Below are 57,671 nucleotides of genomic sequence, written 5' to 3'. Positions count from 1 at the left end.
TAACAGATGACTCATTCGACAAGTTAAATATTTCTGATAGCAATGGTTATGGATTTAAGTTAAACGGTGAATACAATTTCACTGATTATTTAGGCTTAGGTTTAGCTTGGGACCATATGAGAGGCGGTAAGATTGAGTTGTCTTCAACATATTCAGATGGAACTTCCGAAAAATATGGTTCAGAAAAGTTTAAGGCAAATGTTGCAGAGCTTTATGCAAGATTAGCTATGCCTTTAGATAACAACGGTTCTGATATTTTCTTCAAAGTTGGTCCTGCTGTTTCATGGTTTAAAGTTGCTGGCGATACAGACCGTAAGTTAGGCGCTGTTGCAGGTATCGGTGGTCAGTGGGCTGTAAATGAAGCACTTGCAATCCGTGCAGGTTACGACTTCTTCTTTAAAACTACTAAATCTGATGACTCATCTGATAAGATTAATACCGGTCTTTTATACGTAGGTCTTCAGTATACCTTCGGTGCACCAAAAGCTGAGGCTCCTGTACCTCAGGCTCCTGTTGCAAAGAAAACTATTCGTGTAACAGAGAATCACTCATTAGCTGCTGGTTTATTATTCCCATTTGATGGTTCAAATCTATCAGTTGAAGGAAAGAAAGCAATCAATGATGTTGTTGAATCATCAAAGGCTTTACAGAATACTGAATTTGAAGTTTATGGTTATACAGATCGTTTAGGCTCTGATGCATACAATAACAAGTTATCACAGCGCCGTGCTGATTCTGTAACAAATGAGTTACAGAACAAAGGTGTTACTGTAAAGGTTTCAGAAGGTAGAGGTAAGTCTTCTCCTGTTACTGGTAACAAGTGTGATGGTGTAAAGGGCCGTAACAATGTTATCAACTGTTTAGCTGCAGATCGTCGTGTAGAGATCGTTATCACTGGCGATACCACAAAAGAAGAGCAGTTATAATATAATCATTTAATAAGCTGATCTATAAGGCTATAGCAAAAAAAATTGTTATAGCCTTTTTCTTTTTAATTCTTCTTATAAATCCGTCTAATACTTAACTAAGCAAATACGACTAAACTTTTTATCGTTTAATCATATTTATAGGAACTATTATGAAAAGATCTTTACTTGCTTTAGCAGTAGCTTTAGGTGTTTCACTAACTGCAAATTCAGCTGTTGAAGGTACTTACTCTGTAGGTGCTGCAGCTGGTTGGAATTACGCTTTTGATCATAATTTTGGTTATAAAGCTTACACATTTTCAAATGGCGTAAACGCTAAATATAAAGAAAAATTATCAGATAGACACGGATATGGTTTCAAGCTAAACGGCGAGTATAATTTTACAGATTGGTTCGCTTTAGGTGCTGGATATGATTACTTAAATGGTAATAAGTACAAAATTGATGGCCAATTATCTAACGGTACAACTTTATCTACAGGCGATACAAAATTACATTCAAATATTATTGAGTTATATGGCAGAATTGCAATGCCATTAGATAACAATGGTTCAGATATTTTCTTCAAGGTGGGCCCTACCTACAATATGACAACACTAGCTACAGGTCATAGTCGTGAATGGGGCGCTGTAGCTGGTATTGGTGCTCAGTGGGCAGTTAACAACCAGTTAGCTTTAAGAGCAGGTTACGATTATTTATATAAAGCAGCTAAGACTACAACTGGTGAAAGAATCGATAACGGTCTTTTATATGTAGGCGTTCAGTATACATTTGGTAAGAAAGAAGAGCCTGTAGTTGCTCCAAAACCAGCTCCAAAGAAGACTGTTCGTATCACAGAGAACCACTCTTTAGCAGCAGGCTTATTATTCCCATTTGATGGTTCAAATCTTTCAGCAGAAGGTAAGAAAGCAATCAATGATGTTGTTTCTTCATCTGACAAATTTGATAATACAGAATTTGAAGTATATGGCTATACAGATCGTTTAGGCTCTGATGCATACAACAACAAGTTATCACAGCGCCGTGCTGATGCAGTATCAAATGAGCTTCAGGCAAAGGGTGTTAAGGTAAATGTATCAGAAGGTAAGGGTAAGAGCTCACCTGTAACAGGAAATAAGTGTGATGGCGTAAAGGGCCGTACAAACTTAATTAACTGTTTAGCACCAGATCGTCGTGTTGAAATCGTTGTAACTGGTGATACAACAAGAGAAGAAATTCAGTAATAAAGTCCTTTGAATTAATCCCGCTTTAGCGGGATTATTTTTAAATTTTGTAGTCTAGTTACAATCAGAATATAAAGAATTCTTTGAAAATTCAGAGAATTCTTATATTTTGTTCTGTTCGAAGAACAGATGCATAATTTTATGCAAAATATGCTTATTTAGTAAGAGTTTCCGTAAGGATTATCTAGATCATCTGCTCTCTCAATATTGTCTATCATACTCTGATAATAAGCTTTTGATGCTGATTCAGGATCTGACATGACCTCATTGAACATATGTTTTATCTGCTCAAGAACGCTTTTTCTGCAGATAAAAACTAGCTTGGATTTCTTTTGTCCCTGTGGCCATGAGTGAAGTTCTGATAATGGATATAGGTTTCCTACTACACCATGAACAACTACAGGTTTATCCTGATCTTTAAGATCTAAAATGCCTTTGAGTCTTAATAGAGAATCACCATACTGTGTTGTGACAGCAGATAATGCTGCTAATAGAGCTAAAGGCTCAAGAGGAGTCTCAAATTCCAAAGCAAAGGAATCTATATCAGAATGAGCAATAATCTTCTGTTTTGCGACACCTACATTTCCAGAAACTGTTGCTGGTCTGAAAGAAGATGCAAATCCATTTGATGTTGTGTTTATAGAAATCCAGGAGCTAACCTTCTTATCATATGCAGCATCGTGATCCTTATAAGGTCCTACTTCAAACAGAATGTTAGGAGATAAATTACCTTTTACAGCAGGATAGATTTTTACAGAGGGATTAATTTTTTGTGCAGCTTCATAGATAGAATCAAGTTCGTCTGAATCTATCATATCTGTTTTGCTTACGATAATAATATCTGCAAGTGCAATCTGCTTTACTGCTTCGTATTGTTTCTTTAATTGATCCCTAATATTAGCTCCGTCAAGAACAGTAATAGTTCCGTCATGGTAGTAATGATCAAGTAAATAATCATCACCATTTAAAGTACTAATAACACCAGCAGGATCAGCAAGACCTGTTGTTTCGATGATAACTCGTTTGAATTTAGGAATTTCTCCTCGTTCGGCCTTTATTAGATTTGTTACAAGGCTATCAACTAATGCTCCTTGCAGTGAGCAGCATATACAACCAGATTGAAGTAAAACAACAGAAGAATCCACTGATTCAACCAGTTCATGATCAAGGCCTACATCGCCAAATTCATTAATCAGAACTAGAGTATCTTTGAATTCTTTTGAATTTACCCAGTGATTCAGTAATGTTGTTTTGCCACTTCCAAGAAATCCGGTAATGATATTTACGGGGATTTTTTCCTCAACAATTGAACTATCTGTCATGTTTATAACCTAATCGAATAGAAACTCTAAAGCTTTTGCTAATGCATCTATTCTATATTCATCACTTTCGTTTATCAAATCATGAAAACAATTATCAATAATTTCAAAACGAGGCGGACATTTGTCATTTTTATGTTTTAAGAAAAACTCTTTTGCCTTGGGTGTGGAAACAACCTTGTCTTTGCCTGCACTCTGACAATATATGTCAATATCGAATTCAAAGTCAGAGTTTATAAGCTCTAACTGTTTTTTCATTGCTTCCTTTACAAAATGGTATGTCGGTCCACCTATAGCAATTTCTCTATGCTCAGCAAAATAATCATGATAATTCTCAAAACGAGCTTTTGAATGGGCGTGGTGATTACCTACAAATTCCAGTCTCTTGTATTCTTTTCCATGAGGTGTATACATTGTTCTTACAAAAGGTAGTGTTCCTGCAAGAAAAACAAATGATTTGAGTATGTAATCAGGTAAATTGAAGTATGGCCATATATATGGGGCAATTAAAGCTGCTTTTGAAGGTCTTCTCTTCATGTTCTTGATGATATCAAGAGAAATCAATCCTCCTAAGGAGAATGCAAGCAGTTTGTAGTTGTCTATATTAAGTTTTTCAAGCACAAAGCAGATATCTTTTGCTAAATCCTCAAATCTTTCTATATGACATTTGTTTTTATCTTTTAATATTCTTGATGATGCAGCCTGTCCTCTGGCAAAAATGACAATAGCCTCGATTTTCAGATTATAAAGGGTATAGAAAAATTCATAGAATTTATGAGCTATTTCGCCTCTACCTGGGATTATCACTAAAGAATTAACAGGATCTTTAACTTTAAGTCTGGTAGCAGTAAGAGTGAGGTTCTCGTTATTGATAAAGCTTAGATCTTCTGTATTATCAATATAGAACTGCTCAAGTTTATCTTTATCTTTGATAAGAGTTTTTTCATCAATGAATTCTTTGGCGTACTTATTCATGATTGCCACCTATTATTTTGATTTGCATATAGAAAATATAGAAAAACAAAGGTGACTTTACAAGAGGATACTATCGTCTGCGATAGACTGAGATCACATTTGGAACTGCTTTTATTCGTTTTATAACACTAGTCAGGTGCAGATTGTCCTTAACTGTAACGATAAGATTGATAAGAAATGTTTTTTCGTCTTTCAGATCTGAATTGATACTTTCAATCTTTGATCCTGCAATATCAACTGCATTAGATATTTCAGAAAGAATACCTTGACGGTTGTTCAGTTCAATTAAAAGGGTAGTCTTAAAGTCCATATTTGCTGTTACTGCCATATTCCAGCTTACATTTAAAACTTTACCTGGAACTCTATCTTCTTCTCTGAAGTTCTTACAGTTCTCGTTGTGAATAACAATACCACGACCCTGTGCAATATGAGCTATGATATTGTCCCCAGGAATTGGCATACAACACTGAGCAAATGTGAACGGTAAGCCACCAGTTCCCTTAACAGGAAGTTCATGGTGGTGATGAGAATCAGGATCTAAGAATTTTGCAACAGCTACAGTAAGGATATTGCCCATTGCAATATCGCTGAACAGAGCATTCATGTCCTTTTCATTGAAGTTATCTAAAATACTCTGAATCTGGTCTTGAGTTAAAGATTCAATTCGAACTGAACGTAGTGTATTCTGAAGCAGTCTTCTTCCAATAAGAACACATTCTTGAGATCGCAGACCTTTTAAGTACTGTCTGATACAGGATCTAGCCTTTGATGTTACAACAGTGGATAACCAGATAGCATTAGGACATGAATTCTTTGAAGTAATAATTTCAATAGATTGTCCAGACTGTAACGATCTTGATAATGGGAATACATGATGGTTAACTCTAGCACCAATACAATGATGTCCTATATCGGTATGAAGAGCATATGCAAAATCAACTGGAGTTGCACCTTTTGGAAGGTTATAGATGGTTCCATCTGGTGTAAATACGAAGATTGAGTCTGGGAATAGATCCGTTTTAACATCTTCAACGAATTCAAGTGAAGATCCTGCACTTTGCTGTAAGTCTATTAGGTTCTTAATCCAATCCTGAGCATTTTTCTGAGATGCTGTTGAAACAGCTTTAGATCCGTTTTCTTTATATGACCAATGAGCTGCAACACCACGTGCTGCCATATGATCCATCAGCTCTGTTCTAATCTGTATTTCAATAGGCACACCATGAGGGCCTACAAGGGAGGTATGCAATGACTGATAGCCATTAAGTTTTGGAATTGCAATATAATCTTTAAAACCGTTTGGCCGAGGTTTAAATAGATTATGCATCTGTCCTAGTACTCTGTAACAGGAATCTACATCTTTAAGAATAATTCTGAAACCATAAACATCCATGATTTCTCTGAACTGTAGTTCCTTCTGTACCATTTTTCTGTATATGGAATACAGTCTTTTTTCCCTACCTGTTACTCTTCCTTCAATTCCTGCTTCTTTTAGTCTGCCTGTAATAGCCTCAAGGATACCAGACACTACTTCTTTTCTGTTGTTTCTTGCTCTTGTAACAGCTGCTTTTAACACACGGTATCTCATTGGATAGATAGATGCCATGCATAGCTCTTCAAGTTCTGCTCTTACATCAGAAATACCAAGTCTGTTTGCTATTGGAACGAATACTTCGAGGGTTTCTTTTGCGATGCGTACTCTTTTATCAGGTCTTAGAGCACCTAGAGTGCGCATATTATGGGTTCTGTCGGCGAGTTTGATAAGGATAACTCTAATGTCCTTAGTCATAGCAAGGATCATCTTTCTAAAGTTTTCCATCTGTGCTTCTTTATAATCGTGGAAGCGCAGTTTATCAAGTTTTGTAACACCTTCAACAATTTCATTAACTGTTGAACCGAATTCCTGTTCAAGCATGGAAGATGTTATTTCAGTATCTTCGACAACATCATGCAGTAGTGCAGCCTGAACTGATTCAACATCAAGGTGCATTTGTGCTATAACAGTTGCTACAGCAATAGGGTGGATAATATAAGGTTCGCCTGAAGCTCTTTTCTGTTCTTTATGAGCGAAATCAGCAACAAAGAAAGTTCTGTCGATGGTTTCGACACAGTCTTTTGGCAGATATTGGCAGACAATATCTCTTAGGTGAGCATAAAAAGGGAAGTTAGGAGAGGATAGTGCCTGCTCTAGCGGAGGCATGTTCTCACATTTAGGTATGAGTGTGTGCTCCTCTCCCATAGAAACTCCTGATTAGCCGAACATCTCAGCGCCATCAATAGGAGCGAATTCATTATCAGCAGGTTGAATAGAAGCATCACGAAGATGTTCTTTTCTATCCTGTTTATCTAAGAATTCTTTGGTAATTAAACCTTCTTCAATCTCACGTAAAGCAATAACGGTTGGCTTATCCTTGTCCTCTTCTACTAAAGGATTGCTTCCTGATGAGATCTGACGTGCACGACGAGCTGCTAGTAATACTAAATCAAAACGATTACCAACTTTTGCTACTGCGTCTTCTACGGTAACTCTTGCCATTTATATTTACCTTCTACTATAAGGTTGTTCTCTTTAGGGTTACTTTGATTTTACACCCTAAAAGAAAAAATTAGTGAAAAATCTATCTATTAACTTAGATTAATTACAAATTTTTCATAAAAAAATCAAAATCCAAAGGTATAAAAATCCCTAAACCGTTAAGTTTATGAACAAAAATACATATGGAATTATTGACTGAAGTAAAAAAGTACATGCATTATACATATAAGAATGCATAGAGTAAAGCTCAATAAAACTTAGAAAAACAGCATATAATCGGATAAATTTGGGATTAGATTGTTTTTCCATATAAATAAAGAGGATAGTTCCTCTTTATTTATAACTGAATATTTTTAATTATAGCTGAAACTTAGCTTTTACTTCCTGCTCTAGATTTTTTGTTGAAGATCTGTTTGCAAGAATAATAGATCTGAGGTTTAAAACGCTCTGCTCAAAATCATCATTTATGATGACATAGTCATACTCGTTGTAATGAGATATTTCGCTGATAGCTTTGTTCATTCTCTTTACGATAACTTCTTCAGCATCGGTTCCTCTTTTTCTTAGTCTGCTTTCTAATTCTTCTAAAGATGGAGGAATAATGAAAATGCCTTTAGCTCCAGGAGTCTGTTCTCTTATCTGTCTTGCTCCCTGCCAATCGATGTCTAAAAATACATCTTTACCTTCTTCAAGCCACTGTTCAACAATTTCTCTTGAAGTTCCATAGTAGTTATCAAATACTTTTGCATATTCGTAAAAGGCATTTCTCTCAATAAGAGCTTCAAATTCTTCTTTTGTTACGAAGTGGTAGCTGACATGATCAACTTCTTCTCCGCGAGGAGCTCTTGTCGTGTGGGATACAGAAAGACGAAGAGAATCATCAGCATTGAATCTCTTTAAAATTGCATCAATCAAAGATGATTTTCCAGCACCTGATGGTGCTGAAACAATGTATAAGGTACCTTTAGCCATAATAATCTAATATCAAAAAAATTAAGTAATTATATATTACTCTTCGTTATTGTCATCGGTATGCATCATAGAGAACCAGTTGTTTAAAACTGCTCTTGCTTCATCAATACCGATCTTCTTAAGAGCTGAAAATGCGATAATTGTAAAGTTACCACCAAACTCGCTAAGAGCAGTTTTTACTTCACCAATTACTTCTCTTCTTTTGTTGATTCCGAATTTGTCTGCTTTAGTTAAAAGAATAAGACATGGAAGATTTGCGGCAATAGACCAGTCAATAATCATTCTGTCGTGGTCACGAAGAGGTGTACGAATATCCATTGTCAGGACAAGACCACCAAGGCAATCTCTCTTCTGAAGATAGTCACTCATCGCCTTTTGCCACTGTCTTTTCATATTCTCAGGAACCTGAGCATAACCATAACCAGGAAGATCGACTAATACCTTTCCCTTAGCAACTTCAAATAAGTTGATGAGTCTAGTTCGACCTGGAGTTCTTGATGTTTTTGCCAGAGTTTTTTGATCGCATATTGCGTTGATAGAAGATGATTTACCTGAATTAGATCTGCCAATAATAGCAATTTCAGCACCATTGCTTCTAGGAAGAGCCTTAATATCTGGTGCTGAAGTTACAAATTTTGTTTTTCTAAAATCAAGTTTTTCTGTTTGGATAATATCGCTCATGAACAATTATACTTGCTTGTATTGCTCAAGGATGTCATCAGGAGAAAGCTCTGTTCTGCTCTCAAATCCTTTGAGTGCAACAAAACTTGTGTCATCCATGGCAAGTTCCACGTAAAAGACATTGCCACCTTCTGTATTGAAGGTTACTTTGCCGAATTTTGGATTATCAAGATTAACGGAAATGCTAATCTGAACTTCACGTGGTAATACTAGCATTTTTGGTTGTGATTGGTCGATCCTTATATGCAAATCTTCACTAATTATTCTAGTAAAGTTTCCAAGGATCTGGTTCATAAGCTCGCCTAAAGTATTACTTACCTCTTCTTGTGTATAGTTTTTTGCAATTTCATTATCTTTCATACCCATGTTTTTCATGTACTTAGTATAAATTTCCATTGCAGTTTCTTTAGGAAAGTTTAATACGACCATACCTGAAAAAGAACCTGTGAACATAACAAAGGTACCTATATCAGGTGCGAGAATAGTTTTGGTTATTTTCTGAATAAGAGGTGCGTAATTTGTTTTGCATCCTGTAGCTGTGGTAATTACATTTGACACACTCTGACATAATGTAAGGATCATGTCGTTACTATCAATTGATTTTATATGTGTTTCTGACATATGGCCTCCAAAAGTTACATTTTTTATCTTAGGTGACAAATTAGATAATTTCCGTAATTTGTTATTGCTTTTGTGACTTTGATATAAATTAAGCACTTTTTTAGATGATGAATATTTGGAAATTAAATCATTAGTAATATTCAAAAAGACAAAACCGAAAGGAATTATTGCTCCCTTCGGTTTTTATATTATTAGTTTTTATAACTAATTGATATTGAGTTCTTTGATTTTTCTTGTAAGGGTGTTTCTTCCCCATCCAAGAAGTTTTGCTGATTCTTGCTTGTGATTACCGGTAAAGTTTAATGTCGCCTCAAGCATGATCCTTTCAAATTCAGGTACAGCCTCGTTAAGAATGTCATGCTCTCCTGACTTTAGTTTTGTATTTACCCACACTCTGAGTAAATCCTGCCAAGTTGCATTTTCCTTATTCTGAACATTAGCCTGATTGTTTAACTTATTCTGATTTGAATTTGCATGTAAGAATTCAGATGGAAGATCAACAAGCTGAATATCTCTTCCTGTTACCATGATAGTAAGATACTTACAAAGATTTTTCAGCTGTCTTACATTACCAGGCCATGGTAGTCTGCAAAGGAAAACCAATACTTCAGATGTAAGTTTCTTAGGCTCTGTGTGACCATCAATAGCACTCTGAGCTAAAAAGTGCTTTGCAAGCATTGGAATATCGTTGTTTCTATCTCTTAAAGGTGGAATGTTGATATTTATAATATTCAGTCTGTAGTACAGATCTGAATTGAATGCACCAGTCTCTACCATATGCTCGAGATCATGAGATGTTGATGCAATAATACGAACATTTGCATGTTTCTGCTCAGTAGAGCCGATAGGTGTATATTCTTGATGCTGTATAAGCTGTAGAAGTCTGTTCTGACATTCAATTGGCATATCGCCAATTTCACTGATAAACAGGGTGCCACCATCAGCTTTCACAATAGCACATTCATTTATATCTTTAGATGCATCACCAAACAGTTCATATTTAACCATTTCCTGTGCAACAGAAGACATATTGATTGATACAAATTTGTTGTTTTTTCTTGAACCGTGATTATGCAGTGCTTTTGCGACCTGACTTCTACCAGTTCCAACTTCACCATGAATCAAAACTGGTAATTCGGTTTTTGAAATACGACCAATAAACTTGAATACCTCTTGCATAGCAGGAGATTTACCAATTATTTCTGTTTCCTCATGGGCAGGTTCAGTAATAGGAGCAACAGCCTGCTGTGCTTTTTGATCAAGCATCTGAAGCATGTTTACTCTGTGTACAGCGGCTCTTCTGATTACGCTGATAGCCTGATCAATATCAAATGGTTTTGGCAGATACTCAAAAGAACCTTCATCATATGCATCGATTGCTGAAGATAGATCAGAATGAGCAGTCATAATGATGAAAGGAATATTTTCATCAATTTCATGTATTCTTTTTATCAAAGAAAGACCATCCATACCTGGCATTCTTATATCTGAAATAATTACATCAGGTGTTTCTTTTTTGATTGCATCTAGTGCAGCTTCAGCATTCTCAAATAGTCGATGAGTGATTTTGTTTGCATCCAAAGCTTTGTCAAATACAAATCGGATACTTGTATCATCATCGATGACCCAGATCATTGGATTCATAGTTTTTCTCCAGTGTCTTCTTTTGTATATGGAAGAATAATCTTAAAAGATGTTTTATGATCGTCACTGTTGCATTCGATTGTTCCATTGTGACGCTCAATAATATTTAAAGCTATTGATAAACCTAAACCGTTTCCGTTTGTTTTTGTGGTAACCATAGGGTAAAAAACAGTCTGCAGAATTTTTTCTGGTATCTTAGGTCCATTGTTTTCAATGATTACATTAAGAGATGTTGGATGTTTTTTATCTCTGATAATTGTTCTTGTGCTAGCTCTTGTTTTTATCAGAATATAAGGATTCTCTGTATGAACTTCATTAAGAGCCTGTACAGCATTGTTTACGATGTTTATTAAAACCTGTTCAACACTGTTGATATCTAGAGAAAGCTCAGGAAGGCTAGGATCATAGTCTCTTATTATTTTAATTTCTTTGCTATCTTGCTGCATTGAAATAAGTTTTAAAACTTTTTCAATGAGATAGTGAATGTTTACTTTCTCAAGTGGATTTGGCTTTTGAGGTCCTAAAAGATTATTTACTAGTTCTTTTAATCTGTCAGTCTGTTCAATAATTACATTTGTATATTCTTTAATACCATCAACACTTGAAAAGGACATTTCAAGTAACTGAGCTGCACCTCTGATTCCTCCTAATGGATTTTTAATCTCATGTGCTAGTGAACGAATCAGATCTCTTGCTGCGCTGTACTGATAATTCTGCTGAATCTGATTGATAAGTTTTTCTTGTCTTGCGATGGTATGAATTTCAATGAGAAGCCCTTTAAAGTGAATACTGTTGTACTGATAAACTGCAATATCTGCTTTAGAAGAGACACCAGGATATGCAGTAAACTTTACTCCAGCAGCAGAAAACCCCTGGAAGCCGTCACTGTAATCTGTTTCCTTGAATGTATTGATAACGGCTGTTTCTTTTTTATCGATAAAATCAACAATATTATGCTGTGCAACCAGTCTGTGTCTTGATATTCCACATAACTGTTCGGCAGCCATATTTGCGTAGACAATGTTTAGCTGTACGTCAGTTACAATAACTGCCGTCGCTAAGCTCTCAAGCAAGTTTGTATATTCTTTGTCTAGCATAAGTCACCGTTTATTCTAAATGTAACTTATTGTGCAACATTTTTGTCCTATTTTAATTCAGTGCACAAATTAAGTGCAATACATAAAACTGCTTTTTATGGTCATTTTTACTAAAAATGCTTAATATTCAATTAAATAATGAAATTAATATGTAATTTTATGTAAAAATTTTTTTTGTTTGGATAAATAATAGATCAATAATGGTGCTCAAAAATCATATTTTAAAGTTTCAAAATGAAAAAGTATAAAGAAAGTTCTCTTATTTCCTTTGGATTTGAAAAAAACAATGATGAATTTATATTCAAGAAAAGTATTGAAAGTTTAGATCTTATCCTTATTGCAAGGCTAGATAGAGAAGAAAATATTTCAGTAACAGTTTTAGATTCATTAACAAATGAAGAGTTCAGACTTCATCTTTCTCCAAAGGCTAAAGGTGAATATATTCAGTCTTTAAGAAATGAAATATATAAACTTGAGGATTCTATAAAAAACAGTTGTGCCATATCTGATCTGTTTTTATTACAGTGGCAGAAAATAATTGAATATATCAATCAAAAGTACGGTGCACCAATAGAATGTATGTGGAAAGAAAGATTCAATTCTGATGAAGGTATTTTCAGACGGGAAGATAACAAAAAATGGTTTGCAGCTTTACTAATATGTAATAGAAAAACACTTACAGGTAAAGGTGTTGGAAAAATGGAAGTTCTCAATGTAAAAGTTGATCCAGAAAAGATTGATTCAATAGTTGATAAGGTTCATTTTTTCCCTAGTTATCACATGAACAAGAAAAACTGGCTTTCAATTGTTTTAAATGAAGGTTGTCCTTTAGAAACTATTTTTGCTTTTATTGATGAAAGTTACCGTTTAAACGGATTGGCAAATAATTAAGAAAGTAGGCCTTTAAAAATAAAGAAACCGCTTGTTAGTATGACCTAGAAACTTAAGTGATCAATTTCAGGGGCCATACTATTGTTAAGCGGTTTCTTTCTGAAAGGTAAAAGGTATTATTCGTCTTTCTTTCCACCTGCAGCACGGAATGCACGTACGCGATCGAGCTCTGAAAGGTTCTTCTTTCTGATACGAATGCTCTTAGGTGTAACTTCAACTAACTCGTCTTCGTTGATAAATTCAAGTGACTGCTCAAGAGTCATATGAACAGCAGGAGTTAAGATGATGTTGTCATCAGAACCTGCAGCACGAACGTTGGTTAATTTCTTTGTCTTTAATGGGTTAACAGTCAGATCGTTAGATCTTACATGTAAACCTATAACCTCACCCTCGTATACTTCCTCACCTGGATCTACGAACAGGCGTCCGCGCTCCTGTAAGAACCATAAAGCGTAAGGAACAGTTTTACCTGTATCGTTTGAGATAAGAACACCATTCTGTCTCTCACCAATTGTGCCACCAACATACTCATCATAAGAATCGAATGTGTGGTACATCAGGCCTGTTCCTGAGGTTAAAGTCATATATAAAGACTGGAAGCCGATAAGGCCACGAGCAGGAATTCTGTAATCTAGTCTTACTCGACCCTTGCCATCTGGAACCATATTCTTCAGATCACCTTTACGGATACCAAGTTCTTCCATAACAGGACCTTGGTGTTCTTCCTGAAGATCTAAGGTTAAAACCTCATAAGGTTCCATTGTCTTGCCGTCTACTTTGTGAAGAATAACTTCTGGTCTTGAAACGCCTAATTCATATCCTTCACGACGCATTTCTTCAATAAGAACTGATAAGTGTAACTCACCACGGCCAGAAACCTTGAAGCGATCGGTATCTTCTGTTGTTTCAACGCGTAAAGCCACGTTGTGAACAAGCTCCTGACGTAATCTTTCTTCAATATTTCTTGATGTAATAAACTTACCTTCACGGCCTGCAAAAGGTGAAGTGTTAACACAGAAGTTCATTGATACTGTTGGCTCATCAACTGACAGTGCAGGTAATGCTTCAACCTTTGAGTTATCACAGATAGTATCTGAAATCTTTAATTCACCAAGACCGGTAACTGCAATGATATCGCCAGCTTCTGCTGATTCAACAGGAGCTCTGCGTAATCCTAGGTAACCTAGAACCTGACCGATTTTGCCAGTTCTTGTATTACCATCTCTATCAATGATAGTAACCTGTGAATTTGCCTTAGCAACACCACGCTTTACACGACCAACACCGATAACACCTACGAATGAGTTGTAATCAAGTGAAGAGATCTGCATCTGGAAAGGGCCGTTTAAATCAGCTTCAGGAGGAGATACTCTGTCAACGATGGTCTGGAATAAAGGCTCCATGTTATCGCCGTGATTTGCTAAATCCAATGTAGCCCAACCCTGGAATGCTGAAGCATATACTACAGGGAAATCTAACTGCTCATCTGTTGCACCAAGATTATCAAAAAGATCAAAAACCTGATCGATAACCCAATCTGGGCGAGCACCTTCACGGTCGCACTTGTTGATAACAACAATTGGCTTTAAACCTGCAGAAAAGGCTTTTTGTGTAACGAATCTTGTCTGTGGCATAGGACCGTCAACTGCATCAACTAACAGAAGAACTGAGTCCACCATTGACATAACACGCTCAACCTCACCACCGAAGTCTGCGTGGCCTGGGGTATCAACGATATTGATACGATAGTCGTTCCAGTTGATTGCGGTATTCTTTGAAAGAATAGTAATACCACGCTCTTTTTCAATATCGTTAGAGTCCATGATACGTTCTTGACCGATTTCATTACGATCAAGAGTACCAGACTGGCGTAATAATTTATCTACTAGAGTAGTTTTACCATGGTCAACATGCGCAATAATGGCAATGTTACGGATTTTCTGAACATCCATATTTATAAACCTGTAAATTTGGATCCTGAATTTAGGATTGATAAAAAATTGTGGGCGTATTTTACCGTATTTTTGACCTATCTTACATTTTTTGAAAAAAAAGAATTGAAAAAACTTTTCAATTTTGTTTTTTGGAGATTTTTAAATGTAAAAAAAATCTAAAACTGTATAATTTAAAAAGAAAAACTATCAAATAGGATTTGTTGTGAAAGAGTTATATTTATATTTTTTTAATCGTGTAAGAAGGGATTCTATTGGTCTTGAGGCATCAGCACTGTCTTTTACTTCAATTCTTGCTCTTATTCCTGCAATTTCAGTCATTTTTTATGTTTTCGCTGTTTTTCCTTCATTTGAGGAATTCCGCGAATCACTCAAATCTTTTGCGACAACAAATTTTATGCCTGTATTTGCTGAATCACTGAGTAACTATGTAGGAACATTTATTGAGCATTCAGGCAAGCTGACAGCAACAAGTACAGTTGCATTCTTCGTTATTTCTCTGCTGCTGGTTCGATCAATTGATCAGTGCCTTAATAGGATCTGGCGTGGAGGCAGAAGAAAATTAGGTACCATGATTGCAATATACTGGACCATGCTGACATTAGGTCCTATTGCTCTTGGCATTATCATTTGGATTTTTACAAAGGTAATGGGATATGCCTTCAGCACAAATAAAGGGTCTATTGGAATACCACTTATGCTGGTATATTTTATTTTTCCTATTATTATTGAATGTGCTGTTCTAACTGCAATTTATGTAATTGTTCCAAGAGTTAGAGTTAAACTTCAGGATGCTTTATTAGGTGCAGTATTTGTTACTGTGGTCTTTGAAGTTTCTAAGAAACTGTTCTCTGTATTTGTTCTTAATTTTTCAAACTACGAGGCAATATATGGTGCAATTGCCATCATTCCTGTTTTGTTTGTTTGGATATATATAAGCTGGTGGATTGTTTTATTAGGCGCTGAATTTACTGCATCTCTTGGTGTAGTAAGAACAGGTATGTCAGAGAATGTTCCAAGTTTTATGGTTTATCTTGCTAATGTAACTGGCTCAACATTAGGTTCTGATGAACTGTCATCTCCAAATAAAAAACCTTCCATCAAGATCAAGGTTTCAAGTTCAGATACTAAACGCTAATAACACTGTTGCAGTTTTTACTGCAACAGTTCTTTTTCAAAAGCATCTAATTCTTGTTGTTCTTTTTCTTTCAAAGAAGTTTCTTCTTTTTCTGAAACTGTTTCAGGCTCTTTTTGTTTCTCACTTTCTGTTGTTTCATTAGCAATTGTCATTGCATCACTGCTAGCACTATCTTCGCTTAGTTGTATGTTATCTTCTACTACTGTGCTAGTAGATGGTTTTTCAATAATATTCTCTTTTTTCTTTTCTTGTGTAACTTTTTGTTCGATCTCTTCTTCTTTTTGTTTAGGCAGGCGCACTAGCCCTGTTCTAATCTCATCTCTTTTTAGAGCTTTAAGAGTATATACAGGAGCATTTTTATTTCCTGTAATGTGGAAAGCAGAGATGTTTCCTTTTGTAAAAGTCCTTAAAAGAGCATGTAAATTTAACTTCTCTGATAAAAGATCATACTCACCGTAGGTTTTCACAGAAGATGATGTCAGCTCAGTTTTTCCGGAAACTTTTGCAATTCCATTATCAATCTTTAGACTGACTGCAAGTTTATACAATCCACAGTCGCTTTCTTTTAATGCCTCTATGAGTTCATCTTCTGTAAATGTATAGGTGCCTTCTTTGCCTCCGTTGAGAAGATCAAGTCCAAAACCAGAGATAAAAAATTGTTTACTTTCTAGGTTAATTTTTCCTCTTAGACGAAGAATTAGATTTTCCTTTCTAAGATAATCATCTGTAATTTCTGTGTAGCTAGGGGCACTTGTCAATTCTGAAATACTGTCTTGTGTATTCAATTCAAGCTTTAAATTAACCTTGCCGTTTACAAGTCTCTTGATTAAATCAGAGTTCAACTCAGTAACATCAAAATCATTGGCATTAAATCTAGCAGTAAGAGAATTATTCTTACTGTTATAGTTGTATATTCCTGATGCAGATGAATTATTAAAGGTTATTTTTTCTAGATTAAACAGAGTATTCTCATCAGAGATTTTGCTTTTTAGTTTCAGCTCTTTAAAAAACAGATCTCTGTAATAACCACTATTCAATTCAATGGTAAATATGCCATTTGAAATATAACTCTTATCTTTTAAATTGAAAGAAATGCTTCTGCCTTTTAAATTGAAATTTTTTACGGTAAGTGGAAAATCATCAATATTTGATACGAATTCGACGTTTCTTATATTTAGGTTTTCAATTTTTGTATTAAGTTCAAACACAGATGAATGAATGGAGTTCATAAGATTATCAGTAAGGTCAATACGACCATTGTTTAATGTAATCTTATCGATCAGTAAGTTATACTCGTCATTTTCGTTATTCTTTTTGTACTTACACCAAAGGTCAAAATCTGTATTGATGTATTTTCCATGAATTTTTACTGTAATGTTATTCTTATCAACTCTTGCACTTACTGTGTTGCTGTCAGTGCTTAATCCCATCTTAGGTTTAGATATTTCTCCTGCCCTTCCATTAAATATGAAACCTAAGGCATCATTCTTGATTTCAAGATTAGAGATTTTTCCATTTAGCTGACCAAAATAAACGTCTGATGATGGAATAGCAAGTACTGAATTTGCAACAGATGCAACAGGTGCTTTGATTTCGTATTTGTTTGCAAGTTGTTTATGATTTTTTAAAATGACGTTTTTTATATTCAGAGTTTGGAATGTGATCTCATCAGTAAGCTTATTTATTGTGAAGCTACCGTTAACAATTCCTCCGTAAATTTTAGTAGAGAAATTTTCAATTCTGCTACAATCTGACTCCTCACTTACCTTTGCATATAGATCTTTTATTTCATATCCATCTATAGTGCCTTTTTTTACCTGAACTGTTCCGCTTGTAAAAGCTAGCTGTCCTTTCTGATTTACTGAAACATTTTCTAGAATTGCAGTTGCGTTTTCAGCAACTAGAGCAGAAAGAGTTAAAGGAGAATCAACAAGTTCAAGCTTATTAATTTCAAAGTTTAAAAAGCCAAATCGCTCTGCATCTATATGGTTAAGATCGCCATCATCCATCTGTGCATTTTTCAGATAAAGATATTTAAACTCTAGATTATCTGACTTTATCAAGCTTCTAAGATCGAATTCTGCGTATATCTCGTCAATATGGGACTTGTTTACGGTAATATCTTTAATTTTTATGATATTCGGATACAGAGGTGAGAATTCAATCTCTTTACAGTTGATTGATAATGATGTTCTCTCTTTTAAAAAGCTTATGAGTGGGGCTTTGATATTTTCTCCATTAAAATACAGAATAAATCCCACGAATAGTATCAGTAAAACAAGAAAACCGCCCACGAGATATTTGAAAAATCCTGAGCGCTTCTTTCTATTCTTTCTCAGAGCAAGGTTTGATCTTAGTGCCATAAGCAAAATTCTTATAAATTGAAGTTTTTAAACCATCTTGCGATGAGTTTTTTTACTTTTTCAATGTCATTTTCAATTAAATCACAAGCAACAGATCTTGCATCATTAATTAGTTCAAAGTCTCGTCTTACATCTACTAACTTAAATATATCAAAACCACTTTGTCTCTGACCGATTACATCACCAGGACCTCTAAGTTTTAAATCTTCTGTTGCGATAACAAAGCCATCGGTTGTTTCTCGCATGATCTGTAATCTTTTAACTGCTGTTTCATTATCAGTACAATCTTCTTTATCATAAAGAAGAACGCAGCTAGAATCGAGACTTCCTCTGCCAACACGACCTCTTAGCTGATGAAGCTGCGCAAGACCAAAACGATTAGCTTTTTCAATAATTATGATGTTAGCATTTGGAACATCAACGCCAACCTCAATAATAGATGTGGCAACAAGGACAGAAATTTTTCCATCAAGGAAATCCTGCATTACACTATCTTTTTCATCAGAACTCATCTGTCCGTGTAGAAGGCCTACTTTATAACCTTTTATTTTGTTTTTTAGCTCATTGAAACTTGTTGTTACTGATTCATCATTATCTTCAGTAGCTTCAATATTAGGACATACCCAGTAAACCTGATTGCCATTTTTAAGAGTTTCATTGAGTCTTGATATTACAAAATCTTTTTTTTCGTTGGACATTACAACAGTTTTTATAGGCTTTCTTCCTTTTGGAACCGTTGTAATTGTGCTTACGTCCAAATCAGAAAATAGAGCTAACTGCAGTGTTCTTGGAATTGGTGTCGCTGTCATTACAAGCTGATGCAGTGTCTTACCTAAAGGTGCTTTCTTCAGGAGAGCTACCCTCTGATCGATTCCAAATCGGTGCTGCTCATCAATAACAGAGAAAACAAGCTCTTTATATTCTACTTCAGGTTGAAATAAGCTATGGGTTCCTACAATAATCAATGCCTTTCCTGAACGGATTTTTTCAAGAGCTTCTGCTCTTTGTTTTGCCTTAAGAGAGCCTGTAAGAAGAGTTGTTTCTATATTAAGGCCTGATGTGAATTTTAAAATTGTGTTGTAATGCTGTTTTGCTAATATCTCTGTTGGTGCTAACAGAACACTCTGTTTTTGGTTGTTTGCACAGATAAGCATAGACATAACAGCAACAAGTGTTTTTCCTGAACCTACGTCGCCGTGTAATAGGCGGAGCATTGGTTTTTCAAGGCTTAGATCATCAGCTATCTGAGAAAATACCTTCATCTGATCAGGTGTTAATGAAAAAGGTAGTGACTTTATAAAGAGATTTATAAAATCGGTATTTACTTGCAATTTATAAGCAGTCTTAGTCTCGTTTTTCTTTTTCAGACAAATAAGAGTGAGCTGATATGCAACAAGTTCCTCAAAGCAGAGTCTTTTGAAACTTTGTGTATTCTGTAGGATAAATTTAGATGTGCTGTCCTTTTGAGCCACTGGATAATGAGCATTGTATAAAGCTTCATTAAATGAAATCTTAAAAGGGTTGTGCTTATTGTCTAGTAATTCTTCAAAAGGGAAGTTTTGCATTGTCTCAAGCGTTGAATGAATTACTTTTTTAATTACAGCCTGAGGTGTTTTTTCTACAGCATGATATACAGGAGACAGTCTATCCTCTAGCTGTATAATTTCAGACTCATTCAGTCTGGTCATGTTTGGCTGTACTATATTTTTATTGGATGTAAAGTCATTGAACTTAACACAACCAAATACTAGATATCTACCACCTACCTGAAACTGTTTTGTGAAATTTACTGGTAGGTTAAAGAATACAGCTTCTAAATAGCCAGTTTCATCTTGCAATCCGAGTTTAAAAATTCTGCTTCTTGAACTTGTCATATTGTTTACTTTGACAATATGAGCATCAATAAGCGAGTATGATCCATCTATTTTGGCATCAGCTATCTTGGTAAGTTTTGTCTTATCAAGATATCTAAAAGGAAGATCTAAAAGAAGATCAAAAAGAGTAAAAATACCCTTTTTGTAGAAACTGTGAACATAACGAGGTCCTAATCCCTTTATTGTAGAGATATCTGATGTATGAAATTTACTATCATTATCTAGGACCATATGCTCGTTTGCTTTCTATAATAACTGCTTAATAAATATAGAAGCTTTGAATCTTTTAACCTTCTTGAGTAGTCTTTGAATTTCCTCAGGGTAGCTTTCAAAGGAATCAAGATCATCTACTCCATTGATTGCAGCGGTATGTTTTAACAAGAACTGTTGTTCATGAACAAATTTTTCCTGCAATAAATGGTTTGGATCAGAAATAATAATTCCGTTTTCAAGATCAAGTCCCCAAGCTCTTGGATTTAGGTTATTACCTGTAATAAGAGCAAAAGAGTTATCTACAAACATTCCCTTTACGTGATAGGTGTTGTCACCATCAGTCCACAGTCTGACTCTCAGATTACCAGATTCTATGTATTTACGATTTTTTTCAACAAAAGCCTTAAGATTCTGTTCATATATATAAGGAACAGCTCCCACTGGTGAGAATTTTTCACCTTCACGGATGAAAAAGTCGTTAGCTCTTTTATCACCAACTACAAGTGTAACCTGAATATCCCTTTGAAGAGCATCTTCAACCGCTTTTGAGAGAACCTTTGGAAGGTTGAAATATGGTGTGCAGATAAATAGTTTTTCCTTTGCAGCACCGATAAGCCATTGAACAGATTTATTCAGCTGATTTCCTTTTTTGCCTAGACCTGCAATAGGAGTTAAACCAACCTGATCTACGTGTAGTTTTTCGTTTTTAATCTGATACTGTGTTACAGCAAGATGATTTCTAAGCTTTTTGATTTCATCTCTTATCTCTTTTGCTGATTTTACCTGTCCTTGAGAGAAATCTTGTACAGCAAGATTGTTATGGAAAGCTGTTGTTGCATAGTTGCACATTGCATCAGCAAGAGACTTTGATTTGATTTCATGGTATCTGTCTAAACGATATCTTCCGTTTTCACCCATATAGACATCGTTAATGCTTGCACCTGTATACAGAACTGTATCGTCAAAAACAAAACCTTTTAAATGCATTACGCCAAAGATTTCTCTTTTTTTGACTGGAACACCGTATATAGCAGGAGGAATATCTGTAGTTCTTGCTTTTTTGTAATATAACTCAGAGTTGCCAAGTGAAGGTCCTTTGCCGATTAGACCTCTTTGAGCTCTGTGAAAATCAACATAAACTCTAACATATAGTCTTGGGTTATGCTGCTTTGCTTCATAAAGTGCATCTAATACCTTTCTTCCGGTTTCGTCATCCTGAAGATATAAAGCGGTAATCATAATGCGCTCTTTTGCACCTTTGATTAACTCAAGTAGTCTGGTATAGAAACGGTGAGGGTTTTCTAAAACAGTATAATTGTTGGCATCTACAGCAAAGGTTGGTAACTGCTGAAGTCTAGTCTGACAGTAAAAAGAACCTGGAAGATTTTTTTTCCAAAATACCATAATTCATATGTCCTAAATTGTAGCTGTAGCTTTATTCAGCCAGTTGAGCTCATCTTCTGTTAATGAAGTACCTGCCGCAGCGATTACATTATTAACATTTTGATGATAGTTGTTAAGATAGTCGATTTCTTTTTGTGACAACAGTTCTTTGATAATTAGTCTGTTATCAAATGGAACCAAGGTTAATGGTGAGAAGCATAACATATGCTGCATACCTGGCTTTGTGCATGGAATAACAACCAGCAAATTCTCAAGTCTGATTCCATATTCACCTTCCTTGTAGAAGCCAGGTTCACATGAAATAACCATTCCTGGTTCTAAAGGAACTAATGATCTCTTTGAGGAAATATTCTGAGGTCCTTCATGAACAGATAGTACATGACCTACACCATGACCTGTGCCGTGTGCATAATCAAGACCAAGATCCCACAATGGTCGTCTTGCAATAGCATCAATCTGCATTCCTGAGGTTCCACTTGGAAAAATCAGACTTGCAAGAGCAATATGGGACTTGAGCACTGTAGTGTACATCTTTCTGATTTCATCACTGATATGAGGACTTACAAGAATAGTTCTTGTTATATCTGTAGTACCTTCATTAAAATGTGCACCAGAATCAATAAGATAAATGCTGTCATGACCAAGAGCACGAGGCTCTGCTACGTTTTCATGGTTATAGTGGCACATTGCCGCATTTGGGCCTAGAGCACTGATTGTATCAAATGATAATCCAATAAAGCCTTCTTCAACTTTTCTGAAGCTCAAAGCTCTGTTTGCAAGATCCAACTCTGTTGTATCCTCAACTCTTCTAGTAAAGGCTTCATCATTTTCAACAGGGATATCAAGCTTTGTGAGATTATCAAGCCAAGACAGGAAACGGCACATGGCAATACCGTCTTTTATATGAGCCTTATATTCACCTGCAATCTCGATGTGATTCTTTTTTGCTTTAGGTAAAAGACATACACCGATATCTTCTACAACCTTAGCTCCACCTTCATAAAGGTGCATCATGGTATGAGCATTTGTTGAGTCAGGATCAACAAGAACAGAGCAGCTTGACTGACAAAGACGATCTAGTACTTCATCAAATCTTTCTTCAGGGAAAATATCTACATGTCCTACATGTTCTTGTAGCATGTCCTCGATATCATCACCAACAAAATGAGCCTGATTTATGTACCATTCTAGAGCTTCATTTGAGTAGGCTACCATCTTACAGTTGATTATAGGAAGACATTTTCTGTCGTTTCCTCTGATATTGAGTAGCCAGCATATACTTTCAGGATCACAAATTACAGTGGCATCTAATTCATGATCTCTAAGGTATTGAGCAATTTCCTGACGTTTTTTAGGGCTTGGACATCCATTATATTCGTCATTGAAAATTTCAATTGGGGATATGACTTCTTCAGGTTTATCAAACCAGATTTTATCAACAAGATTTCCGTTTGTTTGAACAAGCTCCATGTTGTTAGCTTCAAGAGTATCTTTAATTTTCAGATATTCCTTATAGCTTATGCAGTTCATATCAATGCCTATCTTGGCATTCTTGTTCAAAACCTGAGAAAGGTAATCTTCTACAGACAGTTTGGAAAAGTCATAGTTATCAAAAAGTTCAGAGCTTATTTGTTCTTTAACCTGAACAACATATCTGCCATCAACAAAAACAGCATTTCCTTTTGATGCATGGTATTTATGCCCATCTTTGCTAGATGTAACGTCAATACCTGAATTGCTTAATTCTTCTTTTGGATTGGCTGTAATAACTACATAACCTGCTGATCCTGAAAATCCGGAAATATATTTTATTCTTTCCTGGCTTTCGTTAAGTTCATAAGATAGATACTCGTCGTCATGGTTGACGATAATAGCATCTAGCTCGTAGTTTTCTAAAAGCTGCTTTATTTCAGCAATTCGCTGTTCATAAATACTTTTATTCTGATCGGACATTCTTTTTTTTGCTCTGTTCCATTTAATTCTTAGTTCAGATTTTAGCACATGGTCACGGTTGTATCAAAAAATCGCTTTTTTAGAAAAAATCACCTCTTTTTTTAGTGTTTTATAAACACATTTTTTTGAAATTTGTTAATTGTTGATTGAAATCTTGTTGCTATAATGCACAAAGATAAACAAAATGCTGATATGACAGAAAATATCAATAATAAGGACAGATATGAATAACATTGAATTAGATAATCCGTTATTAAAATTCTCTGGTTTACCTGATTTTTCTTTAATAAAGCCAGAGCATGTAAAACCTGCACTTGAAAAGGTTATTAAAAAATGCAAGCAGACAATAATAGATGTTTGTCAGAAGAATAGTGAAGATCCAACATGGGATAACATTATGGCTCCTATTGAGGAGGCATCAGACTGCCTTGGAAAGGTTTGGTCGGTTGTATCTCATCTAAATTCAGTGAACAATACAAAAGAATTACGTGAAGCTCATGATGCTTGTCTGCCACTCTTATCTGAGTATTCATCATGGGCTGGTCAGTATAAGCCTATGTATGAGGCTCTGCTTAAGATTGAGGCATCAGATGCATTTGGAAGATTATCTATTCCTCAGAGAAAATCAATAACAAACGAAATCAAGGATTTTAAACTCTCAGGTATCGGGCTTGATGAAGCTGATCAGGAAAAATATAAGAAAATAGTATCAAGACTGTCAGAGATTGAATCAAAATTCTCAAATAATGTTCTTGATGCAACCCATGCTTACATCCTTCACGTTACAAATGAAGATGACGTAAAAGGTCTTCCAGAATCATCTTTAAATCTTGCAAAAGAGGAAGCTAAACACAGAAAGCTAGATGGTTATGTATTCACTCTTGAAATGCCTTCTTATCTTCCATTTATTTCTTACTGTGAGAATCGAGATTTAAGAGAAAAGATCTATAAGGCATATTCAACTAGAGCTTCTGAAATCGGTGAGAACGCAGGAGAGTTTGACAATAATGCCATCATGGAGGAGATCCTAGATTTAAGATCTCAGCTTGCAACTTTACTTGGCTTTAAGTCATATGCTCATTACTCTTTAGCAAGAAAAATGGCTGACACTCCAGAAACTGTTATTTCATTTTTAAAAGATCTTGCAAAAAAGAGTAAGAAACAGGGCGAAAAAGAAGTTGCTAAGTTAAGAAAATTTGCAAAAGAATTTGGCATAGACGATCTAAAGCCTTGGGATATGGCTTTTTTCTCAGAAAAACTACAGAAAAAACTATATTCAATAGATCAGGAAGCTTTAAGAGAGTATTTTCCAGAAGATGTTGTAGTAAAAGGCCTGTTTGAAGTTGCCCATAGATTATATGGTATTACCTTAAAACAGCGTTTAGGTGTTGATGTCTGGAACGATCAGGTTAAATGCTTTGATGTTTATGAAGATAAATTTGGTTCAAGAATAGGCTCTCTGTATATGGATCTCTATGCTAGACCAGGTAAACGCGGTGGTGCATGGATGGATGAGTGTCAGACTAGACGATACAGAGATGACGGATTCTTACAGCTACCTGCAACATATCTTGTATGTAATTTCACAAGACCTGTAGGTGACTCAAAGACTCATTTAACTCATGATGAGGTAACAACCTTATTCCATGAGTTTGGTCATGCTCTAAATCATCTGTTAACTAAAATTGATATTCCAGGAGTATCTGGTATCAATGGTGTACCTTGGGATGCTGTTGAACTTCCATCTCAGTTTAATGAGAATTTTGCTTGGCAAGAAGAGGTATTGAAGTTCCTTTCATTTAGCGAAAAGACAAAGTCTTCATTACCAAAAGATAAACTAGATGCCTTAAATAAGGCAAAGAATTATCATTCTGCAATGGCAATGCTTCGTCAGATTGAGTTTGCTCTGTTCGATTTCAGAATTCATTATGAGTACGATAAATCTAAAGGTGCAAGAATCTTTGAAATATTAGATGATGTTAAAAAAGAAGTTAGCGTTGTTCCTAATTATGAAAATTCAAGATTCCCTAACTGCTTTACCCATATCTTCTCTGGTGGCTATGCAGCAGGCTACTATAGTTATAAGTGGGCTGAAGTACTTGCCGCAGATGCTTTCTCTGTATTTGAAAAGAATGGTATCTTTGATAAGCAGACAGCAAATAATTTTGAAGATTTGATATTAGCTTGTGGCGGTGCATACGATCCACTTGTAAATATTGAGAAATTCCTTGGAAGAAAACCTAGTGTTGATTCACTGTTAAAACAGTCAGGAATTGAACAGTAGATAAGATTTTAACTTATTGAAAAGAAAACGGATGCATTAAAAAATGGCATCCGTTTTTTTCAACTATAACAGTGTAGATGGATTATCTCTTTTTGTTAAAAGCAGGTGCTTTCTTTTTAACATCTTCTGGATTTAAAAGTGGCAGATTGCCAATTGGCTCTGCTAATGCACCAATAATTGATCTTGTATCATGGTTAACTTCTGCAATCTTGACTTTGATAGTGTCAGCAAGACGCTTTTCGGTTTTTCCGTTTACAATGATTTCTCCATTATCGCTATCAAGAATTAAACTTTCCTTGTCAGCACTGATATAAGAGAAAGGAATGAAGATCATTGCACCATTTTCCTGTAAAAGAATCTTCAAGCCTCCTCTTGAGATATCGAAAATATCTCCTGTAAAAACAGTCTTCTTTTCGATCTCTTTTTCAAGATACTCAACATACAACCAGTCTTTTACGTCTCTTTCTGCCATTCTATTGGTACGACGAGCCTCATTCATAATTTTGAGGATCTCTGTATCAGGAAGAGTTGGATGTGGTGTATTTACTATAATGTTCTTTAGCAGTCTGTGGTTTACCATATCACCATACTTACGTATAGGAGATGTCCATGTAGCATAGTTTTCAATGCCTAGAGCATAGTGAGGGCCAGGAGCAATACTTATTTCAGAGAATTCCTGAAGTTTTCGTATTTTACTGTCTAAATAATCATTATTGTTATTTACAGCGAATCTGCGAATTGAATTATATTCCTCGATTGTATCGAGTTTTGTTTCATCAAAAGGACAGTTTTCCTTTTTCAAAAGTTCAATCAGATCTTTTTTCTTCTGAAGATCAAAACCCTTGTGAATATTGTAGATACCACTATTGAGTTTGTTTGCAAGGAAGTTACCTGCAGCTATGTTTGCAACAATCATTGATTCTTCAACAATCTGATTTGCTATACGTCTGAAATTAACTTCAATATGATCTAATGCGCCTTCTTCTGTAAGAATGAACTCGTAGTCAGGTCTGTTTTTGAATGCGGCTGCATGTGTACTTCTGAAATTGTCACGTACATGAGTAAATTCAACTAGCAGATCGATAATTCCCTTAATTTCTTCACTTGGAGTAAATGAACAGTTTTCTACTCCCTCAATGTAGTCTGAAATCTCGTTATAAATGAGTTTTCCTTTTGATTTAATGTCTGCAAGCTTGAACTGTGTCTTATCAGTTTCAATAAAACCATCTTTTTTAACAGTGATGATGCCGACAAGAGCTTTTCTTATTTCACCTTCACGAAGGGAGCATAAATTATCAGACAGCTTTCTTGGAAGCATTGGAATATTGAAGCCTGGAAGATAAATTGAGAATGCTCTGTGAGATGCAATATCATTTAACTTGCTATCCTGAGAGATGTATCCTGTAGGATCGGCAATAGCTACATATAAAACGAAGTCATCGCCTTTCTTTTCAATGAATAAAGCATCATCCATATCCTCAGTATGAGCTGAATCGATGGTAACAAAAGGAATTTCTGTCAGATCTTCTCTTGGAAGATCGTTTTCATTGAAAGTAAACTCTTCATCATCAGGTTCACGAAGTGGCAGATCATATCTTCTTAAGCTTACACTCCAAGGTGCTTTTGGATCATCTTTTGCACAAATTCTTTCGATGATTTCTGCTTTGAATGATCCTTTTGACTTTAATGGATGATTAGTTAAAATGCAGATGACATAGTCCCCGTTTGATAGTTTAGACTTATCCTCTGTTCTTTTATCATCTGCAAAGAGTTTGTTTTTGATGCTAGGATGATCTACTAATACATTAAGTTTTCCACCGACAAAAAGAACTGTTCCAACAAATCTTGATAAGAATGGTTCGATAAGTTTTTCTGGGATTGCTTTAGATTTTTTTTCACTATCAGTTTCGATAACAGCACTGATTTTGTCGCCGTGCATAACATTTTTCATATCATTTGGAGTTATGAAAAATGAATCCTTATCGCATTCTAAAAAACCAAAACCTCTTTCTGTAGCCTTAATGAAGCCTTCTTTTCTTACTTTTTCTTTCTCAAAGGTGTTTTTTAATTTGAGGAGTGCTGGATCGTTAAATAGCATCTTCTTTTTTCTCCGAATAAATTTCATGTGATTATACTAGAGAGAAAGGCTGAAAAATCAAAAATAATAAAAATTGATCAAATGCTTTATTTTTAAACGAAAACAAATTTTCTGATGAAAGCTAAAAAAAGAATTCATAAATAAAGAAAATTAAACATAATTATAGCTAAATAACATACAATATAGATAAATTATCTATCATTGGTTGTTATGTTAACTAAGTACTTATTTTCTGTAAGATCGCTCTCGTTATTACTTGCAATGACTAACTCAATGTTAGGCGTTTCATTAGGTTTCTTTTATGGCGCTATAAACATTAAGACTGTTATTGTAGGAATATGTACTGTATTTGCTTCAATAAGCATACAGGCTCTTTGCAATTATTCTATTGATTATTCTGTTGCATATAGAAATCACAGAAAAGATAAACAGAATGGAATTGTAACTCCGATTATTGTTCGAGATATTACTGTGACTGAATTAAGGCATAGAATGGCTATTATCACTGTTTTTGCTTCAATTACAGGCACAATAGCTATGTACCTTTCTTTTTCTGACAGTATTCAGCTTTTATCTTGGTTCTTGTTCTTCTCAGTAATATCAGTTCTTGGAACTATGCTCTATGCAAGCTCCTCTTTATATCTGTACAAAGGTATCGGAGCTATGATTATCTTTGGCACTTTAGGATTCTTTTCTATTATTGCGCCTCAGTTTTTAATTATTTCTGCATCAGGTACCGGGCTTGATATTTATCCTGATACATTAGGGCTGGCTTTTAGTGCAACGGCAATTTCTTTGTTAACACTTTATATAAGAAATCTTAAATCTAAGACTGTTGTAAGAAAATATACAAGAAAGAGTTTAAGACAGCTTTTTGGTTATGAAATGTCCTCTTTGTATATTATCAGTTTATATCTTGGATCTGTTTTACTGTCAGTTTTGGCCTGTGCAACATCACACAGACTGCTTTATTCAATGTTTTTGCTTACAGGTTATATACCCGTAACCTATTATGTTTATCTTCTTATTAGAAATCCAAGTCATATTAATCTGATGAGAATACGTCTTATCCAGATGCTGTTTTTCTTTAATGTAAATAATTGTGTATGGATGGGTATTTTGGCATCAGACTACTGGGTATATAACTAGTTAAAAGGAAAGGTATGTTAAAAGACTGGTTATCAGAGATTCGCGTAAAATCATTAATGCTTGCACTTTCAAACTGCGTTTTAGGGTGTGCTTTAGGTTTTTATTACGGTAGAGTAAACTGTTTTACTATAACTACAGCAACACTGATTGTGATAACTGGAATCTTGTTACAGGTTTTAAGTAACTTTGCAGACGACTATGGCGATGCATGCAAAAATGCAGACGGACCAAACCGTTTAGGTCCGATAAGAGCCGTGATGATCGGTTCTATTTCGCTTACATCATTAAGAAAGTCAATGGCTCTTGTTACAACACTTGCAACATTAACAGGATGCATAGCTATAGTTATGGCTGTAGGTTATGACCTTCAGGTATTAGCTTATTTTACTTTCCTAGGGGTTGCTGCTGTTCTTGCTGCAATATTTTATACAATCGGTCTAGCATATGGATACCACGGATTTGGCGATCTTGCAGTATTCATTTTCTTCGGTTTGGCAGCAATTCTTGGTTCTCAGATGCTGATTTTGGGCGCTTCAAGAAGTGGAATAGATCTTTTCCCTGATTCCTACATGCTTGCTGTTGCTGTCGGAATCCATTCTGTTATGGTCCTTCATATTGCAAATATGAGAGATATAACAGAGGACAGGCTCAATGGTAAAAAGACAATTGCTGCAAGATTAGGAACTCACTTAAGTGCAGTATATCTTCTTGTTTTATATATAATTTCAGCCCTTTTATCTTTTGCAGCCTGTGCTACTTCACATCAGTTATGGGAGTGTATCATCATAGTATTCGGTCTGCTTCCTCTTCTAGCATCAACTGTTAGAGTATTTATTCACAAACATAATGCTAAGAATGTGGCATCAGAACGTAAGTATGCACTGATAGGATGTGCTATCCATAATTTTTCATGGACAATAGTATTGATTCTTGATTTCTGGGTGTATTACTGATTTTTTCATTGAACATCAATTAAGAATCTGTCAGTAAAAGTATATTTTTAAGATTTTATTTTACAAATTTCAGAAAACTGTTAATTTCTTAATCTATTTTTGTCATATTATCCTTCTGTCTAAAATCGGTCAAAACCGATATATTGAGGAGATAATTATGAAGAAATTGGTTCTAGCTAGTGCTGTATTAGTAGCTTGTTTATCTGCAACTAGTGCAAATGCTTTTAATAATGGATTTACAGTAGGTGCCGTTGGCGGCTTCGCTAAATCATCAGGTGATCTTTCTAACCTAAATTCAGATTCAGATATTGGTGGAGCAAGATATTCAAAACGTTATGATGATAAAGATTTAAACGGTTTAGGTATTAAGCTGTTTGGCGAATACAACTTCAATAATTATTTTGCACTTGGTACTGCATATGATTTCCTTTATCTTGGTAGAGTTAAAGGATCAAGCTCCTTCTCAAATGGTGGTTATACTATTTATAAATCAACAGAATATGGCTTATGTGCCCACGTTCTTGAGTTTTACGGTAAAGGCCAGATACAGTTAAACGACAATTTTTCAATTTATGCAAAGGCAGGTCCTACATTAAGTGTCGTTGGATTAGTTGATGAAGATGATGACAAGGCAGACACATCTTCAAGTGTAGGTTTAGTTGCAGGTGTAGGTGCAGAATATAAATTCAATAATGGATTTGGTATCCGCGTAGGCTATGATTACTTTAGTCGCGTTGGAGAAATTAGCACAGACTATACACCTAAAGAAGAGAAGATTAATTCTCACTTATTCTATGCTGGTGGTTCATACACCTTCTAATTTCTATTTATCATAAGGAGAATAGGTTCATGGTTAAGTTAGCTATGAACCTTTTTTATCTTCTGTAGAACATTCTGGTAAAACACAGGAGAACAGGAAGAATTTCCAGACGTCCAAAGATCATATCTATAGCAAAAAGAATGCACAAAGGATCTGAAACTTGAGAAAAGTTTGTTGATGGGTTAAGTGTGGTTCCTAGTGCAGGACCGATGTTTGATAAACATGAAATACTTGCTGTAACGGCATCACCAAGATCAAGTCCTAGAGAGCTAGCAATGGTGCTGGATATCATTGCAAGAATAATATAGGAAACAAGATAGGTAATAACAGAAGATAGTGTTTTTGGATCAATGATTTTTCCTTTGAATCTTGGCTCTGAAACAATATGTGGATGAATAAGTTTCTTTAATTCAACCTTAAACATTGAATAACAGATTTGAATTCTGAAAAACTTGATACCGCCAGAGGTTGATCCTGAACAACCGCCTAAAGCAAGAATGAATAAGAACATCATTGAAGCAAAAGGATTCCATAAAGTGAAGTCTTCAAGTGCATATCCAGTTGTGGAAATAACAGAAATAACGTTAAAGAACGATACTCTCAGAGCCTTTTCAAGATCATAACCGTTAGTTAATATCAGAGAAGTTGCAACTGCCAGTGATACAAATACAATCAGTAAAAGGAATCCTTTAACCTGCTGATCCTTGAAGAATAGACTTGGATTTCCAGAAATAGATGCTAGTATCAGCAAGAATGGACAGCTAGAAATGAACATGAATATCATAGCAGTATAATGAACAGAATGAGGCATTAAGTTCATGGAAGCATCTGTATTTGTCATGCCACCAGTGGATACTGTAGTCATTGCAGTTGTAATAGCTGTGAAAAGATCAAGACCGCACAGTGCATAAAAGAAAGAACAGAATACAAGTACTGCTACATACCAGATAAACAATGAAATAACCATTGTTTTCAAATGAGGGGTAAATTTAGCAGAATCATCAAATGATTGAGATTCGGTTTTGAAGATGTTCATTCCACCCATTGCAGAAACAGGAAGAATTACTACAGCCATCGCAACGAATCCTACGCCTCCGATATACTGTAAAATCGCTCTCCATAAAAGAAGCGCCTGAGGCTTTTGTTCAATATAGCTAATTACAGTAGAGCCTGTTGTGGAAAGCCCTGAGCAGGCTTCAAAAAGTGATTTTGAAAAACTAAAATCTGGTAGAAGAAAATAAAATGGAATAGATGCGATTACAGCACAGATTACCCATAATGAAGTTGTGAATAAGAACAGAACTCTTAATGAGGCATAGTTAGTAAATGCTGTTTTTCCTAGAAGGTGGCAAATGGTTGTAACTATAAGTGCAATCACACCAGTAGTTGAGAAAGCCAATACACCATCTGTATGATTTATGTAAGCATAAATTCCAGGTATAAAGGCAACCAAACCAAAAAGAAGTAAGGCTGGTGCTAAAAATTTTGCAACTAAACGAAAATCTACTACCACTTTGGCACCCAGAATGAGAATGGACGACAGTATTTAACTAAAGGTCTCATCTGAAGATGATCATTCAAGAAAGCAATAACTACATCCTTATCTGCAAATACAGTATGTTTATCAACAACCATAATCTTCTTGCCTCTTACAAGAAGACCAAAGGTAACACCTTCTGGCAGATTCAGTGATTCATATTTCCTGCCAATAATTTTGCTTGATAATCTTGAACCTTGAAGACAAAGCTCAATAGCTTCTGATTTACCTTGTCTGAACAGGTGAACATTTTCAACACCTTCTTGTCTGATAAGAGAAAGCATTGCAGAAATAATAGAGTTTTTTGGAAAAACTACTGTATCAATATCATTTCTGTCAGATTTTGTAAGTTCAAGATAGCTTTCGCCTCTGATAAGTGCAAGTGTTTTAACATTGTGAACTCGTGAGAAAATCAAAGAAGTCATAATGTTTGTTTCATCTTTTGGAGTTGCAGCTATATACAGATCTGATGTATCCAGGTTTTCTTCCTTTAAGAACTCCATATCCATTGGATCTGCATCATATACTTCACAACCAGTGTCGTGAAGTCGAACTGATGAGCGATTTGCTCTTGCTGAGTCAGACTCAATAAGTTTTACTCTGTATTTTTCAGAAAGAGTTCTTGCAAGATTATCTGCAACATGGGTTCCACCGGCAATCGTAATATTTCTGTCGCCAATGCTTAATTTTCTGATAGATCCTAACTGTGATAAAGCTCTGTCTCTTTGGCAGCAGAAGAAAACCTCATCATCTATCTGGAAAACTTCCTTATCAAGATTCTTTAGGTATTTTCCATCTCTGTAGATTGCAAGGACTTTGGCTTTTCCATCATATTCGTTGAAATATGAGATCCCCTGACCTAAAAGTTTTGCTCCAATCTCAACTCTTGCAGAACCAACAATGATTCTGTTATTGCAAAATGAACCTAATGAACTTATACCAGGAAGTTCAATCAAAGACATGATGTTCTGTGTAATAACCTGTTCTGTTGCAATAATATGATCAATAGGTATACTTTTGATTCCAAACAGATCTTCAGATTCAGACAGATATTCATGAGATCTTAGACGAGCAATTTTTCTTGGAATTTTAAACAAAACATGTGCTACACAGCAGGCGGTGATATTAGTTTCATCGTCTGAGGTAGTAGCAACAAGTAGTTCTGTATTTTCTGCACCGGCTTTTCTAAGAGTAGCAGGAGATGCAGGATTTCCGGTTACAACACGAAGGTCGATTCTGTTTGCAATTTCTGTCAGTAGTTCAGAGTCTGTATCTGCAATCGTTACAGCATGTCCTGCATTTGCCAGATATTTTGCAAGTTCCAAACTAACATCACCAGAACCAAGAATAATAATCTTCATAGCTAGTTTTTAATAAACCTTGTGTAGAAAAAACCGTCAGCATCATCCTCACCAGGAAGTCTCTGATATGTCTCAACTAGATTTCCTTTAAAATCAAATGGCAGATAAGATGCATCTGGATGTCTTTTCAGGAATGCTTCAGCTTGGCGTATATTCTCATCTTTTAAAATAGAGCATGTGCTGAATACTAATATGCCACCTTTTTTAAGACTGTTAAAGGCTTTATCTAATATCTTTGAACTAGTCTGTACTAGTTTGTCTACATCCCCTTTTCTTCTAAGCCATTTAATATCAGGATGACGTCTGATAACTCCTGTTCCTGAACATGGAGCATCAACAAGAATTCTATCGAATTCCCCTTCAATTATAGTTGCTTCATCAGACATATCTGCAACTTTATACGTTGCATTGTCATTTAATCTTGAAAGCTCCTTCTTTGCACTTTCAAGTCTTGTCTCATCGATATCGCAAACAGTTAAATCTGTTGTAGGTTCAATTGATAAGATATGAGCACTCTTTCCGCCAGGTGCTGCACAGCAGTCAATAACCCTCATTCCTGGTTTTAAATCAAGTAATGGAGCTGTCATCTGAGCTGCTAAATCCTGAACTGCAACCATACCTTCCTTAAAAAGAGGCAGTCTTTCAACATTTACAGCTTCTTCAAGTTTAATACAGCTGTCTGTAAGCTCAACAGCAGTAGCTTCAATCTCAGCTTTCTTTAATTCTTCAAGATATTTTTCTCTTGAGATCTTGTTTGTTTCTACTCGCAAAAACATTGGAGCATGCTGATTTGATTTTATAAGTATGTCTTTTGCATCTTCTCTGTAGTCTTCCTCAAGTTTTTTGTATAACCAATCTGGGAAAGACTGTTCAACACATATATTTGCATCGTGGCACAGATGAGAGCCTTCTCTTAGAAATCTTCTAAGAACGGCATTTACAAGATTTTTAAAGCTGCTGCAATGGCACAGTGAGCAAGCTCCAACAGTTGAAGATACAATTGCATGATCAGGAGCTCTCATAAAAACGATCTGGTAAATTGCACAGATGATAAGAGCTCTTGCAATATTGAACTTCTGATTAATAGAATAATCTAAAAGAGAATTTACAGTTGTAGAAAGCAAACGGCGATGACGAAGAGTGCCGAATACAATCTCCATGACCAAAGCCCTGTCTCTATCATCAAGATCTTTTGTAAAATAAGGAATACTTGTAGATAAAGACTGTCCCTGTTCAATTGCATTTACGCAAAGAGCAGCCGCTGCACGTGACTTAGCACCAGTAATCTCTTTCTTTTCAAGAGAACGACGTCTGTCTTTGTTTCTTGCAAAGTGCTTTCTTTCTTTGAATTTTTCAGAAGAATTCTTTTTTAAATCAGCCAAATTTCTTTCCTATTGTAAATTCATCTTTCTTTGAACGAGCATAGTCAGCAGCCTTTACCTGTCCCTTACCAGGAGCTTGGATGGTAACTAATCGAACCTGACCTTTAGAACAGGATACAAGAATTCCGTCTTTATCGATTTTTGTTATACAGCCAGGTTCTGTATTTGAATCCTCATTAACTGCTTGTACATGAAAGACTTTATATTTCACATCGTCAAGAGTTGTGATTGCAACAGGCCAAGGAGATAAGCCTCTTACTTTGAGTTCGACTTCGTAAGCTGTCTTTGTAAAGTCAATTAATGCCTCTTCTTTTGTCAGCTTCTTAGCATAGGTAGCAAGAGCTTCATCCTGAGCGGTTGCCTTTAGAGTACCTGCAAAAATGCCATCTAAAGCTTCTAACAGAGTTCTCGCTCCTAGATTTGCAAGTCTGTCAAAAAGAGTTCCTGATGTATCGGAGTCCTCAATATCAAGTGTTGCAATTGTATATACATCACCTGCATCAAGCTTTTTAGCAACTTTCATAATGGATACACCGGTTTTTTTCTGACCATCAAGCAATGCTCTTTGAATAGGAGCTGCTCCTCGGTACATTGGCAGAATTGAACCGTGAACGTTAATGCATCCAAAAGGACATGCGTTAATAATGGATTCAGGAAGGATCACACCATAGGCAACTACAATGCAGATATCAGCCTTTAATTCCTTAAATGCATCCACATCAGTTTCATCTTTGAAGTTTTCTGGCGTTCTAACCTCAATGCCGTTTTCAAGAGCCAAAACCTTTACTTCAGAGGGCTTTAACTTGTTTCCTCTGCCAGCTGGTCTATCTGGCTGAGTGTAAACAGCTACTGGTTTTATTCCATTATCAATCAGTGCCTGAAGATGAACTGCAGCAAAGTCAGGAGTACCTGCAAAGATAATTCTTTTATCTTTTAGATTCTGCACTATTATTTCCCCATTCTTTCCTTTTGCAGTTTTAAGAATTTCTTCTTAACTCGCTCTATTTTCATGCGTGATAATTTATCAACAAATACCTTTCCTTCTAGATGATCAATTTCATGCTGTAAACAGATTGCAAGCAAGCCTTCGACTTTTTCAAAGACGCATTTTTTTCCATCTAGATCTTGATATTCAACACTAACTATAGGATAGCGATCTACTGTATCCTGATATCCTGGAACAGACAGGCATCCTTCTTGTGATTCAATCTTGTCTCCTTCAAGTGCTGTAATCTTTGGATTGATAATAACAACCTTGTTTTTACCCTGAGAACCATCTTCCTCAGGAATATCAATTACAACAATTCTCTTGTTTACTCCAATCTGAGGTCCTGCAAGTCCAATACCTTCAAAATGGTACATGGTATCAAACATATCTTCAGCAAGAGTTTTTAGATCCTCATTAAATTCGGTGATGTCTGTGTTTTTTTTTCTTAAAATTTCATCAGGGTAGATGACAACTTCTCTTACAGCCATGGTATATCCTCTTTAAAACTGAGCTAATTTTACCAAATTATGAGCGTTTTTTCTCATTTTGTGAGATTATATCCACTCATGTGAGGTAACAAATGCAGGCAATACAAATAGAATTAACAGAAGGCTCTCCATGTCCTTTGTGTGGACAGCCTCTAGTAATAAGACATTCAGCAAGAGGTGATTTTCTCGGTTGCTCAGATTATCCTGCATGTTCTTTTATTAAACCTATAGTTACAACTCATACAATTGAAGTTTTAGGAGATGTAGGCTCTGACTGTCCAATATGTGGAGATCCACTTCAGGTTAAAAAAGGTAGATTCGGTATATTTATCGGATGCTCAAACTATCCATCCTGCAACTATGTTTATAACCCCCAAGAGAGTTTAGATATTACCTGCCCTATATGCAAGAAAGGAAAACTCTCCTCACGAACAACTGCATCAGGAAGAACCTTTTATGGTTGCTCAAACTATCCTGAGTGTACTTTTACAACACCAGGTAAACCTGTTGTAAAAACCTGCTCATACTGCTCATTTCCTTTAATGTTTGAAAAAAAATTCAAAAAAGGAATCGGACTTGTGTGTGCAAGTTCAATCTGTGAAAGCAGAAAAAAACGAAAGCACGAGATAATCAGACCTCTATAACATTCATAAAGATCTGTAAAAAGTGGTAAAATTTACATCAATATTAGTCTAATTAGGTTTTAGGAATCAAAACAATGTCAAATTCTTTTGTTGCAATTATTATGGGCTCAGACTCCGATCTTCCATTACTAGAAAATACAATGGCAGTTCTAAAGGAGTTTGATATCAAATATGAAGCTCGTGTAGCTTCTGCTCATCGTACTCCTGATGTTGTATCAGAATATGTAACCGATGCTGAAAAGAGAGGTTGTGCCGTTTTTATCTGTGCAGCCGGTCTTGCCGCACATCTTGCTGGTGCAGTTGCAGCAAGAACAACACGTCCTGTTATCGGTATTCCTTGTGATGGTGGTCCTTTATCAGGTATTGACGCTTTATATTCTACAGTTCAGATGCCAGGTGGTATTCCTGTTGCAACAGTTGCAGTTGGTAAAGCAGGTGCTAAGAATGCAGCTTATCTTGCAGCTCAGATTATGGCTCTTGCAGACAAGGATTTAGACGAGCGCGTTAAGGCAAATCGTGTCAAAGCTTGTGAAGAAGTTATTGAAAAAGATAGAAAACTTCAGGAAAAATTAAAGTAATGTCATCAAATTTTACAGATGATATAAAAAAAGTAGCCTCCGTAATAAAAAACGGGGGCGTTGTTATTACACCAAGTGAAGGTGTATATGGAATCAGTTGCGCTCTAAACAGTGAAACTGCCATAAACAGAGTCATTTCTGTAAAGCAAAGGGATATTCGTAAGGGCCTGATTGTTGTCGATAAGGATCTATCTTATCTTAACCAGTATATTGACAGGGATTATCTTTCAGAAAAGAACCTATTTTTACTTGAAAAGTATTGGCCAGGTCCTCATACATTTGTTTTGAAAATGAAAGATGACTTTCATTCAGTAGCTCTTAGAGAAAACCATTCTCTTGCTGTAAGAATAAGTGGTTTTTCCGTCTTTCAAGAACTGTGTAAGTATGTAGGTGAGCCTATTATCTCAACAAGTGCGAATATTTCAGGAAATATGGCTACATCTGATATAAATCAGCTTGATAAGGTTGTTGTAGACAGGGTAGATCTTGTCTTGTCACTGCCATGTCAGGGTCAGAATATACCGACAACTATTTTTGATACAACCACAGATACCTTAGTTAGAAAAGGTCCAGATTGGAGAGAATAATGACCGATCGTTATGCAGTTTTTGGCAACCCTATTGCTCATTCTCTTTCACCTCAGATTCATTCATATTTTGCAACTCAGACAAAACAGGATCTGGTTTACGATAGAGTCCTTGTTCCTGAAGGTGAATTTAAAGCAACAGCTGACAAGTTCTTTGCAGATGGTGGTTGTGGATGTAATGTAACTGTTCCTTGCAAGCTTGATGCATATTCATATGCAGATACATTAACAGAATATGCAAAAGCTGCTGGTGCTGTAAATACTTTAAAAAAGCTGCCTGATGGAAGTGTGTTAGGTGACAACACTGATGGTAGAGGACTCGTCCTTGACCTTTTAAGAACTAACTGTCCTCTAAAAGGTTCTAGAATTCTGATAGTAGGGGCAGGAGGTGCTGCAAGAGGAATTTTAAAGCCAATTGTTGAACAGCTGCCTCAATCAGTAACCATAGTGAATAGAACTCTAGCTAAAGCTAAAGATTTAGCTTCTTTATATGAAGGAGTTGAAGCTACAGATTATTCAAATCTTGATGGATACTTTGATGTAATTATAAATGCTACATCAACCTCTTTAGAGGGTAAGCTTCCTGCTATCAGTGATTCAATCTATAAAAACGCAAGTTATGCCTATGATTTGATGTATAGAAAAAATGAAAATACTGTATTCGTACAAAAGGCATTAGATTGTGGTGTAAAGCAGGTATATGATGGTTTTGGAATGCTAGTAGGTCAGGCTATATTAAGTTTCGAGCTGTGGCGCGAGAATGCTCATCTCAATTTTAATGAGTGTTTAGAGTACCTGAAGTAATGCTGTCATTTATTATTGAAAAGGACTCTGTATTTGCCAGTGTTGCAGAAAAAATGCAGTCACTGATTGAAGAAAAATATCCATCTGTTCTTAAAGATTCAGATGCTTTATTAACAGTCTCTGATGATGTAACACTGTCATTTCATGATGATTCTTCTAAGGTTCTAGGATCATCATTTTCAATAGATATTCTAAATGACGAGATCCTATGGAGGCTAAGACATTCAGGCAGATCATCAGAGCCTGTGTGCAAGGCTGTTATAGGAAAACTTGAAAATCCTGTTGTATTCGATGCAACAGCAGGACTTGGGCGCGAGAGTCTTATTCTTCAGAATTCTGGCGCAAAAGTTCATATGTTTGAAAGAAATCCAATCATATATCTCATGCTGTTTGCCTCTTTACATAAGAGCAAAAGTGCAGACAAACTTACACTTTTAAAGAATTCATTACCTGTTTTAAGCCCTTATGGATCGGTACTTGAAGTAAAGAAAAACAGCGAACTTCCTTGTGTTCCTGATGTTATCTATTACGATCCAATGTTTCCTCAGAGAAAGAAGAGCGCGTTAGTAAAAAGAGAGATGCGAATTTTTCATGAGCTTGTTGGATTCGATGAGGATACCGTAGAAACAGCTAATGAATTACTCAAGATCTGTAAACACCATCTTGTGGTAAAAAGACCTTCAAATGAAGCTCCACTAGAGCTAAATGTAAAACGATCAAGTTTTATTGATGGAAAAGCATGTCGTTTTGACTGTTATTATGTGAAAAACGATTAGTCTAGTGAATCAAAACCTGCAAGGACAAAGCTAGTAATAACTCTGACAGAAGTTGATAACTCTGTATACAGTGTAGAAATGCGGTTGGATTTTTCTTCATTGTTCAAAGTTACATAATAGAAAATTGGCTCATATTTATCGTATGGGAAAATATAATAGGAGCCTTCTATCTTCCCATCCTTCATAACTACAGGCTTTGTCATAAAACCGGCCTGAACATTTTGATTATCAACTAAAGAAAATGCTGCATATTCATGATCTGTTCTGAAGATTTTTCCTTTTAGAAATTCTGAAGGAAAATTCTTTTGACTAATTATTTTTGAAGCTGCATAACCAACGGTGGACAATGATGCTTTTGGATAAACAAGACTTTTTATTTTTTTCTTCTTTAGAAAGTTGAGTTTATCATCGATAGCATTTTCGTCTTTAGACCAGAGTATTAAAGGCGATCTAACTAGTCTTTTTATGTTTGAAAACTCAGTTTTATTTGATTTGAGCATGATAACGGGGATTTTTTCATCCTCGCTTATAATGATATGGCATCGTTTTTTCTGGTTAGAAATAATGGAAAGTAATTCATCTGATGAGCCATAAAAGGTTTCAAAATGAACCTTGGTATATTTTTTGATATTCTCAAGTGCACTATATGTTTGTGGTGCTGCACACACTTCGATGTTTGATTTTGCAAAAACATCAAATGAGAAGAAGAATGAAAAAGTAATTATTAGTTGAATAAGTTTCTTTCGCATGCAATAAGTCTTCTTGTAATTTCTTCACTTGAACCTGACTGTCTTAATTTATTAGCAAATCCAGGCTCAGATAACATAAGTGAAAGATTACCAATTAAGCTGATGTGAGAAATACCATCATCAGGTACCGCTATCATAAATATTAAATCACAATCCTGATTATCAGCTGAGCCACAGTCCATTTTTTCTGTCAGTGATGCAACGGCAAGAGCAGGCCTTTTTACGTATGCGCCTCTAGCATGAGGAATTGCAATTCCATGACCAATACCTGCAGGGTTTTCATTTAGCTTTTTGTAGATACCTTCTAAGAATTCATGCCTTGATGTAATAGCTCTTACACTATACAGTCTGTCAGTAAGGATCTTAATTACTTCATCAAGATTTTTTGCTCTCATCTTGTATATAACGCAGTGCTCGTCAAGTGCATAGCGTACAGCATTTCTCTTTGCTCTGTTTTGTGCAGGAGAAGTTTTGTCCTTAAACATATTCAGTGAGTTTAGAATGTTTTCAAAGAAACTGCCATGCAGCATATAAGATGTGAGGTAGATTGCTGCAATAGTGACTGAGCATACAAAAATAACAGCTTCGCAGATGTTAATTGAATACATTCTATCTACATAAGCTTCTTTTTTGCAGAAAATATCCGCATATGAAAAGGAAACACCTGCAATTGCAACAGCAAACAATGTACCGATTTTAAGTGACATACTCTGTACTGAGAAATTCATACATTCTGATCGGCAAGAAAATTTAAATTCACCATAATCAACACAGTCTGCTGTCATTACAGTGGTTGAGGCTAGATTTAGAGCATATCCTGATGTTGCAATAGACATTAAGATAGCAAGAAGCACAGGATTAACAGCGCCGAAATAGCTTATGATAACCAGTGTTAGTGTTGCAAACATTGTCATTACCAGAGATGCAATAAATATTGATTTTCTACTGAATGCTGATACCAGCCTTCTATAGTATAAGAATGAAATTAGTGAAGAACAGACCCAAGGTAACTGGATCATTATGAACATATCCTTGTTGCTTGGAAGATTGTCTAAGAGCAGAACGAAATAACCGTGAGTAACAGCGAAAACGAAAATTGATATCTGCTGTAGGATCGTGATGCTGAAAGTAATCATCAGCTGATCATTTCCAAAGAATGCTTTTATACACTGTACAAAATTTAGCACTTTTCGTGGCTGATATGAATCTTTATAAGTACATACAAACAGAAATGTAAAGCCAGCGAGAATGATACAAACCGTAGCTGAAGCTCTTGAGAAAATATCCTGAGTTAATGAGAATGCGCCACTTGGAAGACTTGGGTTTTTAGCAAAAATATAAGAGCACATAATTACAGTGAAGCAGAATCCAAGTACAGAAAAACCTCGTGATATTGCAGACACTGTTTCTCTTATACGTGCACTTGAGCCAAAGGTAGCACATAAGGAAATGACAGACAGATCAATAAATGAATATGAAATCAGGTATGCGATCAAAAGGAGTGGAGCAATTATATACAGGATACTTTGTCCGATAAAACCAGGAATATTAAACATTACAAATGTTATTGAACATGTCGCAATTCCACCTGTAAGAATAGAGAATTTGAATTTGTCCTTTTTAAGAGAATAACTCAGTTTGTCCATTATGAAACCGAGAATCGGCTCTTTTAATATGTCAAAAACTTTTAAAGAAAGGATCATGATGACAAGGTATTTGTAAGACATACCATGCACAGAGAACAGATACAAGAAGTAAAAAGAGACAACGAATACATTTACGCAGTCTCTAGCGAAATTTATCAGGGCATAAGGTGTTGCCCATCTTAATAGTAACTGTCTATCTATCATTTGCTCTTATATTCAATAAAATCAGTGCATATAATACAGCATTTTTTTCAAAAGGATTAATAAAATGCATAAAAAAGCAGAATAGTGAAATAAAAAAAACAAATGCCTTAATCGAAATAAACGATTAAGGCATGTTCAAATTTTAGAAAATTATTCCACTGTTACAGACTTAGCTAGATTTCTTGGCTGATCAACATCTGTTCCATTGATAACTGCACAGTAATATGCCAATAACTGTAAAGGAATTGTATATAAAATAGGCTGTAGAATTTCAGGACATGAAGGTAATGCTACCTTTTGAGTCTGTTTATCATTCTTTAACTGAGCCTTGTTATCTACAAAGATATAAAGCTGCGCGCCACGAGCTCTAACTTCTTCAACGTTTGAAACTAGCTTATCCATTAAAGCATTATCAGGAGCTACAACAACGACAGGCATCTCGTTATCAATAAGCGCGATAGGGCCATGCTTGAGCTCACCTGCAGCATAACCTTCAGCATGAATATAGCTGATTTCCTTTAGTTTTAGTGCGCCTTCAAGAGCAATTGGGTACATTACACCGCGACCTAGGAATAGGCAGTGATGCTTACCAGAGAACTGCTCAGATAAAGCTGCAATCTGCTTGTCACATGACAGGAAGTCCTGGCATAACGCAGGAAGAGCACGTAATGAAGTGATTATCTCCTTATACTTCTCTTCAGTGATTGCCTGCTTTTGTTTTGCAATAATAAGGGCAAGTAACAGAAGTGATAACAGCTGAGCAGTGAATGCCTTAGTTGAAGCAACGCCAATCTCAGCACCTGCTTTTGTAAATAAGGTGTAATCAGATTCACGAACTAATGAAGATCCATTTACATTACAGATAGAAAGACTGTTCTTGAATTTCTGCTCTTTTGCAAGTCTTAAAGATGCTAATGTGTCAGCTGTTTCGCCTGACTGTGAAATAGTAACAAACAGAGCATTATCAGGAACAACAGCTTTTCTGTATCGGTATTCAGATGCAATTTCAACATTTGTTGCAACACCGGTTAGTTCCTCAAACCAGTATCTTGCAACCATACCTGCATGATATGAGGTTCCACAGGCTACAATCTGAATGAAATTGGTATCTTTAAATGTGTTATCGTCGATGCCAACAACTGTTTCGTTACTGATCTTATCGTCAATAATTCTTCCGATTAGAGTATTCTGCAGTGAAGTTGGCTGCTCGAAGATTTCTTTTTGCATGTAGTGACGATATTCGCCCTTAGAAATGCTTTCTGCATCAAGATCACTTTCAATAATCTTTTTATCAACTTCGCAACCATTTAAATCAAATACACGTACTGCTCTTGTTGTAATAGCTGCAATTTCATTTTCTTCAAGATAAATAAAACGTCTGGTTACAGGCAAAAGAGCTAATGTATCAGATGCAATGAAATTCTCTCCAATACCTAAACCAATAATGAGAGGAGAGCCAGATCTTGCTGCATATAGAGTATCAGGATCATTTAAGTCAACAAGAGCAAGACCATATGATCCCTTTACTCTTGCTAGTGCTAGTTTGAATGCATCTAATACGCTGGATGACTTTTTTAGCATTGAATGAATTAAACAAACCAGAACTTCTGTATCAGTCTGTGATTTAAATGAATAGCCAGCTGCAATTAACTCTTGCTTTAATTCTTGGAAATTTTCGATAATTCCATTATGAACCAAAGCAAGATGATCACAGATATGAGGGTGTGCGTTTTCCTTTGATGGTACACCATGTGTTGCCCATCTTGTGTGTGCAATACCGATAAGGCCAGGACAACCAACTAAGTTAACCTCGTCTTTTAAAACTTTAACCTTACCAGTTGTTTTGATACAGGAGAATTTATTACCAGCAATAGTACAGATACCTGCACTGTCATATCCTCTGTACTCAAGTCTTGAAAGGCCTTCTAATAAGATTTCAGAAACATTTCTCTGTGCTATAGCACCAACAATTCCGCACATATAAAATTCCAATTATAAAAATACAGACAAGCAACTAATTTTTATAATCTATCACGATAATGCTCCATAAAAAAGGAGCATAGTGATAAATTATTTCTTTTTTGTAGGTCTTACATAGGAATCAATTTTTACTGACTGAGCTCTAGTAAGAATTAATGAATTCTCATCCATTTGTGTATGCTTAGTTACAGTTGTACCTGCTGCAATTGTTACTCCATTCTTAATTTCTACAGGAGCAACAAGCTGAGAGTCTGAACCAACAAAAACATCATCACCGATTACTGTCTTGAATTTGTTTGCACCATCGTAGTTGCAGGTGATTGTACCTGCACCAATGTTCACATTCTTACCGATAACAGCATCACCAAGATAAGATAGGTGGCCTGATTTTGTGCCGACTCCCAAAGTTGATTTCTTAACTTCAACGAAGTTTCCTACATGAACCTCATCATTTAAAACATTGCCTGGACGTAATCTTGCAAAAGGTCCAATTGTATTCTTCTTGCAGATTGTACTATCTTCCATGATTGTGTAAGGTGAGATAATAGAATCATCATCAATTGTACAGTTTTTGATTACGCACCCTGCTCCAATCTGTACATTGTTTCCAAGGGTAACATTGCCTTCAAAAATACAGTTGATGTCAATGAATACATCCTGACCGCATTTTAGTGAGCCCCTTAGGTCAAATCTGTTTGGATCTGCAAGAGTAACTCCCTGTGCAAGTAGTTTATTTGCCTGAATTGACTGATATGTTCTTTCTGCAAAAGCAAGTTGAGGTTTTGAATTTACACCAGTAAGCAGGTCAAAATTTGAACTTTGAAGAACATCAACGATTTTGTTTTCCTTTACTAAGATTCCTGCAAGATCAGTTAAATAGTACTCACCTTGATTATTATCATTCTTAATCATAGGAAGGTATTTTCTTAGAACCTTAGCTGTTGTTACCATAATGCCAGAGTTAATTTCCTTAATTTTTCTAATCTGCTCTGAAGCATCTTTTTCTTCAACGATTTCTTTTAAGAAACCTTCTTCATTTCTGACAATTCGGCCATAACCGAAAGGATCACGGGCGTATGCTGACAGCACACAAAGAGGATTATCTTCAAGAAGTGCAGTTAATCGCTGAATATCATCCAAAGGAGTTAATGGATTGTCACCATAAAGAACAAGAACATCTGACTCCTCATTGATCTTAGGAAGAGCTGATGCAACAGCATCACCTGTTCCTAAAAGTTCTTTTTGGTGGGAAACCTGTACAATTCTTGATATATCGCAAGGAAGATCTTTTAAAGCCTCTTCAATCAGTTCTGATTTGTGTCCAACAACAATATGGATAGCACTAGGAGATAATTGGAATGCTGTTTCAATAACATGGAAAAGCATTGGTTTGTTAGCTACCTTATGAAGTACTTTTGGTAGCTGAGAGTTCATTCTTTTTCCTTTGCCTGCAGCAAGGATAACAACTTCTAATGACATTTTTTGAGTCCTACCTTATTTTGTTGTTTTTTATTTAAATAAAAGGAAATAACAATTATACAAATTCCTGCAATTACAAAAGGAACTGAAATCAGAAGACCAACATTTATGCTGGTTTCGTAATCTGCCTGTTCCATTTTAAATGGTTCAATAATGATTCTTGCAATGAAAGCTAAAGTGAAGAAAAGACCGAATATAAGTCCACTAGGTCTCTTCTTAGCAAGAAAGTGAATTGCAAAAATTAGTAGAAAAATAGAGAAATATGCAAAAGCCTCATATAATTGAGCTGGATGTCTTGGTGCAATTTCTCCTAATCTTGCAAATACAACTCCATAATCTGAGTTTGTATAGGAGCCTAAAATTTCTGAATTGAAAAAATTTCCAACTCTAATCATTGAGCAAACAAGAGCTGTAGGGATACAGATCATATCTGCAAGTTCAAGGAACTTGTATTTCGCTTTTCTCAAAAAGAATACAACAGCAACTATAACACCAAGACAGCCACCATGGCTTGCAAGTCCGCCCTCATATATTTTTAGAATATCGAGTGGATGGGACAGATAGTAACTTGGTTCGTATATTAAACAGTGGGCAAGTCTTGCTCCTACAACTGTACCAATAAAGAGATAAACAAGCAGTTTGTCAAGATCATCTGTTTTATATTGTTTTTTTCTGAAAAAGTACTGCATCATTAGGTATCCAATGATAAATCCTAATGAAAATAGAAGCCCGTAATATCTGACATGAATTGGTCCTAATGAAAAAGCAATAGGATCAAGAGTTGAAATAAACATAAATACCTTATTATTTGGTAAAATTGATATATTACATTTTACCAAGAAATATATAATTATGATTAATATTAACTTTGCACAAACATTATTTTCTTCAGCAGGTTCAGTTTTTGTTGTTTTATCTATACTGTTCTTTTTAGCTTTTAGAAAGTTTAGATTTGCAATATTAACACTATTACTAGCAAATGCTCTTATCTGGACTGCTATTGTTTTCCCTAAATCTATAATTTCTCTTTTTGAGAAATTAAGCATTCCTGAGTCAATATTATCCATTAATAACTATTATTTAGGTGTTGCATTAGGTTTTGTCTTATTTGTTTTATGGTTTATTCTTGCATATCTTGTAAGAATTCCTTTTAAGAAGAAAAACGAAAAGCAGGAATCATCACAGAATCAGGTATCTTCTGATGAAGAATCAAATAAGGACACTGCTAAGTTAACTGATGAAAGCATAAGTGCAGAAGATAATAAAGAGCCTTTAAAGAAAGAGTAGTATCTGAGCATTTGAGATTAAAAATCTATGCAGTTAGTAATCAGTTCAACTGAAAATTCTTTAAAACTAGAGTCATTACTAAAAAATGATTATAGATCTTCTTTGAATTATACAAATCAGAGGGTTCTAGATGAGCATGTGGCAAGTAGAGCTCTTTTGCAAAAGGTTCTAATAGAGTTTTATGGAATAAATTATCTTCCTGAAATTATCACGCTTCAGTCAGGAAAGCCTTGTTTTAAAGAAGCTCGTTATCCATTTTTTAATCTTTCAAATTCTGGAAAATACCTTGCTTTAGCTATTGGAAAATCAGAAATTGGAATAGATATCGAATTTGAAAGAAAACGTCACAATCTTGAAGGTTTAATAAAGAGAGTCTGTTCAAAGAAAGAACAGGTTTTTCTTCTGTCATTAGATGAAATTACCATGCTTCATGAATTCACAAGATTGTGGACTGTTAAAGAATGCTTAGTAAAAACCACAGGAAAAGGTTTGGTTGATGTAGATATGCTATATATCGATCCAGTGGAGAACAACTGTGGATACTATAATCTTCCTTCATCAAATCAGATCTGTTCCACAAGTTTGAATTTCCCATTTACAGATAAGCTTGCATATCTGTCCTTTAGTTGCAATAAGAAAACAGAGGATGGTTACGAGTTTTACTGTATTGATGCAGATGGGAATCTAGTAAAAACAGAGGATATAAGAGTTGAGAAAATCTATGAAAATTTTTCTTTAAGAGATTTAATCAAATAATTATTTCTTCTCTTTTCATTGAGTTGTATGTTTTTTAAACAACAGACCCCCATACAAAACAACTAATATGGGGGTCTTGACTTACAAAGTATTATTTCATCTTCTTGTAAGCGTTGATTAAACCATTTGTTGAGCTGTCATGTGAAGAAATAACTTCATCATTCTGTAACTCAGGAATAATCTTGTTTGCAAGCTGCTTACCCAACTCAACACCGAACTGGTCGAATGAGTAAATGTTCCAGATAGAACCCTGAACAAAGATCTTGTGCTCGTACATAGCAACTAACATACCTAAGGTACGAGGTGTGATTTCCTTTACTAAGAAAGAGTTTGTTGGACGGTTGCCTTCAAATACCTTGAAAGGAACGATGCTCTCATACTTGTCTTTTGCAGTACCCTTAGCTTCGAACTCTGCAATTACCTGCTCTTTTGTCTTACCGAAAGCTAATGCTTCAGTCTGAGCAAAGAAGTTAGATATCAGTTTTACATGGTGATCGCCAATTGGGTTGTGGCTGATTGCAGGAACAATAAAGTCACAAGGAATTACCTTTGTGCCCTGATGAATTAGCTGATAGAAAGCGTGCTGACCGTTTGTACCTGGCTCACCCCAGATAATAGGACCAGTTTCATAGTCAACCTTGTTACCGTTTCTATCTACATACTTACCATTTGATTCCATGTTGCCTTGCTGGAAGTAAGCTGGGAATCTTGCCATGTACTGGTCGTATGGGAGTATAGCTTCTGATTCAAACTTGTAGAAGTTGTTGTACCAGATACCAACTAAAGCTAAAAGAACAGAAAGGTTCTTCTCAAATGGAGCTGTTCTGAAATACTCATCATACTCAAAACCACCCTTCAAGAACTCTTCAAAGTTATCGAAACCACAAGCTAAAGCAATTGATAAACCGATAGCAGACCATGATGAGTAACGGCCACCAACCCAGTCCCAGAACTCGAACATGTTTTCAGGATCGATACCGAATTCTGTACAGCCCTTTTCATTTGTTGAAAGAGCAACGAAGTGCTTAGCGATGAACTTCTCGTCCTTTGCAGTCTTTAAGAACCAGTTACGTGCAGTATGAGCATTTGTCATGGTCTCTAAAGTTGTAAAGGTCTTTGATGCAATTAAGAATAAGGTTGTCTCAGGATCACACTTCTTTAAGGTTTCAGCAATGTGTGTTGCATCGACATTTGATACAAAGTGGGTCTTTAATCTTGAGTGATATGGAGTTAAAGACTCAGTAATCATAACAGGGCCTAAGTCAGAACCACCGATACCGATATTAACGATATCTGTAATTTCCTTGCCTGTGTAACCCTTCCACTCGCCTGAAATTACTTTCTTTGAGAAAGCCTTCATCTTATCAAGAACAGCTTTAACGCCAGGCATTACATCCTTTCCGTCAACCATGATCTTGCGATCTGAGAAATTACGTAAAGCTGTGTGCAATACAGCACGGCCTTCTGTAGCATTGATGATTTCGCCATCGAACATAGCCTTGATGTTCTCATCTAGCTTTGTTTCTTTTGCTAACTCTAATAATAAATTTAAAGTTGTTTCATCAATGATGTTCTTTGATAAATCAGCAAGAATATCTCCGCCACCGATTGATAAAGAATATTTATCAAAACGATTTGAATCTTTTGCAAATAAAACTTTTAAAGTACGATTCTTTGTCTCTTCAAAATGAGCAGTTAATTTTGCCCAAGCCTTGGTGGAGGTAGGGTTAATAGAATTGAACATTAAGTTTCTCCTAAAATGAAACGTAATTCAGAAAAGTGATTAGGAATATTTTACTACAAAATATGCCTAATTTGATAATATGATTAATTTTGTCGATATTGGTGAAACTGCTTTCTACAAAAGAGATTACATTAGAACATTATCGCTTCTTCGTCTTGTCAGATCTGGTGAAAAACTTGGAGCCAGTCTTTTGGCTAGGTCGTGCACTACTTTAATTCGCTTATCCTTTGATTTTGATTTCAGATTGCAAAGTGCAACTCTAAAGTTTGACCAAGGAAGCTCTTTCATAACGATAACGTCGTTCTTGAATGGTGAGATTTCATAAACAAGTCTTGGTACAACAGACAGTCCAAAACCAAGTGCAGTCAGAGAGACTATAGCTTCATGACCAGAAACCTCTGAATAAACCTTTGGGCTAACCTCAAGAGACATGAAATATTTTTCTACTTCGTATCTAAGCTGACCTTTTTCTGGCATAACAAAAGGTACTTCTGCAAGATTAAGTGATGAAATATCAATGTTTGCAGTAAATCTTGGTTTCTTAGGTGCAATCAGAACTAATGGGAATGTTACAAGATCTACATATTGAATGTTATCAGGTATATCAGCTGGTAGAGCACAGATAACAAAATCAGTATCGGGATCTTCTAATTTGATTAATGCATCGGCAGGATCACCTGTTTCAAGTTTTACCTCAAGATTTGGGGTTGAAAGATGCAGCTCATTTAATAATCTAGGAATGAATAGGTATGATGCTGTTACAGAGCAGAATATCTTGCAGATGCCAGAAAGTGTTCCTACGCCTTTATCTAGCTCTGTTTCAAGTTTTGCATAATTGTTTAGTGTTTTTCTAGCAAACTCTTCGAATTTTCTACCAGCATCAGTTATAAAAATTCCTTTTTTATCTCTGATGCAGAGCTTTGCATTTAAGTCTTTTTCTAATTTATTTAGAGTTCTGCTAAGGGTTGATGGACTAACGTTACATAAAGTTGCAGTTCTTGTTAGATTGGATGTTTCGCACAATCTCAGGAATGCTGCTGCGTCTTTTAAATCAATCACTGTATAGCCTCTTCTAAATATCTTTCATTGCAAATTTTGCAATATAAAAATAATTATATGCCATTTTTTAAAAATGTGCTATTATAAAAATCAGTTACCGAATGGTATCGGTTTTAATTATTTAATTTCTTTTTTTTAGAAGGTTTAAAAATGGCAAATTTCAATTACTTTAACACATTGAATTTGCGCGAGAAATTAGCTCAGTTAGGTTGCTGTGAGTTAATGGATCGTAGCGAGTTTGCTGATGGTTGCAATTTCTTAAAGGGCAAGAAGATCGTTATTATCGGTTGCGGTGCTCAGGGTTTAAATCAAGGTTTAAACTTAAGAGATTCAGGTTTAGATGTAAGCTATGCTTTACGTCAGTCTGCTATCGATGAGAAGAGAGCTTCTTTTAAGAGAGCAACTGAGAATGGTTTCAAGGTTGGTACATATGAGCAGTTAATCCCAACAGCTGATTTAGTAATCAACTTAACTCCAGATAAGCAGCACGAAGCAGTTGTTAATGCTGTTCAGCCTTTAATGAAGTCAGGTGCATGCTTAGGCTATTCACATGGCTTTAACATGATCGAGTTAGGCATGCAGGTTCGTAAGGACTTAGCAGTTGTTATGGTTGCACCTAAGTCACCTGGTACTGAAGTTCGTGAAGAGTACAAGAGAGGCTTTGGTGTTCCTACTCTTATCGCTGTTCACCCAGAAAACGATCCAAACGGCGATGCTTGGGCATATGCTAAGGCATGGGCTGCAGGTACTGGCGGTCACAGAGCAGGTTGCTTACGTTCATCATTCGTAGCTGAAGTTAAGTCAGACTTAATGGGTGAGCAGACAATCCTTTGTGGCGTTTTACAGGCTGCAACAATTCTATGCTACGACCACGCTGTGGCTTTAGGCGCAGACAAGGCATATGCATGTAAGTTATTACAGTTCGGTTGGGAAACCATCTGCGAGGCATTAAAGCAGGGCGGTATCACCAACATGATGGATAGACTTTCAAACCCAGCAAAGATTAAGGCATTTAAGTTAGCTGAAGAGTTAAAGGGGTTAATGAAGAATCTATACTTAAAGCACATGGATGACATTGAGTCAGGCGAGTTCTCACGCGTTATGATGGAAGACTGGGCTAATGATGACAAGAATCTATTAACCTGGAGAGAGCACTTTGCTAAGAGTGCATTCGAGAATGCTCCTGAGTGTGATACTAAGATCAATGAGCAGGAATACTTCGATAAGGGCACTTTATTAGTTGCTTTCGTTAAGGCTGGCATTGAGCTTGCATTCGAAACTATGACTCAGTCTGGTATCTACCCAGAGTCAGCATACTACGAGTCATTACATGAGTTACCATTAATTGCAAATACAATTGCTCGTCGTCGTTTATATGAGATGAATGTTGTTATTTCAGATACTGCTGAGTATGGTAACTACTTATTCGCTAATGCAGTAATTCCTATGTTAAAGGACTTCATGGCAAAGCAGAAGTTAGACGTATTCACAGAGACATTAGCTGGTGATAACTGTGTTGATAACGTTGAGTTAATCAAGGTAAACGACGCAATCCGTAACCACCCAATCGAAATCGTTGGTCGCAAGTTACGTGCTTACATGTCAGACATGAAGGAAATTTCTGTTGGTAACAGGTAATTTGTTATAAAAACTTAAATTCAAAAAACCTGAAGCAACAAATTGTTTCAGGTTTTTTATTATCTGTAATATGAAGAGCATTCTATGAATGCTTATGTTGATCTTAAACAAGTATTGAGATTATTTTTGGGTTTTCAGACTGCTTAATGCGATATCAAGGAAGTCTTTATATTCTTCTTTTGTGTGTGTTACCTGAGTACCTAATGGGTAATATTCAATATCTTTTAAAGGCAGCTCTTTTAAAAAACGGCTTGGTGTAACAGCTTTTGGGACTCCACCACGCGAATTTGCTTCTCTTGCAAGAAGCAGTGTTAAATCTTTTTTTGCTCTGGTTATTCCCACATAAGCTAATCTTCGCTCTTCAGCTATATTATCTTCAATACCAGCATCTAGATCTTCAATTGAATTCTTATGAGGAAGAGTGCCTTCTTGCATTCCTACAAGGTATACAAAAGGGAATTCAAGACCTTTTGATGCATGCAACGTCATAAGCTGAACTGCATCATTCTGTTCATTGTCTCGGTTTCTATCCATCATTTCTCTTAAGCCTAATTTATCAATAGCTTCTATAAATGACAGTTTTTGAGATCCGTTTTTTCCGACAATAATGTCCTGTATCCAGGTCATCAGCGTATCAACATTCTTAACCTTGATTTCGGCAGCAACATTTGAATAAGTGTTTGCTTTTAAGTAAGCATTGTATCCAATCATTTCTACCATTTTTTCAGACAACTCCTTATCATTCTCATTGAGAATATACTGTCTGAGTTTTGTAAGAAGTAATATAAATTCACATAAAGCTTTTTTCTGTTTCTGATTGAGTTTGTCTGTTACTGAAGGAATAAGTGCAGCCTCATAGAAAGATTTACCTAGAGCCTTTCCTTGCTCAAGAATGGTATTGATTGTTTCATGTCCGATACCGCGTCTTGGTATGTTAATAACTCGAAGGAGTGCCATATCATCATATGGGTTACAAACAACTCGGCACCAGCTCATCATGTCTTTAATCTCAACCTGTTCATAGAAACTGGTTCCACCTGATATAAGACAAGGAATTCTTGCTGAGTGAAGAGCTTTTTCTATTGTTCTTGATTGAGCATTAGAACGATATAAAATCGCAAAATCTGACCATGGAGCTGAACTTTGATAGTGTTCAGATAAAATCAGACTTACTACTCTGTCAGCCATCTGTGCTTCTGTTCTAAGCTCCATAATTTTCACTTTCGAACCTACATTTGATTTAGTAAACAGCTTTTTATCAAATATATGATCATTATGGGAAATAAGTTCATTAGCACAGTTGAGGATATGCTCAGTAGAACGGTAATTCTGCTCAAGTTTAATAACTTTCAAATTAGGATAGTCGTTTGCTAGTACCTTAATATTTTCAGGTCGAGCTCCACGCCATGCATAGATAGACTGATCATCATCACCAACAACTGTAAATTTCTTATGCATAGATGTCAGAGCTTTCAATAGCTGGTACTGTGTTTCGTTAGTATCCTGATATTCATCTACAAGAATATATTCAAATTTTGTGGACCACTTTTTTCTCATCTCTTCATTTTCGTTGAGCATTAAAGTGGTTTTGAATATTAGATCTTCAAAATCAGCTGCATTACATGCCTGAAGATAAGCAGTATATGAAGCATAGATATCAGCTTTTACTGTCTTTGTTTTTATATCCTCAGGTCTTAATAAATTAGTTTTGTAATATGATATTTCAGCTGCAACGTCTTCTATGACTGATTTCTCTGAATTATCAATGAGAATTTCAGGATGCTGATCTCTTACAATATCTCTAATGATTTTTAGGCTGTCGTACTGATCAAACAAAGTGAAATTACGGTTCAATCCAACGTGAGCGTAATCCTCTTTAAGAATGATAAGCCCTAATGAATGGAATGTTGATATAGTTATTTTTGAGGATACTTCTTTTCCAAGCTGCCCTTTTACACGATCTTTCATTTCGAGTGCAGCTTTGTTTGTAAAAGTAACTGCAAGAATGCTTTGAGGAAGAATGTAATGCTCTTTTATTAGGCTTACTATTTTATTTGTAATAACTCTTGTTTTTCCGGATCCTGCACCAGCAAGAACAAGGCAAGGGCCATCAATACAATCAACTGCGGCCTGCTGAGCATCATTCAGTTTCATTATTCAGCAAAACCTCTTACAAAAGTGGTCGTTTGTGCATTTTCTATGGTTTTAATAATGATCTGGTTCTTCTCATAACTTTCGATGTTCAGAACTTGAATGCATACAGCTGCACATATATCTGACATTGAATCATTACAAAGAACAATTATTCCTTTAGAAAATCTATTTTTATCTTCAGCAATTGTTTCAATAATGGATTTTGCCTTTTCTTTTTCAAATGAAGTTAAATCCACAATAATTTTTTGATGAGTTTCGTTAAGAACTTTCTGGTTTTTTATTATTCTCTCTAGTTCATCTAGAATTTTTAATTCATCAATTGCTACAAACTTGAAATAGTCTGTATTTTGAAGTAAAGAACTGTTAAGCGATTTAAAAAGAACCATACTTAAATATCTGCATTGATAGTTCTTTGCTAAATAAAGAATCTTTGCTGAACGATTTTTTATTATATCTGCTACGAGATATCGTAAAGTCTGAGAGTTTCCCGTAAAGGCGTACAGTTCATCTGAAATATCTAATCTGTTTATTTCTGTATTATTTGAAATAAACTCAGGTGCAGAATATGGATAATCCAGTTTTTCTTGTTTTGATCTTTCAATTTTTCCAATGTTATCAATTCTAGTTTTGAGTGATTGAGCATCATGCAATAGAGCATCATTGATATCTTTGAATGGGGCGGATAAGTTGATAATTTTACAATCTATATCTAGTTCGCAAAGTCTTTTATACAGATTATTTGCACAATCATAGCCTACTTCATCATTATCAGGACAAATATAAAATATATGATTTTCCTTGCATTCACAAATAGCTTTGATTGCTGGCTTTATATTTCCAGCTCCACCTAATGCGATTGCCCTGTATCCTAATGTTTCTATACTTAAGGCGTCAAATTCACCTTCAGTAATAAAGATTGGTCCTTCCTGCTCTAAAGCAACCTTGTTAAATAAAGGAACCTCACCTTTTTTTATATAGCGATCATTCTTTTCTTTACTGTCAGTGTTTCTTGCACAGAATCCATGCATGCCATAAGGGATAATTGCAGCAGTTTCAATTTCATGTGCATTATTCTGTTCAAAATTAAGGTTGAATCGATCATCATATCCAAGTCTGAATCTACGGATGACGCTATCGGATAAGCCTCTTTTTTTGAAATAATCTGTATGAATGACGTTTTGAGTGCATTCTGTTAGGTAATCAACATAATTGTATTTTTCTAAATCATCAGGGATAAATGATAATGAAGAGTCAACGTTTGACTCCATCTGTTCTGTCTCGTTTTTTAAAGTCTCAAAAGTGAAATTAGAAAAATTATCTTCGTCACTGATAGGATCCTGAATTTCATCAAATTTGAAATCTATTCCTATATAGTCTTTACTACTGTCATTTGAGCTTTTTGAAAATGGATCTTCATCCTGATTAAATCTGTTGCTTTCTCCAAATTTAGGTGTAGCAAATGAAGATGAACTGATTGAATTTAGATCTGAATATTTGTTATTAGATGAAAAATTATCTTCGATTTCAAAAATTGGTGGAGAATAATCACCTAGACTGGATGATTCTTTATCATCAGCCCCATTCTTCAGATAATCAATTATGCCTATAGATAGCTTGCCAAAAAACATTTCATGGGCTTTTATAAATTGATGAGCGAAGTCAGAAATGTTGAAGTCTATACCAATGAGATCGAAAATTGAGTACTTTGCATTACAGTGAACACATTTTACTTTATGTTCAATTCTGTCATAGCTCATGCTTGGAAAAGAGCCTTCATCCTCAGGATTTAAGCACCTGAAGTTAGTGATAGGATTGATTCCTCTCTGTTTTAAATATTCAGGAAGTTTTTCTTCTAGTTCCTGTTTTATTTTCTCAAACTCATTCTCTCTCATTGTTTGTTCCTACTATTTTGTAAGTTTTGCAATCATCCATGACGAAAGAAGTAATCCAGCAGATGCTGTTACACTCATTGATGCACCGAAAGTTGGAAGATCGCCACTTAGATAATCTTCTTTTGAAGAATATCTAGGTGTTTCATTAGAGTATGTACACATTATATTAAATTTTTTTGCTGTTCTGCTAAAACCGTATTCTCTTCTGAGTTTTGCTCTTAATTTACAGATAAGTGCATCTCCGTTTGCAGTTACAACATCCCCAAGTTTAAGTTTGGTAGGATCGATTCTTCCTCCTGCACCACCAGAAACAATAAAGTTTGCTTTTTTATTGTAAAGATAGTTTACAACATAAGCCTTAGCATCAATATCGTCAATGCATTCGCATACATTATCAGAACGTGATTCCATAATTGAATCGATGTTTTCTTTCGTAAGCTTTTCTCTTATTACCTCAATTTTTAGGGAAGGGTTGATTAAAAGTAATCTATTTGCAAGTTCGTCTGCTTTATAACTGCCAACTGTAGTTGTCATAGTATGTAATTGTCTGTTTGAATTTGTTATTTCAATCACATCGTTATCAATCAGTGTTAAAGAGCCAACGGCAGAACGGCATAAAGCTTCGGTACACCAAGATCCTATACCTCCAACGCCAATGACTGTTACATGAGATCTTTGAAGCTTCTCAAAACCATCATTTCCGAAAAGAGCGCGAATACCCCTAAATGCTAATTTGCTATCAAAATTCATCATTCTTTTTTCCTAAAAAAATATTATACGGTGACCAAATGAAACGGACTTTGATCACAGTTTAACCAAGGTTGTAATTCACTTACAATCTGCTTTTTAAAAA

The 57,671-nt window shown here is 35.6% G+C and carries 46 protein-coding genes (1 of these 46 running past the window's edge); 16 read left to right on the top strand and 30 right to left on the bottom strand.

Translation table 11 applies throughout. From position 1 onward, the window contains the following. Both J5V48_RS03460 and J5V48_RS03455 read left to right on the top strand, forming a co-directional pair. On the top strand, positions 1-926 hold the 3' portion of the coding sequence (locus J5V48_RS03460) for an OmpA family protein (RefSeq protein ID WP_219937167.1). It extends 142 nt beyond the left edge of the window; 926 of the gene's 1,068 nt are visible here — the last part of the coding sequence; the start codon falls outside the window, past its left edge; the stop codon is at positions 924-926. 152 nt (positions 927-1,078) lie between these two features. Beyond that, positions 1,079-2,149: an OmpA family protein gene (locus tag J5V48_RS03455; RefSeq protein WP_219937165.1), complete on the top strand. Its 1,071-nt coding sequence runs from the start codon at positions 1,079-1,081 to the stop codon at positions 2,147-2,149. Between the two features lie 158 nt (positions 2,150-2,307). Here J5V48_RS03455 and J5V48_RS03450 read toward each other — a convergent pair whose 3' ends face one another. From J5V48_RS03450 to glnL, 9 genes are all read right to left on the bottom strand, one after another. Continuing rightward, positions 2,308-3,471, bottom strand: a complete 1,164-nt coding sequence (locus J5V48_RS03450; protein ID WP_219937162.1) for a CobW family GTP-binding protein — start codon at positions 3,469-3,471, stop codon at positions 2,308-2,310. A gap of 9 nt (positions 3,472-3,480) precedes the next feature. Continuing rightward, positions 3,481-4,443 (bottom strand): alpha/beta fold hydrolase, encoded by a 963-nt coding sequence (locus J5V48_RS03445; RefSeq protein ID WP_219937160.1) that lies wholly within the window; start codon positions 4,441-4,443, stop codon positions 3,481-3,483. Between the two features lie 70 nt (positions 4,444-4,513). Continuing rightward, on the bottom strand, positions 4,514-6,643 hold the full coding sequence (gene spoT, locus J5V48_RS03440; RefSeq protein ID WP_219937186.1) for a bifunctional GTP diphosphokinase/guanosine-3',5'-bis pyrophosphate 3'-pyrophosphohydrolase: 2,130 nt from the start codon (positions 6,641-6,643) through the stop codon (positions 4,514-4,516). A gap of 51 nt (positions 6,644-6,694) precedes the next feature. Next, a complete protein-coding gene (rpoZ, locus tag J5V48_RS03435) occupies positions 6,695-6,979 on the bottom strand; it encodes a DNA-directed RNA polymerase subunit omega (RefSeq protein ID WP_219937158.1) in 285 nt (94 codons plus the stop codon). Between the two features lie 357 nt (positions 6,980-7,336). Further along, entirely contained in the window at positions 7,337-7,951 is a 615-nt protein-coding gene (gene gmk, locus J5V48_RS03430; RefSeq protein ID WP_255557702.1) for a guanylate kinase, read from the bottom strand. Positions 7,952-7,987: 36 nt separating this feature from the next. After that, entirely contained in the window at positions 7,988-8,620 is a 633-nt protein-coding gene (yihA, locus tag J5V48_RS03425) for a ribosome biogenesis GTP-binding protein YihA/YsxC (RefSeq protein ID WP_418896165.1), read from the bottom strand. A gap of 18 nt (positions 8,621-8,638) precedes the next feature. Next, a complete protein-coding gene (locus tag J5V48_RS03420; protein ID WP_219937154.1) occupies positions 8,639-9,253 on the bottom strand; it encodes a DUF3334 family protein in 615 nt (204 codons plus the stop codon). A 204-nt stretch (positions 9,254-9,457) separates the two neighbouring features. Next, positions 9,458-10,897, bottom strand: a complete 1,440-nt coding sequence (locus J5V48_RS03415) for a sigma 54-interacting transcriptional regulator (RefSeq protein ID WP_219937152.1) — start codon at positions 10,895-10,897, stop codon at positions 9,458-9,460. Next, positions 10,894-11,994, bottom strand: coding sequence for a nitrogen regulation protein NR(II) (gene glnL, locus J5V48_RS03410; protein ID WP_219937150.1), 1,101 nt, complete (start codon positions 11,992-11,994; stop codon positions 10,894-10,896). The genes J5V48_RS03415 and glnL overlap by 4 nt, the downstream gene beginning before the upstream one ends. A 234-nt stretch (positions 11,995-12,228) precedes the next feature. On the opposite strand from glnL, the gene J5V48_RS03405 reads away from it, so the two are divergent. Then, complete coding sequence (locus tag J5V48_RS03405) at positions 12,229-12,885, top strand: MmcQ/YjbR family DNA-binding protein (RefSeq protein ID WP_219937147.1); 657 nt, start codon at positions 12,229-12,231, stop codon at positions 12,883-12,885. 116 nt (positions 12,886-13,001) lie between these two features. Here J5V48_RS03405 and typA read toward each other — a convergent pair whose 3' ends face one another. Then, the gene (gene typA / locus J5V48_RS03400; RefSeq protein ID WP_219937145.1) at positions 13,002-14,837 is read right to left on the bottom strand and encodes a translational GTPase TypA; all 1,836 of its coding nucleotides are present in this window, start codon (positions 14,835-14,837) and stop codon (positions 13,002-13,004) included. Positions 14,838-15,042: 205 nt separating this feature from the next. Here typA and J5V48_RS03395 point away from each other — a divergent pair, with 205 nt between their 5' ends. Next, positions 15,043-15,975 carry a YihY family inner membrane protein gene (locus J5V48_RS03395; RefSeq protein WP_219937142.1) on the top strand — a complete coding sequence of 311 codons (933 nt, stop codon included), beginning with the start codon at positions 15,043-15,045 and terminating at the stop codon, positions 15,973-15,975. A gap of 17 nt (positions 15,976-15,992) precedes the next feature. Here J5V48_RS03395 and J5V48_RS03390 read toward each other — a convergent pair whose 3' ends face one another. Genes J5V48_RS03390 through J5V48_RS03375 form a run of 4 tightly spaced genes read right to left on the bottom strand, consistent with a single transcriptional unit; the run spans position 15,993 to position 23,782 of the window. Continuing rightward, positions 15,993-18,338, bottom strand: a complete 2,346-nt coding sequence (locus J5V48_RS03390; RefSeq protein WP_219937139.1) for a hypothetical protein — start codon at positions 18,336-18,338, stop codon at positions 15,993-15,995. 11 nt (positions 18,339-18,349) lie between these two features. After that, positions 18,350-20,443: an ATP-dependent DNA helicase RecG gene (locus tag J5V48_RS03385; RefSeq protein WP_219937137.1), complete on the bottom strand. Its 2,094-nt coding sequence runs from the start codon at positions 20,441-20,443 to the stop codon at positions 18,350-18,352. A gap of 15 nt (positions 20,444-20,458) precedes the next feature. Continuing rightward, positions 20,459-21,829 carry a CDP-diacylglycerol--serine O-phosphatidyltransferase gene (pssA, locus tag J5V48_RS03380; protein WP_219937134.1) on the bottom strand — a complete coding sequence of 457 codons (1,371 nt, stop codon included), beginning with the start codon at positions 21,827-21,829 and terminating at the stop codon, positions 20,459-20,461. Between the two features lie 12 nt (positions 21,830-21,841). Continuing rightward, positions 21,842-23,782 (bottom strand): aminopeptidase P family protein, encoded by a 1,941-nt coding sequence (locus tag J5V48_RS03375; protein ID WP_219937132.1) that lies wholly within the window; start codon positions 23,780-23,782, stop codon positions 21,842-21,844. A gap of 223 nt (positions 23,783-24,005) precedes the next feature. On the opposite strand from J5V48_RS03375, the gene J5V48_RS03370 reads away from it, so the two are divergent. After that, a complete protein-coding gene (locus J5V48_RS03370) occupies positions 24,006-26,066 on the top strand; it encodes a M3 family metallopeptidase (RefSeq protein ID WP_219937130.1) in 2,061 nt (686 codons plus the stop codon). 82 nt (positions 26,067-26,148) lie between these two features. Here J5V48_RS03370 and J5V48_RS03365 read toward each other — a convergent pair whose 3' ends face one another. Beyond that, positions 26,149-28,164 (bottom strand): exoribonuclease II, encoded by a 2,016-nt coding sequence (locus J5V48_RS03365; protein ID WP_219937128.1) that lies wholly within the window; start codon positions 28,162-28,164, stop codon positions 26,149-26,151. A 210-nt stretch (positions 28,165-28,374) separates the two neighbouring features. Between J5V48_RS03365 and J5V48_RS03360 the strand changes: the two genes are divergently transcribed. The 3 genes from J5V48_RS03360 to J5V48_RS03350 all read left to right on the top strand — a co-directional run bounded on the left by J5V48_RS03360 (position 28,375) and on the right by J5V48_RS03350 (position 31,086). Continuing rightward, positions 28,375-29,313 carry a UbiA prenyltransferase family protein gene (locus tag J5V48_RS03360; protein WP_219937126.1) on the top strand — a complete coding sequence of 313 codons (939 nt, stop codon included), beginning with the start codon at positions 28,375-28,377 and terminating at the stop codon, positions 29,311-29,313. 14 nt (positions 29,314-29,327) lie between these two features. Continuing rightward, positions 29,328-30,266 carry a 1,4-dihydroxy-2-naphthoate octaprenyltransferase gene (gene menA / locus J5V48_RS03355; RefSeq protein ID WP_219937124.1) on the top strand — a complete coding sequence of 313 codons (939 nt, stop codon included), beginning with the start codon at positions 29,328-29,330 and terminating at the stop codon, positions 30,264-30,266. Positions 30,267-30,423: 157 nt separating this feature from the next. Next, positions 30,424-31,086 carry an outer membrane beta-barrel protein gene (locus J5V48_RS03350; RefSeq protein ID WP_219937117.1) on the top strand — a complete coding sequence of 221 codons (663 nt, stop codon included), beginning with the start codon at positions 30,424-30,426 and terminating at the stop codon, positions 31,084-31,086. 55 nt (positions 31,087-31,141) lie between these two features. On the opposite strand, the gene J5V48_RS03345 is transcribed toward J5V48_RS03350, so the two are convergent. Genes J5V48_RS03345 through def form a run of 5 tightly spaced genes read right to left on the bottom strand, consistent with a single transcriptional unit; the run spans position 31,142 to position 36,842 of the window. Next, complete coding sequence (locus tag J5V48_RS03345) at positions 31,142-32,599, bottom strand: TrkH family potassium uptake protein (protein WP_219937115.1); 1,458 nt, start codon at positions 32,597-32,599, stop codon at positions 31,142-31,144. After that, the gene (gene trkA / locus J5V48_RS03340) at positions 32,593-33,984 is read right to left on the bottom strand and encodes a Trk system potassium transporter TrkA (RefSeq protein ID WP_219937113.1); all 1,392 of its coding nucleotides are present in this window, start codon (positions 33,982-33,984) and stop codon (positions 32,593-32,595) included. The genes J5V48_RS03345 and trkA overlap by 7 nt, the downstream gene beginning before the upstream one ends. Before the next feature lie 2 nt (positions 33,985-33,986). Further along, positions 33,987-35,366 (bottom strand): 16S rRNA (cytosine(967)-C(5))-methyltransferase RsmB, encoded by a 1,380-nt coding sequence (rsmB, locus tag J5V48_RS03335; protein WP_219937111.1) that lies wholly within the window; start codon positions 35,364-35,366, stop codon positions 33,987-33,989. Then, positions 35,359-36,312, bottom strand: a complete 954-nt coding sequence (fmt, locus tag J5V48_RS03330) for a methionyl-tRNA formyltransferase (RefSeq protein ID WP_219937109.1) — start codon at positions 36,310-36,312, stop codon at positions 35,359-35,361. The genes rsmB and fmt overlap by 8 nt, the downstream gene beginning before the upstream one ends. 2 nt (positions 36,313-36,314) lie before the next feature. Next, positions 36,315-36,842, bottom strand: a complete 528-nt coding sequence (gene def / locus J5V48_RS03325) for a peptide deformylase (protein WP_219937107.1) — start codon at positions 36,840-36,842, stop codon at positions 36,315-36,317. Positions 36,843-36,934: 92 nt separating this feature from the next. Here def and J5V48_RS03320 point away from each other — a divergent pair, with 92 nt between their 5' ends. The 5 genes from J5V48_RS03320 to J5V48_RS03300 all read left to right on the top strand — a co-directional run bounded on the left by J5V48_RS03320 (position 36,935) and on the right by J5V48_RS03300 (position 40,230). Then, positions 36,935-37,486 carry a DNA topoisomerase family protein gene (locus J5V48_RS03320; RefSeq protein WP_219937105.1) on the top strand — a complete coding sequence of 184 codons (552 nt, stop codon included), beginning with the start codon at positions 36,935-36,937 and terminating at the stop codon, positions 37,484-37,486. A gap of 74 nt (positions 37,487-37,560) precedes the next feature. Next, on the top strand, positions 37,561-38,064 hold the full coding sequence (purE, locus tag J5V48_RS03315) for a 5-(carboxyamino)imidazole ribonucleotide mutase (protein WP_219937103.1): 504 nt from the start codon (positions 37,561-37,563) through the stop codon (positions 38,062-38,064). After that, positions 38,064-38,651: an L-threonylcarbamoyladenylate synthase gene (locus J5V48_RS03310; RefSeq protein ID WP_219937101.1), complete on the top strand. Its 588-nt coding sequence runs from the start codon at positions 38,064-38,066 to the stop codon at positions 38,649-38,651. The genes purE and J5V48_RS03310 overlap by 1 nt, the downstream gene beginning before the upstream one ends. Next, positions 38,651-39,454 (top strand): shikimate dehydrogenase, encoded by an 804-nt coding sequence (gene aroE / locus J5V48_RS03305; protein WP_219937099.1) that lies wholly within the window; start codon positions 38,651-38,653, stop codon positions 39,452-39,454. The genes J5V48_RS03310 and aroE overlap by 1 nt, the downstream gene beginning before the upstream one ends. After that, positions 39,454-40,230, top strand: coding sequence for a class I SAM-dependent methyltransferase (locus J5V48_RS03300; protein WP_219937097.1), 777 nt, complete (start codon positions 39,454-39,456; stop codon positions 40,228-40,230). Before aroE ends, J5V48_RS03300 begins: the two co-directional genes overlap by 1 nt. On the opposite strand, the gene J5V48_RS03295 is transcribed toward J5V48_RS03300, so the two are convergent. The 5 genes from J5V48_RS03295 to lgt all read right to left on the bottom strand — a co-directional run bounded on the left by J5V48_RS03295 (position 40,227) and on the right by lgt (position 47,082). Beyond that, entirely contained in the window at positions 40,227-40,979 is a 753-nt protein-coding gene (locus J5V48_RS03295) for a molybdate ABC transporter substrate-binding protein (protein ID WP_219937095.1), read from the bottom strand. The two genes, J5V48_RS03300 and J5V48_RS03295, sit on opposite strands and share 4 nt — an antisense overlap. Further along, positions 40,955-42,829, bottom strand: coding sequence for a PTS sugar transporter subunit IIA (locus J5V48_RS03290; protein ID WP_219937093.1), 1,875 nt, complete (start codon positions 42,827-42,829; stop codon positions 40,955-40,957). Before J5V48_RS03290 ends, J5V48_RS03295 begins: the two co-directional genes overlap by 25 nt. A 150-nt stretch (positions 42,830-42,979) precedes the next feature. Then, positions 42,980-44,809: a glutamine--fructose-6-phosphate transaminase (isomerizing) gene (gene glmS / locus J5V48_RS03285; RefSeq protein ID WP_219937091.1), complete on the bottom strand. Its 1,830-nt coding sequence runs from the start codon at positions 44,807-44,809 to the stop codon at positions 42,980-42,982. A 90-nt stretch (positions 44,810-44,899) separates the two neighbouring features. Further along, the gene (glmU, locus tag J5V48_RS03280) at positions 44,900-46,288 is read right to left on the bottom strand and encodes a bifunctional UDP-N-acetylglucosamine diphosphorylase/glucosamine-1-phosphate N-acetyltransferase GlmU (protein WP_219937089.1); all 1,389 of its coding nucleotides are present in this window, start codon (positions 46,286-46,288) and stop codon (positions 44,900-44,902) included. Beyond that, positions 46,279-47,082 carry a prolipoprotein diacylglyceryl transferase gene (gene lgt / locus J5V48_RS03275; protein WP_219937087.1) on the bottom strand — a complete coding sequence of 268 codons (804 nt, stop codon included), beginning with the start codon at positions 47,080-47,082 and terminating at the stop codon, positions 46,279-46,281. Before lgt ends, glmU begins: the two co-directional genes overlap by 10 nt. A 58-nt stretch (positions 47,083-47,140) precedes the next feature. On the opposite strand from lgt, the gene J5V48_RS03270 reads away from it, so the two are divergent. Next, entirely contained in the window at positions 47,141-47,575 is a 435-nt protein-coding gene (locus J5V48_RS03270; RefSeq protein ID WP_219937085.1) for a hypothetical protein, read from the top strand. Between the two features lie 27 nt (positions 47,576-47,602). Then, entirely contained in the window at positions 47,603-48,331 is a 729-nt protein-coding gene (locus tag J5V48_RS03265) for a 4'-phosphopantetheinyl transferase family protein (RefSeq protein WP_219937083.1), read from the top strand. A gap of 91 nt (positions 48,332-48,422) precedes the next feature. Here J5V48_RS03265 and pgi read toward each other — a convergent pair whose 3' ends face one another. Further along, positions 48,423-50,075, bottom strand: coding sequence for a glucose-6-phosphate isomerase (gene pgi / locus J5V48_RS03260; RefSeq protein WP_219937081.1), 1,653 nt, complete (start codon positions 50,073-50,075; stop codon positions 48,423-48,425). Between the two features lie 126 nt (positions 50,076-50,201). Continuing rightward, complete coding sequence (ilvY, locus tag J5V48_RS03255; protein WP_219937079.1) at positions 50,202-51,134, bottom strand: HTH-type transcriptional activator IlvY; 933 nt, start codon at positions 51,132-51,134, stop codon at positions 50,202-50,204. Positions 51,135-51,284: 150 nt separating this feature from the next. Here ilvY and ilvC point away from each other — a divergent pair, with 150 nt between their 5' ends. Beyond that, positions 51,285-52,772: a ketol-acid reductoisomerase gene (gene ilvC / locus J5V48_RS03250; protein ID WP_219937077.1), complete on the top strand. Its 1,488-nt coding sequence runs from the start codon at positions 51,285-51,287 to the stop codon at positions 52,770-52,772. A 120-nt stretch (positions 52,773-52,892) separates the two neighbouring features. On the opposite strand, the gene J5V48_RS03245 is transcribed toward ilvC, so the two are convergent. Genes J5V48_RS03245 through J5V48_RS03235 form a run of 3 tightly spaced genes read right to left on the bottom strand, consistent with a single transcriptional unit; the run spans position 52,893 to position 57,571 of the window. Further along, entirely contained in the window at positions 52,893-54,926 is a 2,034-nt protein-coding gene (locus tag J5V48_RS03245) for an ATP-dependent helicase (protein WP_219937075.1), read from the bottom strand. Then, positions 54,926-56,818, bottom strand: a complete 1,893-nt coding sequence (locus J5V48_RS03240; protein ID WP_219937073.1) for a toprim domain-containing protein — start codon at positions 56,816-56,818, stop codon at positions 54,926-54,928. The genes J5V48_RS03245 and J5V48_RS03240 overlap by 1 nt, the downstream gene beginning before the upstream one ends. A gap of 12 nt (positions 56,819-56,830) precedes the next feature. Further along, complete coding sequence (locus J5V48_RS03235) at positions 56,831-57,571, bottom strand: tRNA threonylcarbamoyladenosine dehydratase (RefSeq protein ID WP_219937071.1); 741 nt, start codon at positions 57,569-57,571, stop codon at positions 56,831-56,833. Between the last annotated feature and the right edge of the window lie 100 nt (positions 57,572-57,671).

The organism is Succinivibrio faecicola (assembly GCF_019448115.1).
In the GTDB taxonomy this organism is placed as follows: Bacteria; Pseudomonadota; Gammaproteobacteria; order Enterobacterales; family Succinivibrionaceae; genus Succinivibrio; species Succinivibrio faecicola.
Note: the sequence above shows the minus strand (reverse complement) of the source record. Positions and strands in the feature narration are given on the sequence as shown.

Excerpts from the sequence above, each read along its gene's own strand:
- pssA (WP_219937134.1), bottom strand. The coding sequence starts at position 21,829 with ATGGTATTTTGGAAAAAAAATCTTCCAGGTTCTTTTTACTGTCAGACT.
- J5V48_RS03235 (WP_219937071.1), bottom strand. The coding sequence starts at position 57,571 with ATGATGAATTTTGATAGCAAATTAGCATTTAGGGGTATTCGCGCTCTT.
- J5V48_RS03420 (WP_219937154.1), bottom strand. The coding sequence starts at position 9,253 with ATGTCAGAAACACATATAAAATCAATTGATAGTAACGACATGATCCTT.
- J5V48_RS03295 (WP_219937095.1), bottom strand. The coding sequence starts at position 40,979 with ATGCGAAAGAAACTTATTCAACTAATAATTACTTTTTCATTCTTCTTC.
- J5V48_RS03240 (WP_219937073.1), bottom strand. The coding sequence starts at position 56,818 with ATGAGAGAGAATGAGTTTGAGAAAATAAAACAGGAACTAGAAGAAAAA.
- J5V48_RS03290 (WP_219937093.1), bottom strand. The coding sequence starts at position 42,829 with ATGATAGATAGACAGTTACTATTAAGATGGGCAACACCTTATGCCCTG.
- def (WP_219937107.1), bottom strand. The coding sequence starts at position 36,842 with ATGGCTGTAAGAGAAGTTGTCATCTACCCTGATGAAATTTTAAGAAAA.
- typA (WP_219937145.1), bottom strand. The coding sequence starts at position 14,837 with ATGGATGTTCAGAAAATCCGTAACATTGCCATTATTGCGCATGTTGAC.
- J5V48_RS03365 (WP_219937128.1), bottom strand. The coding sequence starts at position 28,164 with ATGCTATTTAACGATCCAGCACTCCTCAAATTAAAAAACACCTTTGAG.
- J5V48_RS03375 (WP_219937132.1), bottom strand. The coding sequence starts at position 23,782 with ATGTCCGATCAGAATAAAAGTATTTATGAACAGCGAATTGCTGAAATA.
- J5V48_RS03360 (WP_219937126.1), top strand. The coding sequence starts at position 28,375 with ATGTTAACTAAGTACTTATTTTCTGTAAGATCGCTCTCGTTATTACTT.
- trkA (WP_219937113.1), bottom strand. The coding sequence starts at position 33,984 with ATGAAGATTATTATTCTTGGTTCTGGTGATGTTAGTTTGGAACTTGCA.
- ilvC (WP_219937077.1), top strand. The coding sequence starts at position 51,285 with ATGGCAAATTTCAATTACTTTAACACATTGAATTTGCGCGAGAAATTA.
- purE (WP_219937103.1), top strand. The coding sequence starts at position 37,561 with ATGTCAAATTCTTTTGTTGCAATTATTATGGGCTCAGACTCCGATCTT.
- J5V48_RS03310 (WP_219937101.1), top strand. The coding sequence starts at position 38,064 with ATGTCATCAAATTTTACAGATGATATAAAAAAAGTAGCCTCCGTAATA.
- J5V48_RS03450 (WP_219937162.1), bottom strand. The coding sequence starts at position 3,471 with ATGACAGATAGTTCAATTGTTGAGGAAAAAATCCCCGTAAATATCATT.
- J5V48_RS03370 (WP_219937130.1), top strand. The coding sequence starts at position 24,006 with ATGAATAACATTGAATTAGATAATCCGTTATTAAAATTCTCTGGTTTA.
- aroE (WP_219937099.1), top strand. The coding sequence starts at position 38,651 with ATGACCGATCGTTATGCAGTTTTTGGCAACCCTATTGCTCATTCTCTT.
- glmU (WP_219937089.1), bottom strand. The coding sequence starts at position 46,288 with ATGTCATTAGAAGTTGTTATCCTTGCTGCAGGCAAAGGAAAAAGAATG.
- J5V48_RS03455 (WP_219937165.1), top strand. The coding sequence starts at position 1,079 with ATGAAAAGATCTTTACTTGCTTTAGCAGTAGCTTTAGGTGTTTCACTA.
- pgi (WP_219937081.1), bottom strand. The coding sequence starts at position 50,075 with ATGTTCAATTCTATTAACCCTACCTCCACCAAGGCTTGGGCAAAATTA.
- spoT (WP_219937186.1), bottom strand. The coding sequence starts at position 6,643 with ATGCCTCCGCTAGAGCAGGCACTATCCTCTCCTAACTTCCCTTTTTAT.
- J5V48_RS03385 (WP_219937137.1), bottom strand. The coding sequence starts at position 20,443 with ATGGTCCTAGATAATGATAGTAAATTTCATACATCAGATATCTCTACA.
- J5V48_RS03245 (WP_219937075.1), bottom strand. The coding sequence starts at position 54,926 with ATGAAACTGAATGATGCTCAGCAGGCCGCAGTTGATTGTATTGATGGC.
- J5V48_RS03445 (WP_219937160.1), bottom strand. The coding sequence starts at position 4,443 with ATGAATAAGTACGCCAAAGAATTCATTGATGAAAAAACTCTTATCAAA.
- menA (WP_219937124.1), top strand. The coding sequence starts at position 29,328 with ATGTTAAAAGACTGGTTATCAGAGATTCGCGTAAAATCATTAATGCTT.
- gmk (WP_255557702.1), bottom strand. The coding sequence starts at position 7,951 with ATGGCTAAAGGTACCTTATACATTGTTTCAGCACCATCAGGTGCTGGA.
- J5V48_RS03390 (WP_219937139.1), bottom strand. The coding sequence starts at position 18,338 with ATGGCACTAAGATCAAACCTTGCTCTGAGAAAGAATAGAAAGAAGCGC.
- glmS (WP_219937091.1), bottom strand. The coding sequence starts at position 44,809 with ATGTGCGGAATTGTTGGTGCTATAGCACAGAGAAATGTTTCTGAAATC.
- J5V48_RS03300 (WP_219937097.1), top strand. The coding sequence starts at position 39,454 with ATGCTGTCATTTATTATTGAAAAGGACTCTGTATTTGCCAGTGTTGCA.
- J5V48_RS03320 (WP_219937105.1), top strand. The coding sequence starts at position 36,935 with ATGCAGGCAATACAAATAGAATTAACAGAAGGCTCTCCATGTCCTTTG.
- J5V48_RS03350 (WP_219937117.1), top strand. The coding sequence starts at position 30,424 with ATGAAGAAATTGGTTCTAGCTAGTGCTGTATTAGTAGCTTGTTTATCT.
- J5V48_RS03265 (WP_219937083.1), top strand. The coding sequence starts at position 47,603 with ATGCAGTTAGTAATCAGTTCAACTGAAAATTCTTTAAAACTAGAGTCA.
- rpoZ (WP_219937158.1), bottom strand. The coding sequence starts at position 6,979 with ATGGCAAGAGTTACCGTAGAAGACGCAGTAGCAAAAGTTGGTAATCGT.
- J5V48_RS03415 (WP_219937152.1), bottom strand. The coding sequence starts at position 10,897 with ATGAATCCAATGATCTGGGTCATCGATGATGATACAAGTATCCGATTT.
- lgt (WP_219937087.1), bottom strand. The coding sequence starts at position 47,082 with ATGTTTATTTCAACTCTTGATCCTATTGCTTTTTCATTAGGACCAATT.
- J5V48_RS03270 (WP_219937085.1), top strand. The coding sequence starts at position 47,141 with ATGATTAATATTAACTTTGCACAAACATTATTTTCTTCAGCAGGTTCA.
- glnL (WP_219937150.1), bottom strand. The coding sequence starts at position 11,994 with ATGCTAGACAAAGAATATACAAACTTGCTTGAGAGCTTAGCGACGGCA.
- J5V48_RS03405 (WP_219937147.1), top strand. The coding sequence starts at position 12,229 with ATGAAAAAGTATAAAGAAAGTTCTCTTATTTCCTTTGGATTTGAAAAA.